Source organism: Agrobacterium sp. LY4, assembly GCF_001526585.1.
GTDB lineage: Bacteria > Pseudomonadota > Alphaproteobacteria > Rhizobiales > Rhizobiaceae > Agrobacterium > Agrobacterium leguminum.
In genome coordinates this window covers 1-57,671 of the sequence record NZ_ASYA01000013.1, presented here as the reverse complement: position 1 = coordinate 57,671, position 57,671 = coordinate 1, and the positions used below count along the sequence as shown (strand labels likewise).

Genomic DNA, 57,671 nt, shown 5'->3' with positions numbered 1-57,671 from the left:
GAAGAAATGCATGGCAATGCCGTTCAAGATGACCGCCACATACAGAATTCAAATACCGAATCCATAAATGAACTTGAACCTAGCTCTGGGAAAGAGCAGGGCGGAAAGTTTGCGGACAAACCCCTGACGACGAATGAGCCGAATGAACCACGAAAGACGAAACGCGAGCTGATCAAAGCGTTCCCGCTCGGAATGGTTCTTCGTGCCTGCCCCCAGATCTCTGATTATGGGCCCGGCGGGCGCATCGGGCAATGGCGCGAGCTCATGAAGGCGGCCATCCTGGTGCGCTCGATGCTTGGCGTCAGCCCCTCTGCCTACGAGGAGGCGTGCAACGCCATGGGGCCGGAAAATGCTGCGGTGGTTATGGCCTGCATTCTCGAGCGGTCGAATTTCATAACATCTGCCGGTGGATATCTTCGGGATCTTACCAAGCGCTCCGAGCGCGGGGAGTTTTCGCTCGGCCCGATGTTGATGGCTCTTATGAAAGCGAATGGTGGCGAACAAAGGATCGCTTGATGCCCGAGTTCTCTTGTCAGCCGTTTTTTTTCGTTGTTTTCTTAAACGATACAATGAGTTATCAGTTTTGAACGCAGGATTTCCCTGGGAATTATGATAGTAACGTGAAAAGCTTATTACTTAGGGAAGGTTACCAGTGGAACGTTCTTCACCTGCTCCGGTGACAATGGAGGATGAGAAGTGGGCTCGAGCTGCGGGTGCGATTGAGGCCGCAATGGATAAGGCCGTGGCGCAGGGCCGCCGCAGGCGCGCGAAGGTGGAACGAGACAAGGCCAAAGCGCGCGCTGGTGCTGCCGATTATGAGCCTGGTATCGTGACCTTTATAGACGTTCTCGGCTTCCGTGCGATGCTGGCCGATCGATCTGCCGGTGAAATTCACGATATCATCCTCTCGCTGCGGGAAATCTCCACGCCCGAGGTCGAGCATTCTCGTCGCATGAAGGAAGTGCGTGTCTCCAGTCGCGCTTTCGCTGAGTCCGTTTCTGACGCTGTCGTGCGCGTTCGAGTTTTCAACACGCAGCATTCTGACGGAGCGTTTTTTCAAGAGCTGCTCGATCTGCTTCATATCCAGATCCAATGCATAAATCTCGGCGTCCTCATCAGGGCCGGGCTGGCAATCGGGAATGTTCACGTCGGCCTAAATGGCACCGGCCCTGTCTTCGGCCCCGCAATGGTCCGTGCATATGACATTGAGAGTGGAGAAGCGATCTATCCGCGCATCGTCATAGACGACGCAGCCTACGAACACTTCCTCTCCGACGTCCGTCTTCACAACGAGAACCACGATCTGGAGGAGGAAGCCGAGTACGTACACCGACTTTTGCGTACAGGGGAGGACGGGACACGCTTTATCGACTATCTCGGTGCGAGCGAGGATGAGCATGATGCGTTTGAGGACTATGTTGCTTTCTTGGACCGGCATGCAGCGCTAATTCGGCAAAACCTTGCGGAGGCCTACAAGGCGTCGATCAGAAGAAAATATCTTTGGCTCGCTCGCTACCACAACGATATCGTCTCAGAAATTCGTTCGCGATTTGGCGCCGGCCAGCTGTCCGCAGCGAATTTCCTCGCTGTGGTAGGAAAAGAGGCGACTGTTGTCCTCGACGAACTCATCGTCCGTTACTAATCCAGCCGTTTGCAGGCATCTATTGGGCTACCGCTTATCTTAGTCAGGCCAACAGAATATTTCTGGGCAATATTGTCGCCTCAGCTACAAAGGTGGTGTTGAAGTGTATGCCCAATGTCGGCAAATTCAAACGCACTGAAGTTTGGGAGGGTGAGTGTGGCGTTTAACAGAATTATTAGGGGGCTTGGCTGGCCCGAAGCGCCTCACGGCGAGATCGATTTTCCTTCTGATCGTGTGCCTGAAAACTTCTCTCACCCAGAGCTCGCTCTTTTGCCCACTCTGTTCATGGCCGAGGGCCGAGAGCAGAGTGATCTAGCTCGCGTTGGTTCCATGCAAGTGGTTGGACAATCAAACAATGCCGTGCGGCTGCGGTATCAATATGACACCGCGGTACCCATCATTACCCAAGACCGACTTGAGCGAGTAGCGACCGAGATTGGTCTCTCAAGTCAGGGCAGTGGCAGGAACCGCTTCGACTGGACACACACCCGATGGAGCGTGCAGGAAGGCGACCTCTATCGCACGGTGGTTCGTCTGTTGCTCCATAGTTCTTCTGCCAATTCGCCGACCGTCTTCAGTGTGTCCACACCAAGTCGCATCGATCCTCTACAGGCGTCAGCGATGATGCCATTCAGCGCTGGCTTCACCGCCGTTTACGAAGCGATTGTGGGGGCTGCGAATACTGTGGGAATGAGATGCAATCGTGCCGACAACATTTGGGAGCATCACACTATCATCCAGGACGTCGTGTCACTGATTGATAGATCCAGGGTCGTGATCTGCGATCTGTCTGGCCGCAATCCCAACGTTTTCTATGAAGCCGGAATATCCCACACGTTAGGTCGGGAGGTCATCCTTATTACTCAGCATGCAGACGACGTCCCATTCGATTTGCGTCATATCAGGTACATCACATACCTCAACAACGCCGAGGGGTTGGAGCAACTCCAGCGTCAGTTGTCGGATCGAATGCGAACGATCCTTCGCGGCTAGCGTTCAGCAGCCCTTGCCACGGGATAAAGGGCTTGCCGCTGTCAATATGAACTAGAAATCAAACACATACTTTGTGCTCATTTGGATCATGCCTATCCTTTTCTGCAATATTGCCTGGATGAAAAACTATGGAGGGCGCGATCCTGCCGACCCACCTAAGGGTGGAGGTCGTTATGTCGTTTCGGAAGGCATCGCCGGCGAGGAGCTCAACTTTGTCGCCTGCGACGACGGCTACGTGTACGGCCATTTCGAGACGATCAAGGATGAGCTCGACCGCCAGGTGAAAGTCGAGCGGCTTGGGACCACGTCAGGGGCCGAGTATGCCGACAACGTTAACGTTGTCTGGACCGCCCCAATCGACGGCAACGATCCAAGGTGCGTCGTTGGATGGTATCGGAACGCGCGCGTTTATCGACGCCGCCAGCTCTTCAACGACATCTATCCATCGGCACAGCACGCCGAAGACGAGCTAAGGAGTTTCCGGGTCCGAGCTAGAGCCGACGATGCCACCCTGCTTCCATTGAAGGCGCGAACTGAGACGCTGCACCTCCGTCGTGGAGCGGGGTGGAGCGGTCAAGCAAGCTGGTGGTATGCGGAGGACACGGAAGATCGGGATGCGCGGGCTTTCGTTGAACTCGTGCGGCGTATGATGCGAGGCGATGAACCAGAGTTCGCGCGGCGGCCGGCGGCGAGCCGAGCCAAGTACCGTGCCGGGCAGGCGACATCTCATGCGCATTCGCGCTACCTGGAACGCCACGAGATCCAGATCAACCCTAGGCACCGTGAGCTTGAAGACCGGTTCAAGAGATTTGTTCGCCGCAGTCTGAAGGACGTCACATTTCCTAAAGCGTTCCGTGATGACCTTCGTTTCGTGGGAGCAAACGGGCGAGCCGTGATAGTGGAGGTAAAGCCAACCGAACCCTCGACTGTCCGCTTCGCCATCAGAACAGCAATCGGACAACTTCTCGACTACCGACAGCACCAAGGCTGGATCGGAGACCAGTTGATCGTCGTGGAGACAGACGTTGTTAATGCTGATGATAAGGGCTTGGCACACGAGAACGGGTTTGGACTAGCGTGGCCAATAGATACGGACAATTTCCATGTGATTTGGCCCGATGGAAGTACTGGGCTGGTGCGGCGCTCGCAAAGGAGACAGAAAGGATGACGAGACAAGGAACGCCATGAGTTCAATAGGGGCATAGTCGGCGTGAGATTGCAGGAAGGTTGCCTAAACTTAGATGTAAGGATTTTTGGAATATCTCAGGCTTGATATCCGACGTAGGTCACTGAGAGGCAATTAGGTGGCAAGACGACCAAGACATTTCGGCCCTCCGACCGACCAAGAAAGGTGGGACCTGGCATCGGTCACAATGCAGATGCGCATAGATGTCGTCTCAAACATGGAGGCAAACACCCCAGTCCCGGTTTACTTCGCGAATTTAGACCATATGGAAGCCTACTGCGAGGGGAACGACCTTGTCATCGATGAGATCAGGGGTGTGAAGTTAAAAGATGCGGCGTTGATACGCCATGAAGGCACACGCGTTGGCTACGGACTTGTGTGGGTGAATGCTAAGACGCCGCAAAGGGAGGTGCGAAAGGGATGGTGCATCACATTGCCGACGCGTACCATCTCCAACCGGAGGAACTCTCGCCTGTCGACGCTGACCACGTAATGAACCGGGCAAGCCTCGCCAAAGTTCCTGCTTCTTGGGTAGCTGTGATGCCGGTATTTTATGAGGTAAATCAACGCACTGGTTTCATCTTTGAGAAGGGGCTGGAAGTTGATACCTCGCGATCAAAACTCCACGCCAATCCTCTCCAGTTGTTCAAAATTCTCTCCGACATCTGGCCAAAATCAGTCTCCGAGTTCGAGGATGCCATGCAGAGGATAGAGAGCCAACATCGATTAGCGCACCTTACTCCAAACATCCGCGAATGGATCAAAGGCGGATTCCCGTTTGTAACCCAATAGAGGTGCCAGGCGCTCAAAAGGCGAAAAATGCAAAACAAAAGTTCAGGAGGTTTTAGGATTATGAATATTGTCGAGCATCCCTTCCCGGGAGCTCCTAAAATGGAGGAGCTGCAATATCGCGTGTTCCCCGAATCGTTGGAGAATGATCCGCTGGTGCTTTTTCACGCTACGCTTCCAGCTGACTACGATGAGATTCTTCTAAGCGGCTTCAAGACCGCGGCTCAACTTGGAAAATCCAACGGCCTCGCGTCGGTATCGTATGCAAAACAAAGCTCGACCGCATTGGGTCATATAAGGAACCGACACAAAAACCAAGAAGTGATTATCATAGCTGTTCAGTTCCAAAGCCTTGTTGCTCGGCAGGGCATAGTTGTTAATACAAGCGATATTCATGTTTATGATGGGACCCAGCCCGCTATCATTGGGTTTTGCAGGGTGCCGAAGGACTATTTATTTGTGTGAAGTAGGCTGGCAGCGACTCTCGCGACCATCCGGCTGTCCCGGGTAGGCCGATCACAACATTCGAGCGGCCCGTCCACTTCGTCGCGTTGCACTGTTGTAGTAAGCTGAAGCCTGCTGAACCGAGCGATGGCGCGACTGTTCCATCGCCTCTGGAAGAGGAATCCCTCGATTGGCGGCCTCCGTCAGATAGCCCGATCGCAGTCCGTGCGCGGAGAACTCCCCACTAGCCAGCCCGGCCATCTCTGCCCGCTGCTTGAGGATGGCATTGACCGACTGCGGGTCGAGCGCCCGCCGCGAGACCGTTCCCCAGCGCCCGATTCCTCGGAACACGCTGCCCTTGTCGATCTTTGCCGCCGCCAGCCAGGCATTCAACGCCTCGACAGGCCGGCCTGTGAGATAGACGACGTCGTCCTGCTCTCCGGTCGCCGTTTTGGTGCGACCCAGATGAATGGCCAGAGAGGCGAGGGGAGGGCCGCCGGTTACCTCGATCGGAGCTTCCACGGTCAGCTGCTCGACGCGAAGTCCGGCGATTTCGCTGCGCCGGCGGCCGCCGGAGGCAAAGGCGACCATCAGGATGGCGCGGTCCCTGACATCGCGCAGGCTGTCGGTCGTACAGGTCGTCAGCAGTTTTGCGAGCACGTCTGATGTCACTGCCTTGGCGCTCTTGCGGCGCCGCGTCCGGGGCACGGCACGGACGGCCAGACGAATGGCGGATTTGAGGGCAGGGGAAGCGAAAGCCCCATCGAGGCCGCGCCATTTCGTGAGGGTTGACCAGTTCGCCAATCGGCGGCGCACGGTGGCCGGCGCGTGTGGGCCGGTGGATTTTAGAAACCCTTGGCGGCGGAGGCTGTCGTCGACGTTATCCGGCATGCCGTGATCCGGATCGGCCACGCGTTGCTCCGGATCCCAGAGATGATGAGCGACGAATTTCAGCAGCAGCGCCTCAGGGGCCGGCCAGGGAAGATATTTTCCGGTGGCCGCCAAGCCCCAGGCTTCGAGATAGGCGAGGTCGGACGTGAGGGCCCGCAGCGTATTGTCGCCCATGCCCTGGTTGACGAGATGGCGCAGCGTCTCGACGTCTTGGTCGGTCAGCAGCTCGGCGAGCTCGTCGCGGCGTTCGAGCGGCAGCACGGACGCGATCGTGTCGAGTTCTTCCGATCGACGTTCGGCGGCAGACTTTTGCAAGGACGGCATTTTGGCTCCGGATGGGGCGGATCGAGGGCTTTGAGGAGCCGTGGCGAAAGGCCACCTTTTCTGATTTGCGCCGGGAAATCAATCTACCATCGATAAACGTTGGTTATCGATGGTAGATGTGTCCACCTGAACTCGTACCCGGTAATGAACTCTAACCGCCTCTTAGCTTCCGTTTGACGCGTTCTTAACCTTAATTTCAATGGCTTACGCTCTTGCCAAATTGGCTACCAAAGCTCTGGTTCGGGAAAGCGTGGGCACTCGGCGGCCGTTCGCCAAGCGTGACAGTTAAGCCGAGCAAGGGGCCAGAAGTTTTCAAGCGTCCCAACCGAAGAGGAGAGCGGCGGACTGAGATGATCGTCGTCGCCAAGCCCAACCGATCGCGGGGGTGATGCCAGAACGACAGACCGAGCTTTGGACGATTAACATCTAAAATGTCAACGGCCATTTGCGTTTGACCCGCCTTGAGGGGTATGGAGTCAAACTGTCCCCAAAGAAAAGACAAGTTACTGATGTCAACGATCGACTATCACTACCAAACCATGGGCCGGATCCTATCCCACCTCATTCAGCAGGGTTTCAAGCGCGTCGATTTTGAGGCGTCTGACGCTATGGACATCATGACGGAGCGGCATGGCGACGAAGAGGAAGTACTTGAGACGTTTGCCGACGTGCTTCATTGGATGAGGGACGAGGGTCTTATCCGTGTCGGCAGCGTCCAAGAGTATGACGGCGGCTTCGCCTTCTCGGGCGTGCAACTCACATCAAAAGGGGTCGCGGCTATACAGGCCAAGCCTAACGATCCCGAGCTTGGTGAGAGTATCGAAAAGATGGTCAACGACAATGGCTCCCTTGACGCGTCCGCCTACACGAAAATCGGGTCGTTCGTTGGTGGCTTGATTGGCGGAGCGGCACAGGCGCTTTCGGGCTGACGAAAATGCTTTTTGCGCGTCGCCAGATGGTTCAGCGTCCCACATGTTTAGCGGCTGATCTCGTTTCGTGAGCCGGCCGTGTGAGGTTCTGACTTGGTCTTCGATATCATGGTGGTGGCGCCGTGTATGGCCCTGCCGATTTGTCACATATGATTATGAAGACATCGTAGTCAGAACTTAAAGTTGGGCTGGCGAGCGTAGGTCGATGAGTGTGAAATTGTACGAGGCATTTTATCGTTGGCTGTGACCGAGATAGAACGAATTGTCGGTGGTCGAGCCGTGGGCCGCGTTGAACGTGGTTCCGACGGCTACTATGCCTGCCATCATTTTGGTTCGAATGTGGATCCGGTGTCTTATTCGAGCTTGGACGATGTCGCCGATTTCCTTCGAGCCTGTCCACGAAGCGGGGTCCGCATGAATCCGGGCTGGAAAAAGATCTCGCGCAACATCTATATCGATGGCGTATTGCTACGCTGACCTCGAAGCAACGCGGAAACGGGCGCGATGCGAGCAGACGTCAGCCCAGCAGGGTGCGCAAGTTAGACACGATAACCTTAGCCATCGCATCCGGCGAGAGCCCGAGAAGATTGGCCACAGCACTCGCGACAAGTCCAACGTCACTCGGTTCTGCGGGACGCCCGTCCTGTTGGGTAAAAGGCCCATCAGTCTCAGTGAGGAGGCGATCCGGGGGCAAGCTCCCAACCAGTTCGCGACCGCGGTCCGTCCGCATCATCTCGGCATTTATCGAGAAATAGCATCCAAGCGCGGCCGCTCGGCGAGCGTCGCTGTTGCTGCCGGTAAACCAATGAAGCACGACGCTCCCGCGCTCGCGAGGGAGATAGGCTTCGATCATGTCCAGAACCTTTGGCGCGCTCCTCACGCTGTGGACGGTTAGTATCTTACCGCCGGCTTCAGCACATCGTTCGAGGATACGCTGGAACACCTGCTTCTGGGCCTCGAACGACCTGTAGAAACGGGGCCCTGCGTCTAGGCCGACCTCCCCCACGTATCGCGTTTCGGACAGGTGGCGCTCCCATAGGGACAACTCGCCCGCACGTTCCGCGACGAGCTGGGGATGCAGACCCAGCGCGGCGCGGACGTAGCGGGTGTTTCTTGTCAGTTCGTGGTTGCGCGACCACGCTTTTGGCGTTGTCGTCACGGTCAAAGTATAGATCCGCGCAGCTTCGGCTCTTGCAACGGCTGCCTGATGATCAGGATAAAGATCGAGGTGACAGTGAAAGTCTACGCCCCTGATCAATGATGTCTCACTCATCCGGGCCGCGTCCTCACGCCCGTCAGGAACTCTCCTACTTCCTCGAGCCCTCGTCGATAGACCTCCGCAAGCGCGGCTTGGCGCTGCGGGGATTCGTCGAAGAGAGGTCCGGGCTTATGGATCAGGATCGGCGCCAGGGCTGGCCGTCCGCGCAGGCGTTCGATGGCGAGCTGGAACGAACGAACCTGCACGCCTTCCGACTGGCGGGTGTCGAGCGCACGGGCGTTGAGATCAGGCACGGTATAAACCGTAGGATCGGTATGCGGGCGCAGCGCCTTCAGGAGCGCGGCGCGTCGTATCAGGCAGGGTAGGCAGTAGCCACAGTGCTGCGTGCCGTGGCCCTGCCATCTGCCTTTCGTGGGTGAGGCGCAGGAGAGAGACGACGGCGTGAGCCGCCGAAGAAGCGCGGCATTGGCGCAATCTTCGGCCATCTCGCCTTTCGTCCGGTCCCAATAAGGATTTTCGATCTGACCTGGGATGCCGAGCGCATTCAAGGCATCGTTCCATCGGGCGATGTAGAAGGGATGCGTCGTCCGGGTGCTCAACGCGCCGAGCCGCAGTGGATCGAGGGGCACGTTGACGGCGATCAGTCCATTCTCCGGCACCTTGAGCGTGAAAGTCCTTTCTAGCCCCGTGCCGGCGAAGATACCCAGAGCGAAGAAGAGGAAGGACCTTCCCCTGGTGGTATTCTCGCCAGCCGAAGCTCGGACGAAGCCGTCGGGAAAGGCCATCCACAGGCGGAGCCGATCGAAGGCCCTGCCGCGGTAATTCGCTTTGAGGGCCTCAAAGATCGTGGCCTGTGCCTCGCTGGTGGCGCCTTCGCCCGCATGGCTGATGAAGAGGGGCGTGCGGCCTGCCTCAAGTGCATCGATGGCGCCGATCAGGCTGTCGAGACCGCCGGAGAAGAGAGCGAGGTCATCAAACGGAGCGCCTATAAGCCGCGCCGGCGGTGTAGGCGCCACAGACGCAAAGCGTCGAGGCCGCGCCCGAAATCCCAAAGACCAACGATCGCCTGTCAAGAAATTTAGTAGCCGCACGAAGATCGGCGCAGCTGCCTGCCAGCGATCGGGCTCAGCCACCGGGACGATGAGCCGCAATTCGCGGGTCCACCCGTCTTGAGACTCACTGTCGCGTGAAACACGCGTGTCGGCTGCATGAACGTGCGCCGCGAGCACCAAGAGATCGACGCCGACCTCTAAGGGGAAAACGCCGAGGCGTGACAGATCGGTCAGTGCGCGTCCGATGCCGTGGCCGAGGAAGTGCTCGCCGACCACCAAATCGAGAAGGGTTTCCTCCTCGCCGTCGCCAAGCTGCATCCGACTGAGGTCGCCAGGACCGTAGCGGCCGGTGATCAGGTGTCGTCTCATGCGTCCTCCGCCTCCGCATCGCCCATGATCTGCAGGATACCGAAGGCCTGCTCGTAGATGCGCCCGACAAAGGCGAGCACGCGATCTGGAGTCAGCGCCGCCGCCGCCGCTCTGGCGGTCGTTAGGGCGTCGGCAACGCCTCGCCTGATGAAGTCGTTGAGCTGCGCCTGGACCTGCGCGGCTTCCCGGCTGTCGTTGGGCAGGGTCACCGTTCTCGCCCCGATGTCATTGCACAGGCGGGCTTCGATCGCGTTCGTTGCGTAGAGTTCGAAGACTGTTTGCATTTGCTCGGCGGTGAGGCCGTCCAGATTGGTGATGCCGGCACCGGCGAGGTCGGCGATCGTTTCAATGAAAGCTTCGCGCGCGATGCCTTCGTCGATCGAGCCTCCGTCCGGGCAAACATAGTCGGCGAGGCCGAGAAAGATCTCCTCAATGGGCCGACCCGCCAGGCCATCGAGGTTGAGGGCGCGCAGAGCTTCGGTGGCGCCCCGTGCGACCGCGTCGGACAGGAAGCCGAGCAGACGGCTTCCCGCTCCACGCGCCGATCCCATCCTGGCTGCAGCCGTCCGCGCGCCGCCGGAGGATGAACCCACATAATGCGAGACGGCGCGGCCGAGACTGCGGCGGTCGTCGCCTCCCGAACCTGCGAAGCGCGAGAAATTATTGCGTGCGGCCGAGAAGCGTGTCGGGTCGGCTATTGGTGGGACGGGAGGTCTGACGGGAGGTGCCGGCTGAGTGTCGGTAGGGGTTCCGTCGGCGGGAGCACCATCTGCCGGCTGGCCCGCATCGGGTGGTGCACCGTCGGGCGCGGCCGGCGGCGCGCCCTCGTCGCCGAGCCAGCTTGGAACGAGCGGGGTGCCGCCACCTTGGCCGCCAAACGCACTGGAAGTTCCCATCAGCGTCCTCCCTGCCGGGTGCGCAGGACGCCGTCGGCCACGGTCTTCAACATGAGCCCGCCTTCCTTGCTCCATGTCTGGAGAAGGCGATCGAAGCGCTGAACAGCATCACCATCCTTGAGAACCCCCTCCCAGCCCTTGCAAGCCCACGGGCCGAGCCGGTCTCGGGGCAGCGCATCGAGGAAATCGATCAACTCGCCCTGGAGGGTGGGATGCGCCCTGATGAGCACCGCAAGTCCAGCCGCGCCCGGGGGCTCGGTTTCAAATGCGTCCGCGCCGACGATACGACCACGCACGGCTTCGAACACCTGCGCCGCCTCCGGCGGGGCGAGCCGCTTGAGATCGGCCTCAAGGCCCTGAACGGCGAATTTGCCGCCGAAGAGTTGCTCGACGACAGCGGCCAGGTGCCCAAGCACAGACGCCGCGCCGAAATAGTCCTTCCGATCCTTCGCCACGAACAGATAGGGGCGGAGATCCTCGTCTCCGATCATTGTGGGGACCGTCGCCCAAGCCTTGATAGCCGGGGAAGAGAGCCACTCACCGAGCATAGCGCTTTCGGACGCCTTCACGGCTTCGAGCTTGGGGGCGGCGGCCTTCGTGACTTCGCCGTCCTTGCCAGCGGGCTTCACGGGTTTCGCCTTTGGCTTGTCGTCGTCCTTTGCGGTGGCGGCGGCTTCCAAGGCCGCCAGGTCGGGACATTTGCCATCGGGCGCGGCGGCCGCCGCGGCGGCGATCTGGTCGAAGAGGCGGGGGATGAAGCGCTCGGCGAGCATGAGCTTCGCCAGGACGGGTAGCTTCACATCGTCGCCGAAGCCACGCGCTTCGGCCGTCCGCTGGCGCAGGACGAGGGTGTTTAGGAAGCGCTTGATCTGACGCGGGTTACCCTTGGTGCCGCTGGCGAGGATCGGTCCGATCTGGTCACTGAGGGCGAGCGCGTTGTTCGCACGGGTCGCCTTGTCACCGAGCGCGGTTCTCACCGAGGCCGAGTCCAGCGCGCCCGACTTCCATGGGCGCTTCAGGCGCTCGCGCGCGACGCCGATCAGGGTGTTGAACGCCGGATCGTTGTCGCCGAGTTCGGCGCCGACGAGCAGCAAGGTCACGTAGATGCGTGTTTCCGTGTCGCCGAGAGCCGGGATGCGGAACGGGACCTGGATCAGCTTTTCAAGATAATTGCGCGCATAGGTCTGCGGGCCGGTCGTATCCGGCAGGTCCGGGAAATGCTTACGCACGGCATATTCGATCATCGCCTCATCGGCGGCCACGACGAACGCCGTCCGCGATGTGAAGACGAAGAGGCGGACCGCTTCCAAAGTCTCGATTGCAGTGTCCGGGAGGCAACGGTCGAGGTCGTCGATGAGGACGACGAGCTGTTCAACACCGGCCTTTTCCAAGAGGCCGTCGAAGGCTTTTCGGAACGCGTTGATCTCCTCGGGAACGTTTGCGCTCTCCCCATCCTTTTCCTTCAGGAGTCCTTTCACGCCGTCGATCGCCGACTGGACGTTGTCCTTGGTGGCGAGCTTCGCCGGATCGGAGAGGAATCCCTCGAGCGTTCCGACGATCGCGCCGATCTGATCAGGCGTCGGGATGCCCGTGAAGGCGGTGAAGGCGAGGCCGCCGGCCTTCTTCGCGACCTTGAGCCAGTCGATGCTGCGGAAGACGTCCTTTACGGCTTCGCCTGCCTTGGTCAATGCCGGTCTCTTCTCGATCAGGCCGGTGACTATCCCCTCGATCAGCGCGATCTTGGCATCTTCGAAACCCTGGAAGCGCCATCCGTTGAACTTGAGGCAGAGCACTTTTGATTCCGACTCGAAGCCGGCCTCGATCATCTCGAGCACGCTTGATTTGCCGGCGCCCCAGTCGCCATGCACGCCGATAGTCACCGGCTGGTCTGGCCGGTCCCGCAGGAGCTTGATGATCGTCGTGGCTATTGCCTCGTTGTTGAGGAGATCGACCTTTGTTTCATTGTCCGTCAGGATCATCGGCTCCCCCCGTTCTGATCAAAAAGCTCCCTCACCGAGATGAGAGGGCGGCCCGTCTCCGCGGCCCTGCGCACCTTGCGTTCCAGGACCGTCTTGAGAGGTATCTGGCGGTCCAGCGCGTCGTAGATATCGCGGCCATCCATGCAGATGAGCCGTTTGCCCGAGCCGAATGCCGTCAGCCCATCAGGGGTGAAACCGTTGTAGCTGACGAAAAGCCCGCGCGCCCAAGCAGCCTTCTGATCGAGCTTGCCGTGGAAGACATGGAGGTCGGCGACGCCCGTGGGCGGGGAACGCCACTTCGCCTCAAGCAGGTAGGTTTCATCCGCCAGCAGAAAACTGCCGTCTATCTGTTCGCCGGTGTTCCGGAACGGCTCGCGCGCCTTCAGGCCCGCCACCTCGAAGCAGCGTCGAAGGAACCCCTCGAAAGCGTAGCCGCGCTCGTGCGGTGCCAAGGACTCGACTCGAACGAGTTCGTCTCGCAGTTCTGTGAGAAGACGCCGGTTAAAAGCCGGCTGCGGCTGATCGCCCGTGCCGCCGGAATGCTGTCCAGTGAGGCGGCCAAGAAGCGTCAGGTATCGACCTTCAGCATTGAGGATCGGTTCTTGTTGTCCCGTGCGCGCCAACCACTCCGTGCGATGTTCCCACAGCGCTTGCAGGGTACGGGCGGCGGTTGTGTCATCGATCTTCTGAAGGAAGCAGCGCAGCCGCTTTCCCTTGGAGCCGCCGTGCTCGGCGTAGATCGGATCATCGATGTCGACATCCAACTCGGCGGCGAAAAATTGCGAAAAACTCGAATCCGAAAAATCCAGCACGTAGCCGCGGCCTCGGACGAAGTCGAAGAGGTCGTCAATCAGGCGCAGGTCGATAGTTCGTAATGAGCTAATGGCCTTTCCTCCCAGCCCGTGGCCTTCTGCTATCGGTTTGTCGTTTCCTGGAAAGCCGCAACCTTCGCAAGTATCTCGTCGAACGAAGGCGGGCTGTCATCGAACATCATGGGCGCCATTGCCCTGTAGTCGGCGCGCAGATCCTTCAGCCGGTTCTCGTCGGGAAAGAGCCGCAGCGTGCCCGGACGGGCGGTGTTGTAACTAGCCCAGCCGGACCGAAAAAAGGTGGCCTTGTGCTTGGCCACCTGCGCGAGAAGCTCGACATCGGTGGCAGCGGCTTGGCCTTCGTCCGTGGCAAGCAGCATGGCGAGATCATAATAGTGCCGCGAGAAATATTGTGGTGTCGGCGAGTCGGGTGGGCGGTGCGCCTCCGCATGAAGTGCGGTCGCTTTCTCCCAGAAGGTCCGCCGCGCGGAGAGTACAGTTACGCTTGTGTCGGGCAATTCGAAGAAGTCGGGATAGTCGTCGGCCGCATACGGGCGAATAACTTTCTCCTCGGTGGGCCAGGGATCGCCGCGCGCGCCGAGTTCGAGCTTCACGCGTGGCGTGATGTAGGCCATGCCCGCATATTCGGCGGCGGGCAGCGCCGTCGGATAATGGAAGTTGACTGTCTGCGCCTCGTCGGGGTCGATTTCCAGCGACCACGTGCCGTGGGCCGGTTCGCCAAGCTGTTCAACGATCGCTGCGCGGAGCGCCGGAAGCAGCTTCTCGGCAATGTGCTGTTCGACGTCGCTCACAAGGGCTTCGATGAGTTTGTTCGCCTGTTTCTTGCTGATGCCTTCTTTCTCGGGATCGCGGTCACCGGTGTAACCGAGATCCGCTCGGTCGAAAGAAAGGTCGATATCTTCGGAAAACCGGCGTATGGCCCCGAAAGCCTTGGAGAGCGACGTGCCGCCCTTGAAGACGAGGGTGGCCGCCGTCCCTTTCGGCAGCCTGAATAGCCGCTTCAGGGTCCAGCAGACCCAGAAGTCCTTTTCGATGATCGTATTTGCGACTCCTCGGCCGGCGCCCGTTTCGCCAAACAGAGCTGCCCGATCAGCGGCCGGAAGAAGAGCCACCTTATCCATCGATTTCCCCCGACGCTGCGTTCGCGATCGAGACGAGCGTCGGCCGCATCCAGGCAGGCGCTTGGACAGCAGTGGATGCGAGCTTCTTCTTTTCGCTAGCCGACAGACGACGCGAGGCGATCTGCGCAACGTCGCGGGCACGTACCGCCCCAACGTGACGCAGGGCCTGTACAACTGTGCCGGCAGCGCTCCCCGGCGCGATGAGGTGCTTGGGCGATGCGTGACGCAGATCGACTACGCGCTTACCCAATACGACACGACGGGAGGGGCCATCGGTCAGATAGGTGCTTTTTGCCGGTACCTGGGTGGAAAGACCGAGGGCATTGGCTGCGCGCGCTCCTGCAATCTGCACCCGCGATCCTGTCTCCCGTGCCAATGCCTTTGCGACATCGTCTGGGGCCGGGGAGAGAGGGCCGAGTTGCGGATGAATCTTCGGAAAATCGTACAGGCCTCGCGCCAGGCGCCGGAGCTTGCCGTTCTTGACGAGTCTGGAGAGCGCCTGATCGACGGCCGCGCGCCCGGCGATGTCCAGAAAGTCACTCGGCGTGAAAACGCTGCCTCGCCCGCCAGCGCGGGAGCGCCTCATGATTTGATCCGGTACTGATGTCGTAGCGCTTTTCATATGTCAGAAAATAAGCCATTTTTTTCTGACATTCAAGCCTGCGTTGACGTTTCGGTTGCGGACCGAATCTTGTATTCAAACTTTGGTCACATGAGCCTGCACGCGAAGCAGAGCCACGCGCTCGCTAAGGGCAGACGGTTGCTAAGGTTCTAGCTCTCTCGATTGCGATCGACCGGGCTGCGAATTGGCCGCGCCATCGCTCTGGCGAGACAGCAATCAAAATCTATTGCAAACTTCAGTTGTACACGCGAAATGTTTTATCGGGCTTTAGAGGGGGCATTCAAGTCATGGAATCGCTGATAAAAGACAAGTACATTGAAGGGTTCAAGGAGTTGCTTTCCAAAACCGGACGACAAGAGAACGCCATCCAGGCTTTCCTCGAGCAACATACGACCTTTCTGCCGACCCCCGGTTTGCTCAACCACCGTCTTCACCTGAACAGCATCATTTCGAAATTCCCGATCGGCGAGCGAATTGCTGATTACGCCTATCTGACGAAATCGTCAGACGAATGGAAACTCGTCCTTGTGGAACTCGAAGACGCCGGTAAGAAGCTCTTTACCCAATCCAGTAAGCATGTCGGCTTCACCGCGGAGATGAATGACGCGATCGCTCAGGTCGACGTCTGGCGGGAATTTTGGAACGAAAACCGTCGCCCGGTTCTGGACTCGCTCGAATATCTGCTCGTTCCGCCCGGCATGCGGCGGAACGCCGTATCACTCGAATGTGTCCTGGTCATCGGGCGGTCAGCCGAGAAAGACAACAACGACGCGAGGCGAAAGCGCTTGGCCGCGTTGCGCGCCGACAAACAGATCCAGGTCATGACCTACGACACGATCCTGCGTGCAGTAGGCGCCGGCTTCGGCGAGGCGCGCGCGATACTGACGAAAACCGGCGCTGGCTTCCGCCTGCGCTCCGTCGAAGGACTACCCAACAACCTATTCACCTATCTCTTGCCAGAGCATCTTTCTGTAGATCCGGCTGCCGAAGCTGCTCTGCGGGCTGAGGGATACGACATGGATGCGTGGTTTGCGAACTACCCCTTGATCGTCAATGAGAAGTGGCCGGATAGGGGCGCTTGGAAGCGTGCCGAGGAAGCAGGGATGCATCCCAATGTCGTTCGGCTGCTCAAGAGCTCGGAAGAACGGCGACGGACATCGGGATCAGCCACCTGACGGTGCACTAGCTTCGTTCAAAGACAGTCGATTATGCAGTGGGGGTAATGTGGGAAACTCGGGATCGCGCTGGCTCCGGTGGGAGCCTCATATTCATGCTCCGGGAACGGTGCTCAATGACCAGTTCAAAGACTCAGACACCTGGGAGCAATATCTTTCGAAAATCGAGGCGACCACGCCAACGATCCGCGCGTTGGGTGTGACCGACTACTATCTGCTTGATACCTATGAGCGCGTTCGCGATGCGAAGCACCGCGATGGACGTCTTCCGGGCGTCGATCTTGTATTTCCGAATGTCGAGCTGCGTCTGGCTTTCGGCACGGTGAAGGGCAACTGGGTTAATTGCCATCTCCTTGTCAATCCCGAGGATCCGGATCACATCGGCGCCACACAGCGGTTCCTCTCACAGCTGACCTTTGAATATTCCGGAGACAGATTTGCCTGTACGCCCGACGAACTGGCGCGACTCGGCTCGAAGATAGATCCAAGTCTGTCCGGCCGGGCGGCGCTCGCCCGAGGGGCGACTCAGTTCAAGGTCAGCTTCGAACAACTGGCCGAACTGTATCGCGCCATCGACTGGGCAAAGAACAATATCCTCATTGCGGTTGCCGGCAGCGAGCATGACGGGACGTCAGGAATGCGGGGGGAGGCTGAGGGCGCGCAAAGACAAGAGGTCGAGCGGTTCGCGCACATCATCTTCGCCAGCAGCGCCAGCCAACGCGATTTCTGGCTGGGTAGAAAGGCAAGCGCGAGTTCCGATGAAATCCGGTCCCGCTATGGAGCTCTGAAGCCATGCTTGCACGGCAGCGACGCCCACGAGACTGGTAAGGTTGGCGCACCAGATGGCGATCGTTACTCCTGGGTCAAGGGCGGAGCGCATTTCGATTCGTTGCGCCAAGCAGTGATCGACCCAGCAGGGCGCGCCTTCGTCGGGGCCGCGCCTCCCATTCGGGCGACGCCGTCGCAGGTAATTTCCCGCGTCACGATTCGGGATGCCGTTTGGGCGGCGACGCCAACGATTGAACTCAATCCCGGCCTAGTCGCGATCATCGGCGCCCGTGGATCCGGCAAAACCGCTCTTGCTGACGCCATCGCTGCCGGCTGCGATGCGGCCTCCGAACATCTCAGTCCCGCTTCCTTTCTCGTTCGCGCCGGCGAATTGCTGGGCGGTGCCAGTGTTCAGCTGGATTGGGGGAGTGGCGATCCTTCAACGCGGGAACTGCTCGACTATGAATACGATCCGGAACTGGACGGTCGATTTCCTCGGGCACGATATCTTTCACAAAAATTCGTCGAGGAACTTTGCTCGGCCGATGGCATAACCGATGCCCTGCTCAGAGAGATAGAGCGAGTAATCTTTGAGGCGCACCCCGAGAAGGACGGGACATTCCGGTTCGATCAGCTTCTTGAACTGCGCGCCACTCGCCATCGTCTCGCCCGCCAGCGCGAGGAAGACGCCATCGGAACCCTGTCGGATGAAATCGGTCTTGAGCGCGAGAAAAGGCGCCAAATTCCGGGCCTCAAGCAACAGCTCACCCAAAAGGAACAGACGGTCAAGGGCTTAGAAGCGGATCGGGACAAGCTCATTGTCAAAGGCAGCGAAGCGCGCGCCGACCGCCTCACCATCATTGCCAACGCGGCCGAGAAGGTACGTTCCTACCTCCGCTTCTTCGCAAATCAGGAAACTTCGCTGCTCGCCCTACAAGATGAGGTGAGAGCTTTCCGGCAGAATAAGGCGCCAGAAGCGCTTCGCCAGACTAAGGCGAGCTTCGTTGCAGCTCGGTTGGATGATGCCGACTGGAAAGCGTTCCTTCTCGAGTATCATGGTGACGTCGATGCAGCCCTTGCCGCAAGGATCGACACAGCCCGGAAGAACGCGGCGTCATGGCGCGGTGTCGCCCCGGCGGCTCTGACCGATCCGAACCAGTCATACTTGTCGGCAGATGCCGATCCCGAGAAGCTGCCACTCGCAATTCTTGAGGCAGAGGCAGCGCGATTACAGGCGCTCATCAACATCGACACGGAGACAGCGAAGAAGTTCGGCAACCTCGTGAAGCGGATCGCCGAAGAAAATACGCAGATCGAGAACACGCGCCAAAGCCTTGCCGATTGCGAGGGGGCTGCAGAGCGTATGGCTGAGCTGAGCAGGCAGCGGCGGGAAACCTACCTTCGCGTGTTCGGATCAATCATCTCCGAAGAACAGGTCCTGCGCGACCTGTACCAGCCATTGGTCGACCGCCTTCAGAAGGCGAAGGGCACGTTGCAAAAACTTTCCTTTTCCGCAAAACGGCATGCCGATGTGAAGCAATGGGCTTCGCTTGGCGAAAAGCTTTTCGATCTTCGCCGCGCCGGGGATTTCAAGGGCAAGGGGACGCTCGAACAGTGGGCGAACACGAATCTGCGGAAGGCTTGGGAGGAAGGGGACGTCGCTGCAGTTGATGAAGCAATCCAACGCTTTACCGAAGCTTGGCAGGATGAGCTCCTCGCTGTCGCCAACGTGGCGTCCAATGATCAGGCCGCCTATCGCGCCTGGCTGATGCGTTTTGCAAAATGGCTGTTCAGCACTGATCACATTCAAATCGCATACGGCATCGACTATGAGGGCACGGATATTACAAAGCTCTCTCCGGGTACGCGCGGCATTGTCCTGCTTCTGCTCTATCTCGCGCTCGATGAAAGTGACCATCGGCCCTTGATCATTGATCAACCAGAAGAAAATCTCGACCCGAAATCGATCTTCGACGAGCTCGTGAGCCTGTTTATTGTTGCCAAGATGAAGCGGCAGGTCATCATGGTCACGCATAACGCCAATCTCGTCATCAACACGGACGCGGACCAGATCATCGTAGCAAGCGTCGGCACCCATACGCCCGGGCAGTTGCCGCCAATCACTTATATCTCAGGCGGGCTCGAAGATGCCGACATGCGCACACAGGTCTGCGACATCCTGGAAGGCGGCGAGGAAGCCTTCAAGGAGCGCGCGCGGCGCTTGAGAGTGAGGCTGGAGCGGTGAATTGGCGGGAGGTAGACGTGGAACCGAAGAGAGCAATGTTCAAGAGACGAGGATCTCGCGAACATTGCCCAGCGAGTGCCGGCTGCACGAGGGATGCGTATGGACGAGCGTGATGTCGGCACGATAGGAGAAAACCAGTTTCTCAGCTGGTGCCAGCCAGAAGGATTTCGCGCCCAGAAGTCTGCGGTCGACAGATTAGGTTGGGACTTTCTTCTCGAACGGGATCCGGCGCGGGCGCTTGACCGGCCACTCGACGGACAAAACGAACTCGCGAAATTCTTGGTGCAGGTCAAATCGACGGATCGGGCAGGGGAGGCACCCCGCATCAAGCTTTCCGCGCTAAAGCACCTCGTCGACGCCGACCTTCCTGCCGCGATCGCCGTGCTTGAATTTGGCGGCGGAAGCAGATTGCCGACGCGCAACCTGATTGTTCCGGTGGATGAGGTAATCATCCACAAAACACTGCGTAGGGCCAGAAAAGAGGAGGCGCGCGGCAATCGCAAGCTTCACAAGATAACCGTTCCCGTACCCGTGGATCGCGCCATCGAATTGGGCAATGCCGGCGAAGGATTATCGACCGCCCTCGATGCTATGCTTGGTGGTGGGCCATACTCTGATTATATAAAAACAAAGATCAATCAGCGCCAGACGTGTGGATTTCAAGACGGCGCGGTTGTTGGGAGGTTCTTTGTTCCAGGTGAGGACGCGCGCGATAAGATTCACAACCTATTCCTGGGCAAACGACGGGTGATCGATGTCGAGCATCTGACCGTAGAGCGTCGGCGGTTTGGCATTGCTCTCGACAATGATACGGATTTCTTCCGAAGCGCGGTCCTCGAATTCGACGCCCCGCCACTCATGGCTGCCTCAATTGAACTCGAAGATATCGAGGACGGGAGTTGGACAAGGTTTCGAGTCAACACGTATGTAGTGCCGCCCTTCGTAGAAGGTGGAGAGAAAGCTCCAATTCGGCTTGCGAACAACTTTTTTGAGGTGAATCTCGATTTCGAGAACGAGCGAGCAGATATTTTTTTCGACTATGATGGATCTCGCTCCGTCGGGTTGGATGAGGCGGTTACGATAATCGAAGTGGGGGCGATACTGGCGCGCCCGAAGAAGAAACTGAAAATCGAGATCGGATCGGCAACTTTGGAACTGCCTGTTGCAGAAGGCGACGAAGGGCCGTTCCGTAATTGGATTCCGGCTGCTCCTATGCTTCGCCGTATGGTGTCTGCGATCGAACGGCACAACAGGACCAGCGAGCCCCGACTTATCCTGGCCGACTTCTATGACTGGATAGAGCAACGCCAAGCCCTCCTGGCGTTAGGCTCAACTCCAGGTGCGAACCTCTTCATCCCGCGCTGGGAAGAAGATGGTATCGTAGATTCGCAAGACACTCTACTCGCACCTTTAACGCTGGAACTTGCCGGTGCCCAATATACTACATTGATCGAGGTACCCATCGAGACCATTGAGCGCGGTGATCGGGAATTCAGCATCATTGGCGGCCAGCCGCGAGTGGTCGATGACATCGCCCGTGCGGTAGGGGCCAGTACCGAGGACTTCATAGATAGGACTGTAGGAAGATCGAAACGCGAGCGCAGAGCTACCGGTCCCGCACTTGTTGCCGCGGCATTTGAAAACTGGGCTATCGGCTCGACATTGAGCCCGGCGCGAGAATTGTAATGAAATAATTAAGCAGTTCGCCCGCTTAGCATGAAATCCCCGCGGCGAAAGAACCAGTTCACGCGCAAAATCGGGACCAGATCATCGCCAACTCGGAAAAGGGTATGGTCCGTGGCTCGAGCCGCAGCGCCGACAATTCCACCCAGTCGGGTAGGCCGGCCGCTTGACCATAACGGCCAACCTTAGGCGCGGCCGGAAGAATGTTCGGTAAGCGTTAAAGTAGGCTTTCCTGCTCAATCGGCTCCCCCGACTTCGAAACTATCGTCGACCCATACGGCTCACGAGACAAAATTATCAGCGCATCGTTCGGAAGCGGGCGGGCAAGCTCCTTTGCCTCGTCCCAAGGCGCCCGCATCCAGATATCGGTTTCCTCCTTCGTCAGCAGCAGAACGGGCATGGCCTTCTCGTGGATCGGCTTTACGAGATCGTTGGGATCCGTGGTCAGAAAACCGTAGAGATCGTCGGTCGTGAGCCCGTCCCTGACCTTCCGGACACTCTGCCACTGCGGGACATGGATGCCGGCAAAGAACATCAGCGACTTCCCCTCATCGCGAGCAAACCAGGCATTGGGTACATTGCCACCGTCCTGTTTGCTCGCCGGATCCGGTTCGGCGAAGCTGGTAACCGGGACGAGGCATCGATGTTCGACGCCGAACCATCGCGTCCAGTGCGGGAAATTTAACTTCCGCACATTGGTTGTGCCGCGGTCGGCCTCCATCCGGATCAGTTCCTCAAGATCGAAGGGCTTACCCTTAGCCGCGAGCTTCTCGGCCTTGGCTTTAGCTGCTTTCTCGAGAGCGAAACGCGGCGAGGGTAGGCCCCAGCGCGCATGTATGAGCTTCTTCTTGCCGTTAGCCGTGTTTCGGACAATCGGACCCACCTGGTCGGGGTTCATTTGATAGGCCGGCATCAGGTTGATCAGGCTTTCGGCGTCCTGGGCCCATTTCGAGACCCAGTCCTTGTCTTCCATCCGATAAAGATTACACATGCTGGCCATCCTCCGCTTTGACCGGACGCAGTATGTTCACGGCATCGCGCACGCTTCGCTAGTCGAGTTTGTAAACGTCGGCATTGTCCTGCCGTTCCCGCAAGCCTTTGTAGGAAGCGTGTCGCAATTTGCCGTCTCCGGTCCACGCCCGAAACTCGATTTCGGCGATCAAAGTCGGCTCGACCCAGACAATATCTGCCTTTCCGGCATAGGGCACCGGCGGCTGCTTTCGTTTCCAGCGCAGCTTGTCCAGCATCTTGCGCAGCCTGGTCATCTCGGCCTCTTTGAAGCCCGTGCCGACGTTTCCGACATGGACCAACTCATCACCGCGATAGCCAGCAAGCACCAGCGAGCCGAAGCCGGCGGGCGACGCCGTCGATGGCTCATAGCCCACCACCATGAAGGCCTCGCTCTGGACGCATTTGATCTTCACCCAGTCCCCGGTCCGGCCGGAACGATAGGGCTGATCGAGATGCTTGCCGACAATGCCCTCAAGTCCAAGGCTGCAGACATGCTCAAGCAGGACATCAGGGTCGGCCTCAATCGTTTCCGAAAGGCGGATGGCGCCGTCTTTGCCATCGAGCGTGTCCTCGAGAAGATGTCGACGCGATCGGTATTCCATATCTCGAAGATCATGGCCGTCCAGATAGAGGAGATCGAAGGCGTAGAGGACGGCATCAGACGCCCGGGTGCCAGCTGTCTTGCCGGAAGCACCCAGGGATTGCTGCAGCAGCCCGAAATCCGGCCGCCCATCGTCATCGAGAACAACGGCCTCACCGTCGAAGATCATCGTCGCCGGGCCGAGCGCCCGGGCGGCCTGTTCGATCGCCGGAAACCGATGCGTCCAGTCATGGCCGCCACGGGTGAGGATCCGGACGCCCGTCGGCTCGATATGGACAGCCAGTCGATAGCCGTCCCATTTCAGCTCCCAGCTCCATTGGTCGCCAACTGGAGGATGCGCCTTCAGTTGGGCGAGCGCCGGCTCAACGCGATCAGGCATGGGATCGAACAGAAGCTGTGGCTGCGCCGGGTTGCGCTTCCGACGTGGCTTCGAGCGGATCGGGGCTTCGGCATCACGAAGAAGCGGCTTTGGTCTCGGGGGCTTCGTCATGCCGAGAGTTCAGCACAAAAACCTTAAGAACATTGTGACGTTGCACATCTGTCCCCGCTATCCACCACTGCGGCTCAATGGGAACAGGGGGTCGGCAAAAATCTTAACTCTGGTTACATCCTTGAATCCTCTTGGAATCTTTGGATTTCCTAATGCTGGGATAATATTCCTCCACTCTGTGGTGCTTGACTCTTTCGCGGCATGAGAACAAACAATGAACATATAACCCGTACGACATGATGTCGATCTTTGAACACGATCTTGAAGGGAGCCGTGAACGATGACTGCTGCCCGCCAGAGGGTGATCTGCGACTTGCGCGACCGCATCGCCTCGATGGAGGGCGGAGCCGCGAGGCGGGCCGGAACGCTCGCCTTCGGTGTCCCCGAGATCGATGCGGCCTTGCCCGGCGGTGGTCTCGCCTATGGCGCGCTGCACGAATTTGCCGGCGGCGGGTCGGGCACGGTGGATGGCGCGGCGGCAGCCCTTTGTGTCGCCGGCATTGCCGCGCGAACCAAAGGCCCGGTTATCTGGTGCCTGACACGACCGGATCTGTTTTTTCCGGCACTCGCCCAGGTCGGGCTGCATGCCGATCGGGTGATCTTCGTCGAGTCCGACAGGGAGGAGGATGTGCTGGCCAATATGGAGGAGGGGCTGTCCTTCGGCGGTCTCGGCGCTGTCGTCGGCGAGCTTGTACGCTTGCCCATGGTCAGTTCCCGCCGCTTACAGCTCGCCGCCGAGCGAACCGGGACGATGGCGCTCGCGGTCCGGCGATGGCGGCGGCAGACGGAAGCGAATGATTTTGGCCAGCCCACGGCCTCTACCACGCGGTGGCGGGTGAGCGTGATGCCGTCGGAGGAGCTGCCGGTACCGGGGGTGGGCAGGGCTCAATGGCTTCTGGAATTGATGCGCGTGAAAGCGGGTGAGTGTGCTGAGTTTCTCGTGAGGGCGTGTGATGACAAGGGTCGTCTCGATCTATCTTCCGGATCTGCCGACGGATCGTATTCGGCGGGCAGATCCCTCCATTCCGCCTGAACAGCCAATTGCCGTGATCGCAAGAAGCGGCTCGAAGCGATGGGTTTCGGCTGCCGACCCGGCTGCCAGAGCGGCAGGCGTGCATGTCGGCATGCCGGCGGCAAAGGCGCAGTCGCTGTTTCATGGCCTGATGATGGTCGATGCAGATCCCGGAGCCGATCGCGTCGCACTCGAACGCATCACACTGTGGGCACTAACCATCTATTCGCCGATCGTCGCGATTGACGGGATCGACGGCATCGTGATGGATACCGAAGGCGCCGACCACCTGCAGGGCGGCGAGCTGCCAATGGTGACTAAGATCGCCAACCAGTTTCTGGGCAGGAAGCTGACTGCCCGTGTGGCGGTCGCCGACAGCTGGGGTGCGGCCCACGCCTGCGCCCGCGCCATCAACCGCGAAACGATCGTGGTTAGGCCGGGTGAGACAGTTCGGGCGGTCGAAAAGCTGCCGATCTCGCTTCTGCGCCTGCCGGCGAAGATTGTCAGCGATCTGCGCATTCTCGGCTTCCAGACGATCGGTGAACTTGCCAATACCCCACGTGCGCCGCTGACGTTGCGCTTTGGTCCGGAGATCGGGCGCCGTCTCGACCAGACGCTCTGTCGTATTGCCGAGCCTATCGGCCGATCCGGACGCCTGAGCTGATCGAAGTCTCGAAAGCCTTCGCTGAACCGATCGGGGCAGCCGAAACGATCGACAAATATGTGGGGCGGCTTGTCGCTCGTCTGGTCGATGAACTTCAGAAGCGAGGGCTTGGCGTGCGTCGTGCCGACCTCATCGTCGAGAAGGTCGATGGCACGAGGCAGGCGATCCGCGCCGGCACCGCCAAGCCTGCCCGGGATGTCGCCTGGCTGACGAAACTCTTTCGGGACCGGACGGAAAAGATCGAGCCGGGTTTCGGGATCGAGAGGCTCACCCTTGTCGCCGTCATGGTAGAGCCATTGGAGGAGGCGCAGAAAGTCTCTGCTCTGGTCGAGGATGACATCACCGATGTGACACCGCTCATCGATATTTATGGAAACCGGGGGCAGAGGGTTTACCGCGTCGCGCCGGTTGCATCCGATGTGCCGGAACGATCGGTCCAGCGGATCAGTCCCGTTGCTGAACCGATCGCTGTTGCCTGGGTCAGCCATTGGCGCCGTCCAGTCCGGCTTTTGCCACGACCCGAACTGATCGAGGCGATTGCGCTGATGCCGGACCGCCCGCCGGTCTCGATCGTCTGGCGCGGCAAGCGGCGCAAGGTTAAGCGTGCCGATGGCCCGGAACGCATTTTTGGAGAATGGTGGCAGCGCGACGCGGAAATGGAGGCGGTGCGCGACTATTTCGTCATCGAAGACGAATCCGGTGAGCGCCTGTGGGTGTTCCGCTCCGGCGACGGAGTGGATCCCGAAACCGGGTCCCATCGCTGGTTCTGCCACGGGATCTTCGCATGAGCTACGCCGAGCTCCAGGTGACGACCCACTTTTCCTTCCTGCGCGGCGCCTCCTCGGCACAGGAACTGTTCGAGACAGCGAAACGGCTCGGTATTGAGGCACTCGGCGTCGTCGATCGGAATTCTCTGGCAGGCATCGTCCGAGCACTTGAAGCATCGCGTGCAACGGGTGTCCGTCTTGTCGTCGGCTGTCGCCTCGATCTCGCCGACGGCATGTCTGTGCTGGTCTATCCGATGGACCGTTCCGCCTATTCGCGCCTGACGCGCCTCATCACGCTCGGCAAATCGCGTGGCGGCAAGAACAACTGTATCCTGCATTGGGACGATATCGTCGCTTACTCCGAGGGCATGATCGGCATTCTGGTGCCGGATCTGCCGGATGCCACCTGCGTCTCGCAGCTCCGAAAAATGGCTGAGCTATTTGGTGATCGCGCTTACGTGTCTCTCTGCCTGCGCCGGCGCCCCAACGACCAGCTGCGTCTGCATGAGATTTCCAACATGGCGGCGCGGTTCAAGGTCAAAACCGTCGTCACCAATGATGTGCTGTTTCATGAGCCGGGCCGCCGGCAATTGCAGGATATCGTCACCTGTATCAGGCACAACACCACGATCGATGATGTCGGTTTCGAGCGTGAGCGCCATGCGGATCGCTATCTGAAGCCACCGGAGGAGATGGAGCGCCTGTTTCCGCGCTATCCTGAAGCACTGTCAAGGACCTTGGAGATCGTCCGGCGCTGCAAATTTAGTCTCGAGGAACTGACCTACCAATATCCGGAGGAAGCCATCGTCCCTGGCAAGGATGCGCAAGCCTCGCTCGAGCATTATGTCTGGGAATGTGTGCCCGACCGCTATCCGGAAGGATTGCCTCCTGATGTCCTGAAAACCCTGCGGCACGAGCTCGATCTCATCCGCACCATGAAATACGCGCCTTATTTCCTGACGGTGTTTTCGATCGTCCGCTTTGCCAGAAGCCAGGGAATTCTCTGTCAGGGCAGGGGGTCCGCCGCCAACAGCGCCGTCTGCTATATTCTCGGCATCACATCGATCGACCCCTCGACCAATGATCTCCTCTTCGAGCGTTTCGTCAGCCAGGAACGCGACGAGCCGCCGGATATTGACGTCGACTTCGAGCACGAACGGCGCGAGGAGGTCATCCAGTGGATCTACAAGACCTATACCAAGGACAAGGCGGCACTCTGCGCCACCGTCACCCGATACCGGGCCAAGGGCGCGATCCGCGATGTCGGCAAGGCGCTCGGCCTGCCGGAGGATGTCATCAAGGCGCTATCGTCAGGCATGTGGTCCTGGTCGGAAGAAGTACCCGACAGAAACATCAGGGAGCTCAATCTCAACCCGGACGACCGGCGCTTAGCGCTCACCCTCAAACTCGCGCGGCAGCTTATGGGCGCGCCGCGTCATCTCGGTCAGCACCCCGGCGGCTTTGTCCTCACCCATGACCGGCTCGACGATCTCGTGCCGATCGAGCCAGCGACGATGAAAGACCGGCAGATCATCGAATGGGACAAGGACGACGTCGAGGCACTGAAATTCATGAAGGTGGATGTGCTGGCGCTCGGCATGCTCACCTGCATGGCGAAAGCCTTCGACCTCATCCACGAACACAAGGGCGAGGATCTTGATCTCTCGAAGATCGAGCAGGAAGATGCCGCCACCTATGCGATGATCCGCAAGGCCGATACGCTCGGCACGTTCCAGATCGAAAGCCGCGCGCAGATGGCGATGCTGCCGCGGTTAAAACCGCGCACCTTCTACGATCTCGTCGTGCAGGTGGCGATCGTCCGACCGGGCCCAATTCAGGGCGATATGGTGCATCCCTATCTTCGCCGGCGCGAAGGCAAGGAGCCGGTCGAGTATCCGACACCCGAGTTGGAGGCGGTGCTCGGCAAGACGCTGGGCGTGCCGCTGTTTCAGGAAAGCGCCATGCGTGTTGCCATGGTCTGTGCCGGCTTTACCGGTGGTGAGGCCGACCAGCTGCGCAAATCCATGGCGACCTTCAAGTTCACTGGCGGCGTCTCGCGCTTCAAGGACAAGCTGGTTTCGGGGATGGTGAAGAATGGTTATTCGCCAGAGTTTGCCGAAAAGACCTTTTCGCAGCTGGAAGGCTTCGGCTCCTACGGTTTCCCCGAAAGCCATGCCGCCTCCTTTGCGCTGATCGCCTATGCTTCGAACTATATCAAGTGCCATTACCCGGACGTGTTTTGTGCAGCCCTTCTCAACAGCCAGCCAATGGGCTTTTATGCTCCGGCTCAGATCGTCGGGGACGCGATCAAGCATGGCGTTGAGGTGAGGCCGGTTTGCGTCAACCGCTCGCGATGGGACTGCACGCTGGAAAGGATCGGCAGCACCGATCGACATGCTGTTCGGCTCGGTTTCCGGCAAGTGAGGGGACTGGCGGTCGCGGAGGCGGCGCGGATCGTTGCAGCGCGCATGAACAACCCGTTCGCCTCAGTCGATGATATGTGGCGCCGATCCAGTGTTCCAACCGAAGCGCTTGTCCAACTGGCAGAGGCCGATGCCTTCCTGCCATCGCTCAAACTCGAACGACGCGATGCGCTCTGGGCGATCAAGGCGCTGCGCGACGAACCCTTGCCGTTGTTTGCAGCTGCAGCCGAACGCGAGGCGACAGCGATTGCTGAGCAGCGGGAGCCGGAGGTCGCGCTTCGGCAGATGACGGATGGGCACAACGTCATCGAGGACTACAGCCACATCGGGCTGACTTTGCGCCAGCATCCGGTCGCCTTTCTGCGCAAGGACCTGTCGTCACGCAATATCATCACCTGTGCCGAGGCGATGAATGCCCGGGATGGCCGATGGGTTTACACCGCTGGACTCGTGCTGGTACGGCAGAAGCCGGGATCGGCCAAGGGTGTGATGTTTATCACCATCGAGGACGAGACCGGACCGGCCAACGTCGTTGTCTGGCCCACTCTGTTCGAGAAGCGCAGGCGCATCGTGCTGGGATCCTCGATGATGGCGATCAACGGGCGTATTCAGCGGGAAGGAGAGGTCGTCCATCTCGTCGCCCAGCAACTCTTCGATCTCTCAGGCGATCTGGTTGGCCTTGCCGATCTGGATACCGACTTCAAGCTGCCGGCTGGTCGCGGCGATGAGTTTGCCCATGGAGGTGGCGGGCCGGATTCACGCGACAGGCCGAAGCCGGTCGTCCCGCGGGACATGTTCACGCCAGATATTCATATCGATACGCTGAAGGTGAAAAGCAGGAATTTTCACTGAAAAATGCTAAAACCGAGCGTGCCGAGGGAGCGCGTGCACCTTCAAAACCGCTTTAATCCTCAGGCGTGGTGACTTGGGATGCGGCGGCAATAGCTTTCGGCGTTGCTTTCGGAAAAGGGTGAGCTGGAACTGGAAGCGAAGCGAGGCGCGCCTCCGTCTCTGGCGAGACATGACAGCGCAGACCTGAGACTGGCCCGATGCCATACCGGGCAAAGTAGGGCCTTATGAGGTCGTAGCCACGCTGGTCGCCTGACTGAAAGTGACGGAAAATCCAGTAGGCGATCAAATCCGCCATCTGAATCAGGCGCGATGCCTTCGAATCCAGAAAAAGCGGGACTTCGGCAAAATTGCGAAGTTGCCCGTTGGCATGCCCCACGTGCTTGAACACATGAGAGAGGGTTTGGATTTTCTCCTCATAGTTGCTTTTGTCGAGGATGACCAAGCCGCGCTGGGGGTTCTTTTTCTTATAAAGCGTCTTCAGATAGCCATCAAAACACGAAGCCACCTCCTCGAAGCTCCGAGACAGAATATCGTTCGGAGAGAAGAGCTTTTTTTCGATGACGCAGGCGTAGACCTTCAACTGCAACTGCTTGTCGGCGAGTAGCGACAAGATATCGACGACTGCTTGAACTCGGTCGTTCGGAGGCACACCTCTCCAGGTTCCGTTGCCCGATCGCATCGGATTTCCGTGAAACTCGATTTCTCGGGGATTGGCTGAGCTAAAGCGCGCAGCTACGGGATCTATCTGGGCTTCCAGCCAATGCGTTTGGCGCTCGAATATGCTAAAGCCTGCAAGGACAAAGAAGTCGGAGCTTGGATCATGCGAGTGACCAGACTCGTCGAGATATAGTAGATGCAACGAATCCCCCTGAAACGAAAAAGCGGACCGCATGCGGTCCGCTCGAATTCGGTAAGCCGAGTGAAACAATCGTTCAACGCACCGACGGATCAGCGCTCTCGACTATGAGCAATATATATCTCCTGGGTGATGGCTTTTCAAGTGGGTGGCTCCGCATGCGAGGGAGCCTGAACAAGAACCAGATACATCGTCTGTCTGCCGTCGTTGTTAAGGCGCCAAAAAAATAGGGCCACCGGAAAACCGAGGCCCTTGAAGTGTGAAGGTCAAAACCTCCAGAGGGGAACAACTGACGCGATGGCGCTGGGGGAAGGCCATCGTGTGCATCAGCTATTACCCTTATGCCTAGAATATGTGCGACGCGCAAACAAAAATTGTGCAATGCACCTATGCGCTAAGGGTGTCGGAGAATGTCCCGAAATTTCCGCTTCTAACCGCATGGGAGTCGTCGCGATGAGCATCGCCGTCGACCCGGAAGTCGGAGTGCGGAACCAACTGCGTAGTGATGGGAGACGGCGACAGAATCCGCATCGGCATCATCGATTTTTGTCTGAGGCGGCCTACGAAGGCGTCCCGATCCCGCTCTTGATGGATGGCTGCCTGGTCCAGCCCCGGATCTCCGTCGATCAACCCGCTGCGGGGTCCGCTACGCAAGCGTGCGGCCACTCGGCTTTGCCTTCGCGGTGATCGCGACCGGTTCCGGACACTGACGGGAGCCATCGAGCGGGAACGGCCCGCTCCAACGATGGAGCCCTCCGATGAACACAGATCTCACCCTCGCACAGAACCACGCCTTCCAGCTTTCCCGCACCCTTATGGTCCCGGTCACGCTTTTCCGGTCTGGCGGCGAGTTCGGCGTCCTTCCGAGCGACGAACTCGATGACGGCGAGGTCGAGACCATCGCGGAGTTCGATCCCTTCGCGTACGGGCCGGCTCATTGAGCCGGCATGTCCTTACCGCTTGCGAGCTGCAGGCGGCAAGGGAAGCTTCGCCGCGGCTGGTGCGGCCCCCTTGGTTGCCAAGGTGCAGATCTGCAGGTTGCCAGCCGTGCCCTTGCCTCCTTTGCTCTTCGCGGACCGTCGGAAACGGTCCCGCAAATTGCGGGAGAAATGAATCGGACAAGAAGGGCGGCACCAGGAGCGCCGGCATAAGGATGGAAAAACAGAGACTGGAAGAGCTAAGGGATCGTGTCCCGTGCGCCGTCGTGCTGGAGCAGGCAGGCTTCGCGGTCGATCTGAAGGAAAGCACGCGGCGGGCAATCAAATACCGGCGTGGCGGGGAGATTGTAATCGTTATACACGGCGGCAGGGGATGGTTCGACCCGCTCTCCGAAGCCAAGGGCGATGTCTTCAGCCTCGTTCAGCACGTGGAGGGCTTCAACTTTGTTGATGCTCTCAATCGTGTCGCGTCGCTGGTCGGGGTCGACTTGCAGGAGCCAGAGTGGCGACGTTCGGTGCGCGATACGGCTCCTGCAGCATCCATCTTGGAGCTATGGCACGGTCGGCGAAAGCCATGGCGCGGGTCGATGACATGGCGCTACCTTTCAACCGATCGAAACGTGCCGAACAGGATCATCCGGGCCGCTGTTGAGACCAACGTCCTGCGGGAAGGGCCCTACGGCAGCATGTGGGCGGCCCATGTCGATGACGCTGGTGCCGTGACCGGCTGGGAAGAGCGCGGCCCGGACTGGCGGGGATTTTCGACGGGCGGATCGAAAGTGCTGTTCCGGCTCGGTGCCAAAGACGCCCTGCGCCTGTGCGTCACCGAAGCAGCGATCGACGCCATGAGCCTGGCCGCTTTCGAAGGGCTGCGCGAGGGAAGCCTCTATCTCAGCACCGGCGGAGGCTGGTCGCCGACGACGGAGGAGGCCCTCCGCGAGCTGGTCGCGCGTCCCGGTGCTGTTCTGGTCGCGGCCACCGACGCCAACAGCCAGGGCGAAAGTTTTGCCGGCCGCCTTCGCGACATTGCCGATGAGACGTGCTGCGACTGGTTACGGCTGAAGCCGCCGGCCGAGGACTGGAATGATGCGCTACGCGCTCGCGAGCAAGAAAGAAGCGAAAGAAGAATGGAAAGAGAGGGAGGCCTGCCGCATGCCCGCCGGCCGCGTCAAGGGTGAAGCTTCGCCCGGCTACGCCGGCCCTTGACCCGCCCGGACGGAGAGGCGGCTTGAGGGGAGGGGTCAGGAAGGGCTCAAGAGAAGATGGCGACCATGAGGATCCGCCGCGCTCCCGCACGGACGAGGCTGAAGGAGCCCCGCTCATGACCTTCTCTCCTATCCGCAAAGTTTATCAGGGTGTCGCCGATCGCCGGCAGATGTTCCGCATGTTCGATCGACACGCGCAGCGCCCCAACCGCTGGGAGGGCGATGATGGTGCCCTCTACCGCGGCGAATGGTTCGAGATCGGCGAGCGCGAGCACGACTACATGTTCGAGATTCTGCCGCCGCTGTGGACGCGCGGCGAGATGTTCGCCATGCGCGAATTCCTCACCGACAGCATCACCAGCGTTTTTTACACGCTGAAGATCGATGACCGCATGCGGCATTTCCATGGTTATTGCGATCTCGCCGACAGGGAGTCGTCTGAGCGGATGCGCGATGCGATTATCGAGCGCGAAACCCGGCCCGTTCGGGCGATGACGCGTGAGGAACGCCTGGATCACATCTGGTCGAGCACGAACGACGAGTATCGCGGCTATGCCGGTGAGCGTTGGCGAGACCACGACCGCGGCAAGCGCACCGTGTTGTTCTACGGTGGACGCCAGGGCACCATCGTGAAGCTGCTCGACGATCTCACCGAGGATGAGATCGCCGCCAAGCTTCCGGTGCATTTGCGCTTTCTGCCTGACGCGATCGCAGCGTGAGTAGGATCCTATCCATGCTTTCCTTCCCGATCGAATCCATGCGGGCGGTGATCGCCCGCGGTCGCGCCGACGCAGAAGCCAATGGCGGCTTTCGCAATCCCCATTATGGACTTCATCCCGGTCGCGACGAGCAGCCGGGTGTCTGGCTGGTGGGTGATCACGGTGTCTATCTTTGCTCGAACGGCAAGTTGCCCGATGGCGAAAAGCCTTTCGTTGCTTACGCGCTCGAATGCGATCCCCGCACCAACGACGACTGGTTCGAGGTGAAGCGCAGAACTTTCGGTGGAGACGACGGCGTCGAATTCATCGAGGCCGCACAGCTGGAGGCCATGACCTCTGCCTGCCCAAACGCCAGGCATCTCGGTGTCAGCTTTCAGCCGGACTCGATGGAACTCTTCATCATCGAATGGTCGTAACGTCCCGTCGTAGCGGGATCTCCAACGTCAATCAGCGTCTGTTAGCCGCCCCGTCCCAGTGGCGGACCGATGACGCGCGCTTTCAAAAGGAGTTTTTATCATGAGCAACGATCCCTTCACGCTCGACATGTTTGGCAATACCGCTCTTTCGTCAGGACTTGGCCTTGGCGTGACCGCATTCGGCAATTTTGCGTCTGAGGCCGCCAATGACGACAATCCCGAACCCACACCGCCGGCACTCGCCTCGGCCATACGGCCCATCGGCGTTCCGGCTCCTGTTGCGCGCAAACAGGGCGATCGTGAAAACTTCCATTTCGACGATGGCGAGGATCGCGGCCTGGCCGCCTCTTGGAAGGAGCGTGCGCGGTTGAACATCTCTGCCATTCTTTCCGCCGACCAGCTCGAAAAGCTCGCCATCGCGGCAACACGCGAGCAGCAGAAGCGTCTGATCCGCTTCACCGGATTTTGCCCGAGGGCAGTTTCCGTCAGGACGCCGGCACGGACGTCGTGGTCGACATCCTGTTCTTCCGCAAGCGCAAGGTTGGCGAGCCGGAGGGGGACCAGACATGGCTCGATGTGGATGAGGTCCGCCCCGCCATTGAGGATGAGGGCGCGATCCGAGTAAATCGCTGGTTCGCCCGGCACCCCGACTTCGTTCTCGGCACCCACGCGCTGACCTCCGGACCGTTTGGCGAAACCTATACCTGCAGGCCTCACTTCGGACTCGGTCTCGAGGCCGCCCTGATCGCCGTCACCGAACTTCTTCCCGAGGGCATCTACGACGGAGAGCCGACGGAGATCGACACCGAGCTGGAGGACGAACTCGCCGACATCGTCGATCTGCAGCCGAGGGACGGCGCAATCCGCGAAGGCAGCTTCTTCCTCGACCGGTCGAAGGGTCTGATGCAGATCCTCGAAGGCGCGCCCGTACCGGTCACGGTGCGCAAGGCGCGCAGCGGGGATGGCATCTCGGAAAAGCATGTCCGGATTATCTCGAAGCTGATCCCGATCCGAGACGCGGTGCGCGAAGTGCTGAAGGCGCAGGAACAGGATCGCCCGTGGAAGGATCTTCAGGTCCGCCTGCGCATCGCCTGGTCGAGTTTCGTGCGCGACTTCGGGCCGATCAATCATACCACCGTTTCGATCCAGGAGGATGCGGAGACCGGCGAGGTCAAGGAGACCCATCGCCAGCCGAACCTTGCACCCTTCCGCGACGATCCCGATTGCTGGCTGGTCGCCTCGATCGAGGACTACGATCTGGAGACCGACACGGCGAAGCCGGGTCCGATCTTTTCCGAACGCGTGATTGCGCCGCCGGCTGCGCCGACCATCACATCTCCTGCCGATGCACTCGCCGTCGTGCTGAATGAACGTGGTCACGTCGATATCGACCATATCGCCGAACTGCTGCATTGCGATCCGGGTGCGGTGATTGGCGATCTCGGCGATGCCATCTTCCGGAACCCGGCTGATGGCGCATGGCAGACGTCGGACGCTTATCTCTCCGGACCGGTGCGCACGAAACTTGCCGCGGCCATCGCAGCTGCCGACCTCGACCCAGCGTTCAAACGGAATGTCAGCGCGTTGCAAGAGGTGCAGCCCGCCGATCTTCGGCCGTCCGATATCACGGCCCGGCTCGGCGCACCATGGATCTCGGCCTCCGATGTGGTCGCCTTCGTCAGGGAGACGATGGGCGCCGAGATCAAAATCCACCACATGCCGGAAATCGGGTCGTGGACGGTGGAAGCTCGCCAACTCGGCTATATCGCGACCGGCACGTCGGAATGGGGGACGGACCGCCGACACGCGGGCGAGTTACTCGCCGACGCCCTGAACTCGCGGGTGCCGCAGATCTTCGACACCTTCAAGGACGCCGATGGCGAGCGCCGGGTTTTGAACGTGGTCGACACCGAAGCGGCCCGCGACAAGCTGCAGAAGATCAAGACGGCCTTCCAGTCATGGATCTGGACCGACCCGGATCGTACCGACCGGCTGGCGCGGGTCTATAATGACCGGTTCAACAATATCGCGCCGCGAATATTCGACGGCAGCCATCTTCAACTTCCGGGCGCCTCAGGCGCCTTTGTTCTTTATGGCCACCAGAAACGCGGCATCTGGAGGATCATCTCCTCCGGCTCGACCTATCTCGCCCACGCCGTCGGCGCCGGCAAGACCATGACCATGGCGGCGGCCATCATGGAACAGCGGAGGCTCGGCCTGATCGCCAAAGCGATGCTTGTCGTGCCCGGCCATTGCCTGGTACAGGCGGCCCGCGAGTTTCTGGCGCTCTATCCAAACGCACGGATCCTTGTCGCAGACGAGACCAACTTCACCAAGGACAAGCGCGCCCGGTTTCTGTCGCGGGCGGCCACTGCCACCTGGGATGCAATCATCATTACGCATTCGGCATTTCGCTTCATCGCCGTGCCCTCGGCCTTCGAGCAACAGATGATCCAGGACGAACTGCAGCTCTACGAGGACCTACTGACCAAAGTCGATAGTGAGGACCGCGTCTCGCGAAAGCGCCTCGAGCGGCTGAAGGAGGGACTGGAAGAACGTTTGCAGGGTCTCTCCACCCGCAAGGACGACCTTCTGACGATCTCCGAGATCGGCGTGGATCAGATTGTCGTTGATGAAGCGCAAGAGTTCAGAAAACTCTCCTTCGCCACCAACATGTCGACGCTGAAGGGCATTGATCCGAACGGCTCGCAAAAGGCCTGGGACCTCTACGTCAAGTCGCGCTTCATCGAAACGAAGAACCCCGGTCGTGCTCTGGTGCTGGCGTCGGGCACGCCGATCACCAACACGCTCGGGGAAATGTTCTCCATCCAACGGCTGCTCGGCTACCAAGCCCTGCATGAACGTGGCTTGCATGAGTTCGACGCCTGGGCGTCCAACTTCGGCGACGAAAAGACGGAACTGGAGCTTCAGCCGTCAGGGAAATACAAGCCGGTCAGCCGCTTCGCCTCCTTTGTCAACGTGCCCGAACTGATCGCCATGTTCCGCGCCTTCGCCGACGTGGTGATGCCGGAGGATCTCAAGGCATATGTGAAGATGCCCGATATCGCCACCGGCAAGCGGCAGATCCTGACCGCGGCCCCGACGCCGGCCTTCAAGACGTATCAGCGGATCCTCGAAACTCGCATCAAGGCGATCGAGGAGCGTGATCGTCCTCCAGAGCCAGGTGATGACATTCTGCTTTCCGTCATCACCGACGGCCGCCATGCGGCAATCGATCTCAGGCTCGTGATGCCGGCCATGGGGGACGAACCGGACAACAAGCTCAATCTTCTGGTCCGCAATGCCCACCGCATCTGGCAGGAGACAGCAGACAACAGCTACATCCGTCCGGACGGCAAGCCATACGAGCTTCCAGGCGCGGCCCAGATGATCTTCTCCGATCTCGGCACGATCAATGTCGAGGCATCTCGGGGGTTCTCGGCCTATCGCTGGATCCGCGACGAACTGATCCGTATGGGCGTTCCCGCTTCGGAAATCGCCTTCATGCAGGACTTCAAGAAGACGGAGGCCAAGCAGCGGCTGTTCGGTGATGTCCGCGCCGGCAAAGTTCGTTTTCTGATAGGCAGTTCAGAGACCATGGGGACCGGCGTCAACGCGCAGCTACGCCTCAAAGCCCTGCACCATCTCGACGTGCCGTGGCTTCCCTCGCAGATCGAGCAGCGGGAGGGACGTATCGTCCGTCAGGGCAACCAGCATGACGAGATTGATATCTTCGCCTATGCCACGCAAGGGTCCCTCGACGCGACCATGTGGCAGAACAACGAGCGCAAGGCGCGGTTCATTGCCGCTGCGCTCAGCGGTGACACATCAATCCGCAGGCTCGAAGACCTCAACGAAGGCGCTGCCAATCAGTTCGCGATGGCCAAGGCCATCGCCTCCGGAGACGAGCGCCTGATGCAGAAGGCTGGGCTGGAGGCCGATATCGCCAGGCTCGAACGGCTGCGGGCCGCCCATGAGGACGATCAGTATGCCGTCCGCCGGCAGATCCGCGATGCCGAGCGTGAGATCGAGACTGCAAAGCGACGCATCGGTGAGATCGGCCGGGATATCGAACGGCTTGTTCCAACGTCAGGGGAAAGCTTCGCCATGACGGTGATGGGCAAGCCATACACCGATCGCAAGGAGGCTGGACGAGCGTTGATGAGGGAAATCCTCACTCTGGTTCAGCTACAGCAACAGGGCGAGGTTCACACCGCTTGCATCGGCGGGTTCGATCTCGTCTATACCGGCGAAACGTTCGGCCGTGGCGACAACTACCACCACCAAACGCTGCTCCAGCGCACCGGCGCTGACTATGAAATCGAATTGCCGGTCACCGTCACGCCGCTCGGGGCGATCTCCCGTCTTGAACATGCGCTTGACGGGTTTGAGGAGGAGCAGGAGCGTTACCGCCAGCGTCTGGAAGAGTACCGGCGCAGGCTTGCATCCTATCAGTCCCGGCAGGGCGGCGCCTTCGCCTTCGCCGGTGAACTTGCCGACAAGCGCCAAAAACTCCGGGAAGTCGAGGAAGCGCTCGCGAACCCCCTGGTCGATGACGCGGCCGCTGAGAGGGCCGCGCTTAGCCCGTCTGTTGACGCAACTCGTCAACCAGTTCCGGGTGACGGTCAAGGAGACGCAGCAACTGGCTGGTTGGACCGCTTGGCTCGACCAGCCCCCGTTCGTACTTGTCGAAAGCGTTCTCTCCGACTTTGAGAATGCCACCGGCCTCCCGCTGCGATAGGTTCAGTTTCTGTCGCACACGCCGGATCGTGGTTGGTGAGGGAATACCCTCGACCTCTTCCTTCAGCGCGCGCAGCGCCGCATCCGTCACCTCCATGTCGTCGCCGACATGTACGCCGTCATCGCCGTTTTCCGGATAATAACCGGGAAGATCGACTGTCCTGCTTTTGCCCTTAAAGGTCACAACAAACGGGCGAACGTCGCGGCGCAGGACCTCGCCGGTCTCCGGGGAAACCATCGTGTCGGGCAGTATCTTTTCTGTAGATGCCATCCTATTTCTCCTTGAACGACATGACCCGGAATTCGGTAATCACGTCCGCCTGGAATTTCACATAGAGCACCATGTCCTCGTTCGGCACTGGGACGTGATAAACGTCCTGCCAGACGCGATGATCGGCATTGGTCGTCATCGACTTGTAGAACATGCGCCGCTCGATCCCTCCGATCGTAGAAACGATGGCAGCGCGATCGTAACCGAGAGCCGCGGCATCACGAAGGGCCGTCGTCGTGATCGCCAATGCCCGCACGGACCCCAAGGCAGATTTGATTGCTTCGAGATCGTATGTTGGCCGCATCTTTTCCATGGCCTAATATGCCACCTTAATGGTGGCGCTTCAAGATGTCTGAGAAAGAGAGGGAGGAGGAAAGAGAACCCTTTCGCAGACCGGGCTTCCCGGCGACGCTATCGCTCAACCGCCCCCTCCTCAACCCTGTCCGTCGTTCTCGCAAGGCTTTGCCCCGCTCGTCTTGACGGTCAGGGCCGCTCGGGCGCAGTTGCGCCGCTTAGACCGCCCTGCGGTCCGGGAGATGTCTTCGGAAAGAACTGAAGACAGGAAGGACCGGTGAGGTGCCGGTTCCGATATCCCGGAAGGAACAGATCCCATGCAGATCCTCAAGCTCGATCCCCGTGCGCTGAAGGATAATCCTGACGACACCCGCCGCTCAAAGGTGTCGCCGCAATCCGATGCGCTGCTGCTTGCAACGGTGAAGGCGGTCGGCATCATCCAGCCGCCGGTCATCTCCCCGGAACTCGACGGCGGTAACGGCTACATCATCCAGGCTGGCCATCGCCGCGTTAGGCAGGCAATTGCGGCCGGGCTGGAAGAAATCACGGTCCTTGTGGTTGAAGCGGCCAACGATAATGGCGCCATGCGTTCGATGGTCGAGAACATCGCCCGTGAGCCCCTTAACCCCGTCGATCAATGGCGCGGCATCGAGCGCCTCGTCGCACTCGGCTGGACCGAGGAAGCGATCGGCGTGGCCCTTGCATTGCCGGTCCGCCAGATCAGGAAGCTCAGGCTCCTTGCCAACGTGCTTCCGGCAATGCTCGATCAGATGGGACTCGGCGACCTGCCGAACGAGCAGCAGTTGCGGACCATTGCCGCAGCCTCGCTCGACGAGCAGAAAGAGGTCTGGAAGGCCAACAAGCCGAAGAAGTCCGAGCGGGCCGACTGGTATAACATCTCCCGCACACTCTCCAAGACCCGCATGTTCGCCAAGGATGCGAGCTTCGGCGATGATCTCGCGAGCGCCTATGGCATCGAATGGGTCGAGGATCTGTTTGCGCCCGCCGATCAGGACAGCCGCTATACGACCAATGTCGAAGCGTTTCTGGGCGCGCAGCAGGAATGGATGACAAGCAATCTTCCGAAGAAGGGTGCCATCATCGAGGTCAACAATTGGGGTCAGCCGGAACTGCCGAAGAAGGCGGAGCGCGTTTACGGCAAACCGTCGAAGTCCGACTATGTCGGCATGTATCTCGATCGCGATGGCAAGGTTCAGTCGGTTGCCTACCGGATGCCGGAAGAGAAGAAGAAAACAAAAGCCGACTCCTCCACGACAAGCGGCGCCGAGGGCCTCGACAACGACGTGATCGTCGATGCGCCGAAGTCCCGCCCAGACGTGACCCAGAAGGGCCAGGACATGATCGGCGACTTCCGCACCGACGCCCTCCACGAGGCGCTCGGCCGCGCACCGATCGAGGACGACACGCTGATGGCGTTGCTCGTTCTCGCCTTCGCCGGCCTCAACATCCGCATCGATTCCGGTGCGAACGACAATGTGTTCGGTTCGAAGCGTTTCAAGCGCCACGCCGCCCGGCTGATCGGTGAAGACGGAAAGCTCACCTTCGACAGGGAGACGCTACGTGTCACTGCCCGCTCTATGCTGATAGATGTCCTGTCTTGCCGGCGTGGAATGTCGAACAGCGGTGTGGTCTCCCGTATCGCAGGGAACGCTATCGGCGCCGACAGCTTCCTGCCGAATATGGGCAGCGAAGACTTCCTCTTGTGCTTGTCGCGTCAGGCGCTGGAAGCGGCGGCGAAGGAGGCGAATGTGCTTCCACGGCAGAAGGTCCGCGAGACCCGCTCCGCGCTGATCGACCACTTCAAAGAAAAGCGTTTCGTGCATGCCTCGGCGCTGTTTGCGCCGGATGCGAGCGAGATCGAAGACCTGATCAAGCATGCCGAGTATCTCGACATCGATGAGGCATCGGCTGGCACCGATGCGACTGGCCCGGAGGATGACGCTATCGACGGCAACCCTGTCGCTCCGGACCCTGAGAACGGGGATGGCGGAGCTGAAGAAGACAGCGCTGCGGATGAAGCGCCAGCTGAGGAAGACGACAGCCTCGATCCGTCCGACGACGAAGATACCTCTTCGGAAACCTTCGGTGCTCACACAGATGAGGCCTATCCCGATGATCAGTCCGTATACGGGATCGCGGCGGAGTAGCTACCTCTCTCCATTCCCTTCCGAATGATCAGTCGCCGCCGATTGTCTCCATCGGCGGCGGTTTCGTTCTTCACAACCCCTAAAAATTCAGGGAGATTCCGCATGTCTGCACATTTCGTATTTTCCGCCGCGATCGGCTCACTTATTTCCTGGTCCGACGGCACACCACGCCCGCCCGAGCGGCACAGCAAGAAGCTGGCCGTCTGGAAGACGCGCAACAGCTCCGGCCGATTGATCCGCAAGGCACTCTCGAACCCTTGGCAACTACACCGCACCGGCGTCCTTCACCCTCCATGAAGGAGATATCGGCAGCCGCGGCACGATCCTCGTCACGATCTTTCGGACGTTCGGCGTCGACAGCACGCTGGCTTTTGCCGTGATCGAGCGTCCGCCGATCGGATCGATCCGCGTCTTTGATCGACCCGGACCCTCGCATGACCTGATCCATCTCGCTGCCAACCGGGAGGCGGCCGAGGAGTGGCTCAAACTCCACCCGCATCCCATGGCGGTTCTTGAAGAGGTGGCCGACGACGTCGCGGCCGATCACGTCGAGGGGAGGGCAGCATGACAATGCCTCTGTCCCCAGACAATACCGCCGGCTCTACCCCTGAATATTCAGGGGTGGAGTTCGGCATCAGCGCCGACGACTTTCCCGTTGCCCGGATCAGCGAAATCACGCTTGCCATGCTGCCCTTGCCGGCGGGCGGCGGGTTCCTGGCAAGCGCGTGGCGTGAGCACCGTCCGCTTTGCGAGCTGACCCGCGCTGACTTCTATGGCCACGAGGGCCGCCTTGCCGACGAGGCTGCGTTCCGGGAGCGTGTGCTGGAAACGACAGAGCACAGGCGCGAGCTGGCGCTGCTCGATTGCGTGCCGACGCGGATGGCCTGCAGCACGCCATGGGGTGCTTCACAAATGGCCACCATTTATGCAGAAGGCGTCGTTTCGCATGTCACCGCCGGTCACGGCGGCTTCAAGCTCTCGGCCGAACGCAACAGTAAGGTTCATCCGATGCTGCGCGCGGAGGGCGGCTGGTCAATCGTCACTTTCACCTATCCGCATTTCTTCACGTCCTATGAGCGGCGGAGCGCGGAAAGGTATCTCAAGGATTGGTGGCCGGAAGCCGGGGAAACAATTTCCGGACAGGTCCTGGTGCCGGGCGAATCCCACGCGAAAGATCGCAACGCGTTCGAGCTGGCGCATGCTGACGATTGGGTGGTGATCTCTGCCCTTAGATCTGATCATCATCCCGGCATGACCGAGGTGATCGCCACCCGCGGCGGCAAGCGAGACCGTCATGTCAACGAGCGCCGCTCTATGGTTCCAGCCACCGAATATGAGGTCGAACGCTTCGGCTTCGTGATCGATGAAGCACGCCATGCTGCCCATGACGGCCCTTCCTGCTTCGCCTCGTGGGCGGGGAGGAGCGTGGCATGACAACGATCAGCCCTCATTCTCTTCTCGCCCGTATGCAAGCATCGCGCCGCGATACGCGACATCATCTCGATCTGGTGCTGCGACAGATCGCGGCCCGTGCCGAGCGAGTGACGGTCACGCAGAAGGCGAAGTCCAGCGGCCGTACGCACAAAAGGTCAGGGTCACGTTGGACGCCCTCCGACGAACGGCTGTTCCAATCTCATCTCCAGGCATTGGAATTCCAGCGCCGGGGCGAGATCGAGGCGTTGTCGCGCAAGCTCGCCCGGCAGGATGCTGTGATCGCCGCTCTTAAGGCGAGGCTGGAACCGCGTGCTGACATCAACGAGAGGGATGCGGCATGACCCGCTTTGTCATTGAAACCAGCTACCGTCTGCCGACCTACCGCCATGGTGTTTATGAGGCGGCAAGCCCTGATTGCCGAGGTTGACCCGATGGGTGGAGAACGCCATGACAAGCTTTCGCCCCTCACCGGGCAGGAGGAGGACGCACTGCAGGACTACGCGGCCCGGCATGGGCGCTCCTGGAAGCGCATCCTCAATTGCGCCTGGATGGGCGAGCCGTCCTGTGACGACGGTCAGGTACTGCGTAAGCTTCGCAACACACATGGACCGACGTGGCTCGATCGCTACAGACTACCGAAACGTCCGATTGTTCCGAAGCGGTTTCCGACTGAGGGTCCTGACCGTTAGGGCCGTGAACCGATAAACTTGCAGGGATTATGCTGGCCGAGCTAAGGTGCGTTCGCCCTCAGCCAAGCCGGGAGGCAAGACTTGGCGAGGGGATCAGCTGAGGCTCCAAGAGGAGCAGATGGATTTCTCCCGTCCTCCCAGCACCAGCTTGCGCAACGTGGCGCTAACTCCTTCAGCATTCGTATAATCGCATACAAACTCGGCGTGCAGGACAAGTCCCGTGGTCGCCTCGTGGTGAGAATCATCTCGCTGCATTGTCGGTGAACCGTATCGATCGGACGAGGGCGGCCTATTTTCTGGGGTTCATCGGGCAGTCGGCGGATCCTTGGTCATGTCGTGGCGACAGGCTTCGGATCGGCGGCGATAAAGGCGGCTGCATTGGGGTGGAACCGGCGCACCCTGCATGAGATCCCTCCCGGTGCTGACATCTGGTGTCGGCCCCTTGGCCGGCCTGTCCTCCGGTTTTGCTGCGGTCTGAACCAGCGCCCGTTCAGTTCAAGGCCGCTTTGCGCCGCGGAGCGGCCGGTCATGCCGCTCTCGGCAAAACAGCCATACGGACCATGCAGGTCTGGAAGACCCGCTGGTCCGTATGACTGCTTTTCTCGATCTGGCCTGCCCGGACCCTGAACCGCCCGGCTTGCGCCGGTTCTTGTCGACCGCACCGAAGGACAGACCGGCAAGGGGCTGGAACCGCTTCGGCGAACCGAAAGGAAACCACCATGGCAAAGTCCGCGACCTCTTCCCGCCAGCCCAGCCGTCCCACCGCCCGCGTCGTACAGCTCCGCAAGGGTGCCACCATCGAAATGGTCCGCCTGACATGCCCCGACGAAGCGCAGGCGCTTCGCATCGCCGAAAGCTTCGGAACAGCCATCCTCGACAGCGACGGCATCCGCGACATGCACGAGCGCCTGATCATTGAGACTGCGGCCGGCCTCTCCGAGGGCCTCGGCGAACGGGCGATGAAAATCCATCTCCAACGGATCGTCGGCGCCTATGTCGGATCGGCCCATGGCGCTGGCCAGTTTTACAGCAAGGCCGTCACCGAAGCGCGCGATGCGACCGCCAAGAGTGCGTCAGACGCTCGCGACGAGGATCTCGACGGCCCGGTCGGATATGACAGCGCCGCCCAGCGCAAGCGCGAATTCGCCGCCGACATGGGCATTCAGGCGCACGCGCTGCGCCTGGCCGCAGAAGGCGCAGTCGCGGCTTACGAACAGATTGTCGGCGAAGCGTGGAAGCCATTTGACCGCCCGGTCGACAATCCCGGCCAGACGCTCGACCGCAAGGCCGCCGAGGCACAGATGGACGCTCTCGGCTGAGATCCGGCGAAGCCTCTGGCTCCGCCTTTTTCGTGACGAGGCCGCCTCACTTCGAGGTGGCCATTCTTGTGTCACTGCCGGAGCGAAGCTCAACCGGGATAGGAAAGGAAAATGAAGAGAGATCGGAGTGCGCCATTGCGGCCCCGTCCCGTTCGTCGGACCTGCAGGAGCCGGCGGCAAGCCGCAACGGCTGCGCCGTCCTCCACATACATTCCGGCCGTTCCGGTGCGTTTTCCGCCGATCGCTCCTGCCTTCGGCCCTCCGCGACGGGGCCGCGATGGGCGCTGCCCCTGACAAGGAGGTTTGGACATGACAAGGAAATCAGAAAACACGCGCAGCGATATCTACGCCCGCATCACGGACAGGATCGTCGCGGAGCTGGAAAAGGGCGTCCGCCCATGGGTGCAGCCGTGGAGTGCGGCCAATCTGTCCGGCCGAGTTAGCCGGCCACTACGGCATAACAGGCAACCGTACACAGGCCTCAATGTTCTCCTTCTCTGGTCGGAGAGCGTCGCCAGCGGTTTCAGGTCGCCGACATGGATGACGCTGCGCCAGGCAAACGAACTCGGCGCTCCCGTGCGCAAGGGCGAGAGCGGCGCGACCGTCGTCTATGCCAGCCGCTTTACCAAGACCGAGACAGATGCGGGCGGTGGCGAGGTCGAACGCGATATCCCGTTCCTCAAAGCGTACACGGTCTTCAACTGCGATCAGATCGATGGTCTCGCAGATCACTATTACCACTGCCCCGATCCGATCACAAAACCACTTGAGCGCATCGAGCACGCCGATCGCTTCTTCGACAACACGGGGGCTGTCGTCCGATACGGCGGCGACAAGGCCTATTATTCTCCCGCGACCGACCACATCCAGCTGCCGCGGCCCGAACAGTTTCGCGACATGGCCTCCTTCGTTGCCACGAGAGCACACGAAACCTTGCATTGGGCAGGCGGTCCCGCGCGGCTGAATAGGGATCTCAGCCGCTACCACAAGGACCGCCGCGAAAGGGCATTCGAAGAAATGCTCGTGGAATTGGGGTCAGCGATGCTGTGCGCGGATCTCGGCATCGTTCCGGAGCTGGAGCCGCACCCGGATCATGCCGCGTACATCCAGAGTTGGGCCGAAATCCTCGGCTCCGACAAGCGCGCGATCTTCAATGCGGCGGCGCATGCGCAGCGCGCAGTCGCCTATCTGCATGACCTTCAGCCGGAAGCGACCGCCGGGCGGGAGGCTGCCTGATGCTTCATGAACAGAGCTTTGCAGGAAAGGGTGTGTGGCGTCTAAGGGTGGCATACAGGCGGCTGGCAACGGATACCGGGTCATTTTTGAGCGGAAGGCATGCCGCCTTCTGCGGACCTCTGCCGTGAACCACCCCGGCCCAGCCAGTCCCTTAAGTCCGAAACTATCTTCCGTGCCGGCCAACCGGTGCGATGTGGGCGCTGAGGGCTGGGCGGGATCGCATGCAAACCGAGTCCTTGCCGGCAGAATGAGGCGCCATCCATTCGACGATGAGCTCGATTGTCGTACGGTCGGTAGTGCAGACCCACCTGTCGGCGAGGGGTTCGAACGGAACGGCATGACCGCAGTCGTGACGGGGTATGAGCATGGTGCCATACGATTGTGCCGGCAGCGCGATGCTGGTGAACTCACCGGTCGGTCTCTCGGCATGTCGTGCGCGATCCGGTTCGGCTGGCCACACCCACGCAGCCCTCGATGGATCTGGTGTGACCGAAGGACGCCTTCGTCTCGACCGCCTTGGCCGCAACGGCCCTACGCAACTTTCTTCCCCTGCGAACACGTTCGCATTCCTCGCGGGGCAAGAAAGCCGCTCCCGGCCATCCTCCACTTCGTTCCGGCCCCATCGGGGTGCGGCGTCGATCGCCGTCGGTCTTAACACCGTCATCGAGGACGCGATGGGCGCGGCCCGAGCAAACCGGAAAGGTTACGACAATGGCAGTCATCGGCGAATTCACCACCAACGGCAACAACTCCATCATCGGCAACGTGCGCACTCTCACCGTCAGCATGAAGGCCCGCCTGAACCCGATCGAACGCGTCTCGCGCGACGCTCCGGATTTCCGCATCACCGCCAGCAGCGGCGTCGAGGTCGGCGCCGGCTGGAAGGCGGTCTCCAACGACGGCGAGGAATACATTTCCGTCAAGCTGGACGACCCGAGCTTCAACGCCCCGATCACAGCAGCTCTTTGGCCGAGCGAGAAGGACGGCGAATACGCCCTCATCTGGAACCGCCCGAAGCGGGAGGTCTGATCACCCCGAAGAGCTTCGCCGAAAGGCGGGGCTCTTTTCCGTCCCATTGACGAAGCCGGGTGCAAGCATCGAGCCTGCTTCCGGCTTTTCCGGTGCCATACGGGAGGTGGGAACTGCTCAGTTCGTCCAAGCATGCCATGGCGAACCGAAGGCGTCCAGCACGAGCGGCGCCTCCAAGTTGCTCCCGCCGCCTCTGGCGGCTTCCGCAAATCGGCTCCTCCACTCGCCGCCTCTGGCGGTCGCGTCCCGCGCTGCTTGACCCCTCCGTTTCGCCATGACGCGCGGCGTCGTCTTTCACAAACGTCAAGGAGACGACGATGGCGATTTCTCTCGAAGTACAACGCGAAGAGCTTAAGGCCGAACTCAGGAACACCTGCGATCCAGCGGAGCATCGCCAGATTGCGGCGGAGCTGGAGATGGTACAGGCGGAGCTTGCAACAATCGAGGCCGAGCAGGACGGGCGCATCAGCGCGGAGCCACCGTTCTAAGGGGAGGCGTCGAACGACTTTCGTGTGCTTCACTTGCTGCCGAAGATCTCGTGTCGATCTCATTCCATCGACATCAGGGATGGTGCGTCCCGAACGTCTGGCTGCAACCTGATGACGCCAGAATTTTCCCCGCCTGTGGCTCCTCGCGCATCAAAATTCAGGCGCCCTCAGGTCCTCCGCTCCGCTTCGGCCCTTTCGGTGCAGCCCTCCTTTCCGGTTCGCTCTTCATCCCCGCAATGAAACGCAATCAACAGGAGATCAATGATGCAACAGCTCGCAAAATTCCTCAGTGCCACCGGCCGACGTCTTCGCACCCTTGGCAAGGTCGTCAGTCACCTCTTCCGCAAGGGCAAACTCGGTTTGAAGATCGCGATTAAGATCCCCTTCTTCGCCGATGTCGAGCTCAACATCGAGACCGAATGGGAACGGCGCGAGTGAGCGCCGACGGGCTCGGCCTTAACCGGCCAAGCCCCTAGCACCAGGGCTCGCGACGACCCGTCCACGTCCGGGCCAATCCTTCCGAGACCAGGACATCGCCGAGGCTATGGCCATTTCGAACGAGAACCCGCAGCGCCCGACCATAGCGGTCCTTGTCACGACCCGGCCATGCTCGCATTTCGAAAGGACCCTGGTTCACCAGTTCGATTAATCGCTCGGTGGCGCGATTACCCAGAGCAAGCTCCGAGGCGCATCTGGGCTCACTGATCTCAGGTGCGTCAATGTCGGCGACCCGGACTTTCGTGCCATTAATCCACAGTGTATCGCCGTCGATGACGCAGGCGATCCTGTGGCCATCGGTGCATTTTTTTAACATTACTGAAGTCATATTTGCTGCAGCTAGTGTGATCGTTGGGGCCCAGCCTTCCAAGGCGATAGCACTTATGACGCCAAGGACAATCGTGAAGAGCGCGAGTTCGTGTCGCCTTCTCTTTTTTCGGAAGAAAAGCGGGAGGTCATGCGAATATGCCAAACGTCAAATTCTCCTGTTTCATCATCGTCGATGTGTGGATGGCAGTCAAAGGCCGCAAGGGATGGCCGAACGTCAATGGCAGGCTGCAGAAGGGTTGACCCGGTATCCACGGCTTCGCTTCTGTCGGAGAAGATCGAGGAAGGCAGCGACAGCGTCTCGCTCTCGGGCGAAATGCTGGACCTTCATCTGCCCCTGCGCTCCGATCCGGCCCCAACGGCGTGTCAGACAAATTTCGCCGAACAGGTCGGGCTCGATCGTCATGGCATAGAAGCGAGCCATGTTGCGAGCCTCATCCGTGCGTTCGACATAGAGCTGATAGGGTTGACGGAGCATGGCAGCATAATCGCTCGGTCGCCAAGTTTCGTCCAACGAGAGATATGAATCGATTGCCTTCGACCGATTCATTTCCGTGAAGTTCCGATGAACGCTATGGGCGGTCCGCCTGCGGCGTTCAGCTCTATTCGCCAAAGCGAACGAAGCCTTGGTCTTCGCCCATCCGGGTCACGATCTTTCCGCAAACGCCGAGCGCCATCAGTGCAAGCGAACGTCGATTAATATCCGAGGAAGCCGAGTACATCACCGCCATAAAATTCTCCATAGCGGTCGGGAAGACCGATCACGTCCCCACTGTCTTTGTCGATCGGCGCGCTGTCGACCTCGCGTACCACCGCCGTGATGCCGTGCTTGCGGCATTCATCGATTGCCTCGGCCGCCGTCACCTGTGCTTCGCATGCTTCCCAATACCTCATCGACGTATCCTCTATCTATCGCACGACCGGTTCGTCCGTGGGCGAAGAGTTTTTGTGAAAGCGGTTCTCCCCGACGCAGACCTTCATGTCCTCTCGCCGGAACCAGATGGCGCGGCCACAGCGCAGCGGCGGATTGCCTGATGTGAACACGATCTGCTCATCGCTGCGCATGCGCAGAACCTCGTGCGGCAGGATCAGCGGCCGGCGGCTGAGCTGCTTCGATCGAGATCGCGATGATCCCTTCATTCCAGACGATCTGTTGGTCTGGTCGACCTCGACCGTGGTGTCGCCACATCGCTTCGAGATGTAGTCGGCGGTATCGGGATCGTTGATCGCCGCGAACGAAATCCACGATGCCGATTCGAACCATTTGCTCGTCGCATCGCGGCCGCCATAGGCCTCGCGCATCTGGCCGAGTGACTGGAAGATCAGGGTGAGCGTGATGCCGTATTTGCGGCCGGCGTCACGAGCGGTTTCGAGGATGCGCAGATAGCCGAGACGCGCCACCTCGTCGAGCAGGAACAGCGCACGTCCGGTCACATTACCATTGCGATTATAGATGGCATTGAGCAGCGAGCCGATGACGACGCGGGCGAGCCCCGGATGAGCTTCCAGCACCTTGAGATCGAGCGCAATGAAGATGTCAGTCCCACCGGCGGCAAGATCGTCGGTGGAGAAGCTGTCGCCGGAGACGAGGCCGGCATAGTTCGGGTAGGAGAGCCAATGGGTTTCCTTCACCGCATTTGCATAGACGCCGGAAAACGTCTCCGGCGTCATATTGACGAAGACGGCGACATTCTCCTTCACGAAATCCGAATCCGACTGTTCGTAAATACGTGTCAGCCGCTCGCGGAGCTTCGGCTCCGGCTCGGAGAGATTGGCACGCACGCGGCGCAAGGTCTGATCCTTCTCCTCCGTGTGACCGGAAAGGCAGACATCGGCGATCAGCGCCGTCAGAAGCTGCATGGCGGAAGCCCGGAAGAAGTCGTCACGAGCGGATGCCGTGCGCGCATTGTCGGTCATAATCCACGTGGCGACGGCGACGATATCCTCTTCCTTGGTGTTGCCATGACGGCCAATCCAGTCGAGCGCATTGAAGCCGACACCGGGAGCTGTGGGATCGAGCACGATCACCTTCCGGCCCGCCTGGCGCCGGTGTTCAATGACCATCGGCGCCACCTCGCTCGACGGATCCAGTACGACGAGACCGCCACCCCATTTGAGCGCGGTCGGGATCGTCACCGACGTCGTCTTGAAGCCACCGGAACCCGCAAACACAATGCCATGCGACGAGCCAAAGGAGCCGTCGAAGCAGAGGAGCGGCGACTTGCCGCCAGCGCCCCAGCTTTGCGGTTCATCGGAGCGGAACGGCAGAGTGGCAACGCTGTCGCGATCGACACGATAGCGTTCGCCGATAACGATACCGCCTGCCTCTGGAAACAGTTTCGTGGCTTCGGGCAGTTTCATCCAGTCGGCCTCACCATGCACAGCGCGTTTGCCGCCGATGCGGCGCGGTCCGGACGCCGCGAACGCAGCATTGCCTTTCAGCGCGACACGCAAGGCGAAGATACCGCTGAAGAGAGCTGCGGCAGCACCCACCATCGTGGCAGGGTCGGAATAGCTGAGAACGGACTGTCCCGCCGGCACGTGTCCGGCGATACCGGCAAGCCGGACAATCTCGCGCACCACGGCGATGACGACGGTGACGGCGTTTCCAGCGAACACGCTCAGACCGGCAGCCTTGATGTTGGCCGAACCATTGGCGGCGAACAGCGCAACGACGCCGATCGCGGCGGCAGCGACATAGGGCAGAGCGATGCCGACGCGGCCCAGCATCAGCCTAGCCTGCGCCGATGTTCCGAGTGCCGCCAACCCATGTTCAAAGCCTGACATCAGGACCATCACCACGATCATGATCGCCGGGGGCAGAATTGTCAGAAGCAGCTTATTCGCTGTCATTGCCGAAAGCCTCCGCGCCGATCGCCGCCAAGCGGGCCTTCTCCATCTCGTCGCCCTTGATCCGTCTGCCCGCGTCGATCAGCAGACCGAGGAGCAGAGCACGTTTCTCGTAGCGCAGCCCGGCCTTGACGATCAGGCCGCCGAGTTCGATTTTTTCCCTCGTGTCTTTTTTGCGCGCATCTGATGTCATCGCCTTGGCCATCCGCTCAAGCCTCACCAGTCCCGCTCGCATCCGCGCCAGGCGACTGCGTCGCGGACGCCCCGCTCGCGGCTCGCCCATCTCCGGCGTCCTTCCTCCCGGACGCAGTACCTTTGCCTCCGCGAAACCGTTTGACGATTTCCTCGAACGCGGCCTGAAGCTCTGCCTCATCGATCTCAAACTCTCCCAGGCCGGCTTTCAGCGCGATGCGACCAATGCGCTCGGCCTCGCGGGTCTCGGCCTGCTTCAGCTGGTCCTGCAATCTCGCGATTTCTTCCCTGATCCTCGATGATGGCTTCTTCATTCCGGTTGATCCTCTGAACTCTGGGCGTTGCACTTGCGACGCCCAGATTCTCCCGGATGCTCCGAAAAAGACATCTGCAGATCTGCAGATCGCCAACGGCGATGCTTCTGTGAATGATCCCGCCGTTCCGAAGGAATGGCTCCAAGGGCGCAATTATACGTCGCGATGCGACGCGTTGCTTTTCGGTCCGATGAGACAGGGCTCTACCGCCACTCCCGACGAACTTGGTTCAAACCGGGAGCGCTCTTCGCCGTGGCCATCGCACATTTTTCAGCCAGCATCGTCAGCCGCGGCTCGGGCCGCAGCGTGGTGCTGTCTGCGGCTTACAGGCACTGCGCGAAGATGGAATTCGAGCGCGAGGCCCGCACTATCGACTATCGCGCCAAGCAGGGCTTGCTGCACGAAGAGTTCTTGCTCCCGCCCGATGCCCCTAAATGGGTCCGCTCGCTGATCGCCGACCGTTCGGTTTCCGGAGCGTCGGAAGCTTTCTGGAACAAGGTGGAAGCGTTCGAGAAACGTGCCGATGCGCAGCTTGCCCGTGACCTGACGATTGCCTTGCCATTGGAATTGTCGGCCGAGCAGAACATCGCCCTGGTCCGGGATTTTGTCGAGAAACACATCCAGGCGAAAGGCATGGTCGCCGATTGGGTCTATCACGACAACCCCGGCAATCCACATATCCATCTGATGACAACATTGCGGCCGCTCTCCGACGACGGGTTCGGGTCGAAGAAGGTTGCGATCATCGGCGAGGACGGCCAGCCGGTACGCACGAAATCCGGCAAGATTCTTTATGAACTCTGGGCCGGATCGACCGAGGACTTCAATGTCCTGCGCGACGGCTGGTTCGAGCGGCTCAACCATCATCTGGCGCTCGGCGGTGTCGATCTGAGGGTCGACGGCCGCTCCTACGAAAAGCAGGGCATCGATCTGCAGCCCACTATCCATCTCGGCGTCGGGACCAAGGCGATCGAGCGCAAGGCGGAGAGCCAAGGTGTTCGCCCGGAGCTGGAACGGATCGAGCTTAACGAGCAACGGCGCTCGGAAAACGCCCGCCGGATCCTGCGCAATCCCGCCATCGTGCTCGACCTGCTCACGCGAGAAAAGAGCGTGTTCGACGAACGCGATATCGCCAAGGTCCTGCATCGCTATGTCGACGATCCTACCATCTTCCAGCAGCTGATACTGAAAATCATCCTGAACCCCGAGGTGCTGCGGCTTCAGCGCGACACGATTGATTTCGCCACCGGGGAAAAGCTGCCGGCCCGCTATTCGACGCGAACGATGATCCGGCTGGAAGCAACGATGGCCCGGCAGGCAACATGGCTGTCGAACAGGGAGGGAAGGGGCGTTTCCCGCTCCGCTCTCGACGCCGCGTTCAAGCGGCATGAACGGCTGTCCGACGAGCAGAGAGCAGCGATCGAGCGCATTGCAGGACCCACCCGTATCGCTGCCGTCGTCGGACGTGCAGGCGCCGGCAAGACCACGATGATGAAGGCGGCCCGTGAGGCGTGGGAGATGGCCGGATATCGCGTTGTCGGCGGAGCGCTCGCAGGCAAGGCGGCTGAGGGTCTGGAGAAGGAAGCGGGGATCCAGAGCCGTACGCTGGCGTCATGGGAGCTGCGCTGGAACCGTGGCCAAGACGTTCTGGACGACAAGACGATCTTCGTCATGGACGAGGCCGGTATGGTCGCCTCTAAACAGATGGCGGGCTTCGTCGATGCGGCGGTTCGGGCTGGTGCAAAGATCGTGCTGGTGGGTGATCCCGAGCAGCTTCAGCCGATCGAGGCAGGGGCGGCTTTCCGCGCTATTGTCGATCGCATTGGTTACGCCGAACTCGAAACCATCTATCGCCAGCGGGAAGATTGGATGCGAAAGGCGTCGCTCGATCTGGCGCGGGGCAATGTCGAGAGGGCGCTCGTCGCATATCAAGGTGAGGGCAAGGTGCTCGGCTCGCGTCTGAAGGCCGAAGCCGTTGAGCGCCTGATCGCCGACTGGAACAACGACTACGATCAGACGAAGACGACGCTGATCCTCGCTCATCTGCGCCGCGACGTGCGTATGCTCAACGTGATGGCCCGCGAGAAACTCATCGAGCGCGGCATTGTCGGTGAAGGCCATGTCTTCAAAACGGCTGACGGCGAGCGCCGTTTTGATGCCGGCGACCAGATCGTCTTCCTGAAGAACGAAGGATCGCTTGGGCTCAAGAATGGCATGATCGGTCGTGTTGTAGAGGCAGCAGCAAACCGCATCGTTGCAACGGTGGGCGAGGGCGAACAGCGCCGCCAGGTCATCGTCGAACAGCGGTTCTACAACAATCTCGATCACGGCTACGCCACCACGATTCACAAATCCCAGGGTGCCACCGTCGATAGAGTCAAGGTGCTCGCTTCCCTGTCCCTGGACCGGCATCTGACCTATGTGGCGATGACCCGCCATCGCGAGGATCTGCAGCTCTACTACGGGTCGCGGTCCTTCTCCTTCAACGGCGGCCTGGCCAAGGTTCTCTCCCAAAAGAATGCCAAGGAGACGACGCTCGACTACGAGCGTGGGCAGTTCTATCGCGAGGCGCTGCGCTTCGCCGAGGCTCGTGGTCTGCACATCGTCCAGGTCGCACGCACGTTGGTGCGCGATCGGCTCGACTGGACGCTGCGCCAGAAATCCAGACTTGTCGATCTCGGCCAGCGCCTTACTGCCTTTGCCGCGCGCCTCGGTTTCACCCAATCCCCGAACACTCAGACAATGAAGGAGGCCGCACCCATGGTCGCAGGCATCAAGGCATTCTCCGGCTCTGTTACCGACACGGTCGATGACAAACTTGGCGCCGATCGCGCGCTGCAACGGCAATGGGAAGAAGTCTCGGCGCGCTTCGCTTATGTCTTTGCCGATCCCGAAACGGCCTTCCGCGCGATGAATTTCGACGCGGTTCTGGCAGATGCGAAACAGGTGCTTCAGAAACTCGAGGCGGAGCCGGCGTCGATCGGCCCGCTGAAGGGCAAGACAGGCATTCTCGCGACCAGGTCGGAGCGTGAGGCGCGCCGTATCGCCGAGGTGAATGTGCCTGCTCTCAAGCGCGATCTTGAGCAATATCTTCGGATGCGTGAGACGGTCACTCAGAGGCTCCAGGCCGACGAGCAGGCTCTGCGCCAACGGGTCTCGATCGACATCCCAGCCCTGTCGCCGGCGGCGCGCGTCGTGCTCGAGCGGGTGCGGGACGCCATCGACCGAAACGATCTGCCGGCGGCGATGGCCTATACGCTCAGCAATCGGGAGACCAAGCTCGAAATCGACGGGTTCAACCAGGCTGTTACCGAGCGGTTCGGGGAACGCACGCTGTTGAGCAACGCAGCGCGTGCGCCGTCAGGAAAGCTGTACGAGCAGCTTTCCGAGGGCATGAAGTCGGAGCAGAAGGAACAGTTGAAACAAGCCTGGCCGGTGATGCGAACAGCGCAACAGCTCTCCGCCCATGAGCGCACCGTTAACTCCCTAAAGCTGGTCGAGGAACAGCGGCTCACACAACGCCAGACGCCGGTGCTGAAGCAATGAGGCACAGGCGGACTCTCCTGTTTCTGGCGGGCGCCGTCGTGATCATGTCCGTAGTGGCGGCGACCGCGCTCACAGGCGGCTATCGGCTCAACCTGACCCCAAGCGAGCCGCTCGGCCTATGGCGTATCGAACAGCTTCAGCGTCCGGTCTCCATCGGCGATCTGGTGTTTTTATGCCCGCCCACCACAGCTGTTTTCGAAGAGGCGCGGCGGCGCGGATACCTGCGGCGCGGACTTTGCGTCGGCGGAGTTGCGCCGCTGATCAAGACGGTCGCAGCACTTCCCGGACAGCGTGTCGAAATCACCGATCACGTGCTCGTCGATGGTCGTTTGGTTCCCGCATCTTCTGTGTGGCGCACGGACGGCGATGGCAGGACGATCAAACCCGATCCCGGCGGTGTCGTGCCGTCGCACCATCTGTTTCTTCACTCACCGTTTGCGAGTTCTTATGACAGCAGATATTTTGGTCCGGTTCCGGATTCCGGTCTTCTCGGCCTGGCGCGGCAGGTCCTCACCTTCGATCCGTAATCGCGGTGACGATCATCTGCCTGGTCGCTGGAAATCCATGCCTTTGATCATCGCGGCTATTGCCTGCGGGTGGGTCGGCTGGAGCGGCGAGGTGCTTCTTCTTCCGTTCGCCGCAATCTTTCCTGTGTTCTGGGCAATGGCGCCGTCACGTAAGAACGCCGCATTTGTTACAGCAGGCTATTTCCTGGCGGCCTCCCGCGGGTTACCGCAGGGTGTGGCCAACTTCTATCGCGCCGATCTCTGGCCGGGGCTTTTGCTCTGGGTCGTGGCTTCCGCATCCTTCGTCACTGTCCATGCAGTGCTCTGGACGAAACCTGGTGGCGAAAACGCTTCCGACAGAAAAGGAAATGATGCGGCGAGGGCGCTACGCTATCTGCTCGCCATGGCGCTGACAGGGCTGCCGCCATTCGGCATTACCGGCTGGGCGCATCCCGTGACAGGGGCCGGCGTGCTCTTTCCAGGCTGGGGATGGTTGGGACTGTCCGCGATGGCGACCGGTCTGCTCATCATGACGACAAGGCTTTGGCCGGCCGCAGCCTTCATCCTTGGAGGATTCTGGCTCTGGTCCGCCGCGACGTGGACGGAACTGAAGCTACCTGATCTATGGAGGGGCGTCGACCTTGAGGTGGGACAAAACCTCGGTCGCGATGGATCGCTTCTGTATCACCGTGCCCTGATCGCAACGATGCTGGGTAGAATTGCTGCGCATCCGGACACGCGTGTTGTGGTCCTGCCGGAAAGCACGCTCGGCTTCTGGACACCGACGGTCGCTCGTGTCTGGCGGGAAGGTCTGCGGGGCTCAGGTCTTACCGTGATCGCAGGTGCCGCAGTCGTTGATCCCAAGGGCTATGACAATGTGATGGTGGTGGTCTCGGCTGACGCAGGAAAGATCCTCTATCGTGAGCGCATGCCGGTCCCGGGTTCGATGTGGCAGCCGTGGTTGCGATGGACCGGGCAAGGCGGTGGCGCGCATGCAGACTTCTTTGCCAATCCGGTGGTCGAGGTTGACGGGGTAAGGATCGCGCCGCTGATCTGCTACGAGCAGCTCATTCTCTGGCCCGTCCTGCAATCGATGCTGCATTCGCCTGAGGTGATCGTTGCCGTTGGCAATGGCTGGTGGACCGAGAACACCGCGATTGTCGCCATACAGAAAGCGAACGCGATCGCTTGGGCTCGGCTCTTTGACCTTCCCATCATTATGGCATTCAACACATAGGGAGTACCTGGGATGCTTGATGCCGCCCTTATCCAGCAATGCGCCGATCCTTCCCTGCAGCCTGCGATCGTCGAACAGTTCATCGCGAAGGCCGGATCGCCGGACCCTCTGGCCGTCACCGTGCGCTCCGGCAACCGGGTGGTGCTGGTGCCGAAGCCCACGACGCCGGAGGAGGCACTGGCTCTGATCCGCGATAATCTCGGCCGTAACACCGTTCGCGTGGGTATCACCCAATATCCGGCGGGAGTCGGCATCGTCGAGGCCGGTCAGTTGAAGCCGGATGTGGTCGAGCCTTGTAAAAATATCCGTATGGGGACGACGCTCTTTGCCAAGGTCTTTCGCATCGTTTCCAAATGGTATGGCAATCCCACAGCGAAGGAAGTCCTGCCACAGGTTATGGATGATGCGGTCATCGCCTGGCAGACGGGGTATTTCGAAGGGGTAGCTGTGTTTCGCGCGGATGAGCCCGGGCAGGAGAAAACTACTCGCCTCGCCACAGCCGATTCCGAAGAACCCGAAAATAGCGCTGACCCAATCGAAGATAACACCGCCACAGCAACTGCGACCGACACCGTAGCGTCCGATCCGAACAAGGCAGGCATGAGGATCAATCTTTCCGGAATCGGTGCGGAACGATGATGGTTTTCTGCAGATCTGCGGGGTGATCTCCGTCCATTTGCCCTAGCGAGAACGCCATCGTCTCTCGATAAGGGGGGCGGGGCAGTACGCGCTGACCCGGGGTGTGGAAACCTCTATCAGACGGTTGGTATCGGCCGATGCGATACCAGAATCCTCTGGCCATTGGCCGGTGGGCCTGCGACGTATGTCCAGGTACTCCGGTGCTAAAGGTCGCAGGACTGTTCTGATACAGTTTTCCAACCCCCGGCTTGGGATCAGAGATTAACGTTTGCGGGGGCGCACCGCAGACAATATCCTAGGGTTGGATCACCAATGGATTTGAAAGATTCCGCAGTGTCGGACACATGTGAACTGCGCCCGGTGATTGGGCTCACGCGCGGACTTCCAGTCCCGGATATCGAGACTTTGGCGATCAACGCCATCCGGTTGCATAGGCAGCTCGTCGAAAAGGCGGATCAGTTTTTCCAGGCTTTGCCGAAGGATTATCAGACGGGCAAATCAGTTGGCGGAGAGCAGCATCTCGAATATATCGAAGCGATGATCGAGATGCATGCGCAGATGAGCGCCGTTAACACGCTGGTTGGTCTGTTGGGCTACATTCCGAAGGTCTCCGTCAACTGAACTTTTCGTCTAGATGAGGCCAGCACGGATGGCCAGGGCCACCAGATGCGGCATCGTATGGATCTGGAAACGCTTTCTCGCTTCTTCAAGTTTGCTTTTTACCGAATTGTATTTAACGCCCTCGAGATCGGCAGCTTCTTCCATCGTCTTGCCGACCGAGAT

At 60.1% G+C, this 57,671-nt stretch carries 49 protein-coding genes and 4 pseudogenes (1 of these 53 running past the window's edge); 33 read left to right on the top strand and 20 right to left on the bottom strand.

Going from position 1 to position 57,671, the window contains the following annotated elements:
- The 6 genes from repC to L904_RS13910 form a co-directional block, all read left to right on the top strand.
- Positions 1–516: the 3' portion of a plasmid replication protein RepC gene (gene repC, locus L904_RS13940; RefSeq protein WP_035264657.1), read on the top strand. The gene continues 726 nt to the left of window position 1, outside the view; 516 of the gene's 1,242 nt are visible here — the last part of the coding sequence; its start codon lies beyond the left edge, outside the window; its stop codon occupies positions 514–516.
- A gap of 136 nt (positions 517–652) precedes the next feature.
- The gene (locus L904_RS13935; protein ID WP_245285061.1) at positions 653–1,642 is read left to right on the top strand and encodes a hypothetical protein; all 990 of its coding nucleotides are present in this window, start codon (positions 653–655) and stop codon (positions 1,640–1,642) included.
- Between the two features lie 156 nt (positions 1,643–1,798).
- Positions 1,799–2,635, top strand: a complete 837-nt coding sequence (locus tag L904_RS28400) for a hypothetical protein (RefSeq protein WP_245285060.1) — start codon at positions 1,799–1,801, stop codon at positions 2,633–2,635.
- Positions 2,636–2,723: 88 nt separating this feature from the next.
- On the top strand, positions 2,724–3,803 hold the full coding sequence (locus L904_RS13925) for a hypothetical protein (RefSeq protein ID WP_035264783.1): 1,080 nt from the start codon (positions 2,724–2,726) through the stop codon (positions 3,801–3,803).
- Positions 3,804–4,241: 438 nt separating this feature from the next.
- Entirely contained in the window at positions 4,242–4,613 is a 372-nt protein-coding gene (locus tag L904_RS13915; protein WP_155272909.1) for a hypothetical protein, read from the top strand.
- A gap of 60 nt (positions 4,614–4,673) precedes the next feature.
- Entirely contained in the window at positions 4,674–5,075 is a 402-nt protein-coding gene (locus L904_RS13910) for a hypothetical protein (protein ID WP_035264648.1), read from the top strand.
- 51 nt (positions 5,076–5,126) lie between these two features.
- Here L904_RS13910 and L904_RS13905 read toward each other — a convergent pair whose 3' ends face one another.
- Positions 5,127–6,269, bottom strand: coding sequence for a site-specific integrase (locus L904_RS13905; protein WP_035264645.1), 1,143 nt, complete (start codon positions 6,267–6,269; stop codon positions 5,127–5,129).
- 509 nt (positions 6,270–6,778) lie between these two features.
- Between L904_RS13905 and L904_RS13900 the strand changes: the two genes are divergently transcribed.
- A complete protein-coding gene (locus L904_RS13900) occupies positions 6,779–7,198 on the top strand; it encodes a hypothetical protein (protein WP_155272908.1) in 420 nt (139 codons plus the stop codon).
- A gap of 237 nt (positions 7,199–7,435) precedes the next feature.
- Entirely contained in the window at positions 7,436–7,675 is a 240-nt protein-coding gene (locus tag L904_RS13895; RefSeq protein ID WP_155272907.1) for a hypothetical protein, read from the top strand.
- 40 nt (positions 7,676–7,715) lie between these two features.
- Here the strand turns inward: L904_RS13895 and qatD are convergent, their stop codons facing one another.
- The 7 genes from qatD to L904_RS13860 all read right to left on the bottom strand — a co-directional run bounded on the left by qatD (position 7,716) and on the right by L904_RS13860 (position 15,250).
- Positions 7,716–8,471 (bottom strand): Qat anti-phage system TatD family nuclease QatD, encoded by a 756-nt coding sequence (gene qatD, locus L904_RS13890; protein WP_035264639.1) that lies wholly within the window; start codon positions 8,469–8,471, stop codon positions 7,716–7,718.
- Entirely contained in the window at positions 8,468–9,838 is a 1,371-nt protein-coding gene (qatC, locus tag L904_RS13885) for a Qat anti-phage system QueC-like protein QatC (protein WP_035264637.1), read from the bottom strand. Before qatC ends, qatD begins: the two co-directional genes overlap by 4 nt.
- Positions 9,835–10,734, bottom strand: coding sequence for a Qat anti-phage system associated protein QatB (gene qatB / locus L904_RS28395; RefSeq protein WP_035264634.1), 900 nt, complete (start codon positions 10,732–10,734; stop codon positions 9,835–9,837). The genes qatC and qatB overlap by 4 nt, the downstream gene beginning before the upstream one ends.
- Complete coding sequence (gene qatA, locus L904_RS13875) at positions 10,734–12,713, bottom strand: Qat anti-phage system ATPase QatA (RefSeq protein WP_035264631.1); 1,980 nt, start codon at positions 12,711–12,713, stop codon at positions 10,734–10,736. Before qatA ends, qatB begins: the two co-directional genes overlap by 1 nt.
- Entirely contained in the window at positions 12,710–13,525 is an 816-nt protein-coding gene (locus L904_RS13870) for a restriction endonuclease (protein ID WP_035264629.1), read from the bottom strand. Before L904_RS13870 ends, qatA begins: the two co-directional genes overlap by 4 nt.
- Before the next feature lie 101 nt (positions 13,526–13,626).
- Positions 13,627–14,664, bottom strand: a complete 1,038-nt coding sequence (locus L904_RS13865; RefSeq protein WP_035264626.1) for a nucleotidyl transferase AbiEii/AbiGii toxin family protein — start codon at positions 14,662–14,664, stop codon at positions 13,627–13,629.
- On the bottom strand, positions 14,657–15,250 hold the full coding sequence (locus L904_RS13860) for a DUF6088 family protein (protein WP_035264623.1): 594 nt from the start codon (positions 15,248–15,250) through the stop codon (positions 14,657–14,659). Before L904_RS13860 ends, L904_RS13865 begins: the two co-directional genes overlap by 8 nt.
- A gap of 323 nt (positions 15,251–15,573) precedes the next feature.
- Here L904_RS13860 and L904_RS13855 point away from each other — a divergent pair, with 323 nt between their 5' ends.
- The 3 genes from L904_RS13855 to L904_RS13845 all read left to right on the top strand — a co-directional run bounded on the left by L904_RS13855 (position 15,574) and on the right by L904_RS13845 (position 21,160).
- Positions 15,574–16,461, top strand: a complete 888-nt coding sequence (locus L904_RS13855; RefSeq protein ID WP_059778243.1) for a Shedu immune nuclease family protein — start codon at positions 15,574–15,576, stop codon at positions 16,459–16,461.
- Positions 16,462–16,510: 49 nt separating this feature from the next.
- On the top strand, positions 16,511–19,474 hold the full coding sequence (locus tag L904_RS13850) for a TrlF family AAA-like ATPase (RefSeq protein ID WP_035264621.1): 2,964 nt from the start codon (positions 16,511–16,513) through the stop codon (positions 19,472–19,474).
- Between the two features lie 99 nt (positions 19,475–19,573).
- Positions 19,574–21,160, top strand: a complete 1,587-nt coding sequence (locus tag L904_RS13845) for a hypothetical protein (RefSeq protein ID WP_059762527.1) — start codon at positions 19,574–19,576, stop codon at positions 21,158–21,160.
- Positions 21,161–21,374: 214 nt separating this feature from the next.
- On the opposite strand, the gene L904_RS13840 is transcribed toward L904_RS13845, so the two are convergent.
- Positions 21,375–22,148 carry an SOS response-associated peptidase family protein gene (locus L904_RS13840; RefSeq protein ID WP_059762529.1) on the bottom strand — a complete coding sequence of 258 codons (774 nt, stop codon included), beginning with the start codon at positions 22,146–22,148 and terminating at the stop codon, positions 21,375–21,377.
- Between the two features lie 58 nt (positions 22,149–22,206).
- Positions 22,207–23,259: a non-homologous end-joining DNA ligase gene (gene ligD, locus L904_RS13835; RefSeq protein WP_035263496.1), complete on the bottom strand. Its 1,053-nt coding sequence runs from the start codon at positions 23,257–23,259 to the stop codon at positions 22,207–22,209.
- 280 nt (positions 23,260–23,539) lie between these two features.
- Here ligD and L904_RS13830 point away from each other — a divergent pair, with 280 nt between their 5' ends.
- The 3 genes and pseudogenes from L904_RS13830 to L904_RS13820 all read left to right on the top strand — a co-directional run bounded on the left by L904_RS13830 (position 23,540) and on the right by L904_RS13820 (position 28,977).
- Entirely contained in the window at positions 23,540–24,292 is a 753-nt protein-coding gene (locus L904_RS13830) for an ImuA family protein (RefSeq protein ID WP_035263497.1), read from the top strand.
- Positions 24,213–25,723, top strand: a pseudogene (locus L904_RS13825) (DNA polymerase Y family protein). The gene L904_RS13830 and the pseudogene L904_RS13825 overlap by 80 nt, the downstream one beginning before the upstream one ends.
- Entirely contained in the window at positions 25,720–28,977 is a 3,258-nt protein-coding gene (locus L904_RS13820; RefSeq protein WP_035263499.1) for an error-prone DNA polymerase, read from the top strand. Before L904_RS13825 ends, L904_RS13820 begins: the two are co-directional and overlap by 4 nt.
- 52 nt (positions 28,978–29,029) lie before the next feature.
- Here L904_RS13820 and L904_RS13815 read toward each other — a convergent pair whose 3' ends face one another.
- Positions 29,030–29,869: a DUF3800 domain-containing protein gene (locus L904_RS13815; protein ID WP_080707332.1), complete on the bottom strand. Its 840-nt coding sequence runs from the start codon at positions 29,867–29,869 to the stop codon at positions 29,030–29,032.
- A gap of 722 nt (positions 29,870–30,591) precedes the next feature.
- Between L904_RS13815 and L904_RS13805 the strand changes: the two genes are divergently transcribed.
- From L904_RS13805 to L904_RS13785, 5 genes and pseudogenes are all read left to right on the top strand, one after another.
- Entirely contained in the window at positions 30,592–30,774 is a 183-nt protein-coding gene (locus L904_RS13805) for a hypothetical protein (RefSeq protein WP_035263502.1), read from the top strand.
- Positions 30,775–30,986: 212 nt separating this feature from the next.
- Complete coding sequence (locus L904_RS13800) at positions 30,987–31,949, top strand: DUF3991 and toprim domain-containing protein (protein WP_035263503.1); 963 nt, start codon at positions 30,987–30,989, stop codon at positions 31,947–31,949.
- 143 nt (positions 31,950–32,092) lie between these two features.
- Positions 32,093–32,695 (top strand): DUF1419 domain-containing protein, encoded by a 603-nt coding sequence (locus L904_RS13795; RefSeq protein WP_035263504.1) that lies wholly within the window; start codon positions 32,093–32,095, stop codon positions 32,693–32,695.
- Between the two features lie 14 nt (positions 32,696–32,709).
- On the top strand, positions 32,710–33,111 hold the full coding sequence (locus L904_RS13790) for a DUF3085 domain-containing protein (protein ID WP_035263505.1): 402 nt from the start codon (positions 32,710–32,712) through the stop codon (positions 33,109–33,111).
- Positions 33,112–33,211: 100 nt separating this feature from the next.
- Positions 33,212–37,689, top strand: a pseudogene (locus L904_RS13785) (DEAD/DEAH box helicase family protein); the annotation flags it as partial.
- A gap of 1 nt (position 37,690) precedes the next feature.
- On the opposite strand, the gene L904_RS27035 reads toward L904_RS13785, so the two are convergent.
- Together L904_RS27035 and L904_RS13780 are read right to left on the bottom strand one after the other, a co-directional pair.
- Complete coding sequence (locus L904_RS27035; RefSeq protein WP_080707334.1) at positions 37,691–38,122, bottom strand: type II toxin-antitoxin system MqsA family antitoxin; 432 nt, start codon at positions 38,120–38,122, stop codon at positions 37,691–37,693.
- 1 nt (position 38,123) lies between these two features.
- The gene (locus tag L904_RS13780) at positions 38,124–38,426 is read right to left on the bottom strand and encodes a type II toxin-antitoxin system MqsR family toxin (RefSeq protein WP_245300954.1); all 303 of its coding nucleotides are present in this window, start codon (positions 38,424–38,426) and stop codon (positions 38,124–38,126) included.
- Positions 38,427–38,733: 307 nt separating this feature from the next.
- Here L904_RS13780 and L904_RS13775 point away from each other — a divergent pair, with 307 nt between their 5' ends.
- From L904_RS13775 to L904_RS28130, 9 genes and pseudogenes are all read left to right on the top strand, one after another.
- The gene (locus tag L904_RS13775; RefSeq protein ID WP_035263507.1) at positions 38,734–40,584 is read left to right on the top strand and encodes a ParB N-terminal domain-containing protein; all 1,851 of its coding nucleotides are present in this window, start codon (positions 38,734–38,736) and stop codon (positions 40,582–40,584) included.
- A 102-nt stretch (positions 40,585–40,686) separates the two neighbouring features.
- A pseudogene (locus L904_RS27030) lies at positions 40,687–41,152 on the top strand (hypothetical protein).
- Entirely contained in the window at positions 41,149–42,018 is an 870-nt protein-coding gene (locus tag L904_RS13760) for a hypothetical protein (RefSeq protein WP_035263509.1), read from the top strand. The pseudogene L904_RS27030 and the gene L904_RS13760 overlap by 4 nt, the downstream one beginning before the upstream one ends.
- Positions 42,015–42,359: a hypothetical protein gene (locus L904_RS13755; protein ID WP_035263510.1), complete on the top strand. Its 345-nt coding sequence runs from the start codon at positions 42,015–42,017 to the stop codon at positions 42,357–42,359. The genes L904_RS13760 and L904_RS13755 overlap by 4 nt, the downstream gene beginning before the upstream one ends.
- Before the next feature lie 1,067 nt (positions 42,360–43,426).
- On the top strand, positions 43,427–44,026 hold the full coding sequence (locus L904_RS13745) for a hypothetical protein (RefSeq protein WP_035263511.1): 600 nt from the start codon (positions 43,427–43,429) through the stop codon (positions 44,024–44,026).
- A 309-nt stretch (positions 44,027–44,335) separates the two neighbouring features.
- Positions 44,336–45,262 (top strand): ArdC family protein, encoded by a 927-nt coding sequence (locus L904_RS13740; RefSeq protein WP_035263512.1) that lies wholly within the window; start codon positions 44,336–44,338, stop codon positions 45,260–45,262.
- 711 nt (positions 45,263–45,973) lie between these two features.
- Entirely contained in the window at positions 45,974–46,291 is a 318-nt protein-coding gene (locus L904_RS13735) for a DUF736 domain-containing protein (RefSeq protein ID WP_035263513.1), read from the top strand.
- A gap of 317 nt (positions 46,292–46,608) precedes the next feature.
- A complete protein-coding gene (locus L904_RS28135; protein ID WP_196248067.1) occupies positions 46,609–46,779 on the top strand; it encodes a hypothetical protein in 171 nt (56 codons plus the stop codon).
- 264 nt (positions 46,780–47,043) lie between these two features.
- Positions 47,044–47,217 carry a hypothetical protein gene (locus L904_RS28130; protein ID WP_196248068.1) on the top strand — a complete coding sequence of 58 codons (174 nt, stop codon included), beginning with the start codon at positions 47,044–47,046 and terminating at the stop codon, positions 47,215–47,217.
- 34 nt (positions 47,218–47,251) lie between these two features.
- Here the strand turns inward: L904_RS28130 and L904_RS13730 are convergent, their stop codons facing one another.
- The 6 genes from L904_RS13730 to traC all read right to left on the bottom strand — a co-directional run bounded on the left by L904_RS13730 (position 47,252) and on the right by traC (position 50,960).
- Positions 47,252–47,593 (bottom strand): thermonuclease family protein, encoded by a 342-nt coding sequence (locus L904_RS13730; protein WP_245285041.1) that lies wholly within the window; start codon positions 47,591–47,593, stop codon positions 47,252–47,254.
- A gap of 228 nt (positions 47,594–47,821) precedes the next feature.
- Positions 47,822–48,010: a WGR domain-containing protein gene (locus L904_RS28625; RefSeq protein ID WP_371259813.1), complete on the bottom strand. Its 189-nt coding sequence runs from the start codon at positions 48,008–48,010 to the stop codon at positions 47,822–47,824.
- A 290-nt stretch (positions 48,011–48,300) separates the two neighbouring features.
- Positions 48,301–48,498 (bottom strand): hypothetical protein, encoded by a 198-nt coding sequence (locus tag L904_RS13720; RefSeq protein ID WP_035263515.1) that lies wholly within the window; start codon positions 48,496–48,498, stop codon positions 48,301–48,303.
- Positions 48,499–48,513: 15 nt separating this feature from the next.
- Positions 48,514–50,457: a Ti-type conjugative transfer system protein TraG gene (gene traG, locus L904_RS13715; protein WP_035263516.1), complete on the bottom strand. Its 1,944-nt coding sequence runs from the start codon at positions 50,455–50,457 to the stop codon at positions 48,514–48,516.
- Positions 50,444–50,659: a type IV conjugative transfer system coupling protein TraD gene (gene traD / locus L904_RS13710; protein WP_059762531.1), complete on the bottom strand. Its 216-nt coding sequence runs from the start codon at positions 50,657–50,659 to the stop codon at positions 50,444–50,446. Before traD ends, traG begins: the two co-directional genes overlap by 14 nt.
- Positions 50,660–50,663: 4 nt before the next feature.
- Entirely contained in the window at positions 50,664–50,960 is a 297-nt protein-coding gene (gene traC / locus L904_RS13705; RefSeq protein WP_035259288.1) for a conjugal transfer protein TraC, read from the bottom strand.
- A gap of 252 nt (positions 50,961–51,212) precedes the next feature.
- On the opposite strand from traC, the gene traA reads away from it, so the two are divergent.
- From traA to L904_RS13680, 5 genes are all read left to right on the top strand, one after another.
- The gene (gene traA / locus L904_RS13700) at positions 51,213–54,506 is read left to right on the top strand and encodes a Ti-type conjugative transfer relaxase TraA (RefSeq protein ID WP_059762533.1); all 3,294 of its coding nucleotides are present in this window, start codon (positions 51,213–51,215) and stop codon (positions 54,504–54,506) included.
- Positions 54,503–55,033 (top strand): conjugative transfer signal peptidase TraF, encoded by a 531-nt coding sequence (gene traF, locus L904_RS13695; protein ID WP_035260808.1) that lies wholly within the window; start codon positions 54,503–54,505, stop codon positions 55,031–55,033. The genes traA and traF overlap by 4 nt, the downstream gene beginning before the upstream one ends.
- Positions 55,034–55,070: 37 nt before the next feature.
- On the top strand, positions 55,071–56,249 hold the full coding sequence (locus L904_RS13690) for a conjugal transfer protein TraB (RefSeq protein ID WP_035260806.1): 1,179 nt from the start codon (positions 55,071–55,073) through the stop codon (positions 56,247–56,249).
- Positions 56,250–56,261: 12 nt separating this feature from the next.
- The gene (locus L904_RS13685; RefSeq protein WP_035260804.1) at positions 56,262–56,888 is read left to right on the top strand and encodes a TraH family protein; all 627 of its coding nucleotides are present in this window, start codon (positions 56,262–56,264) and stop codon (positions 56,886–56,888) included.
- Between the two features lie 312 nt (positions 56,889–57,200).
- Entirely contained in the window at positions 57,201–57,509 is a 309-nt protein-coding gene (locus L904_RS13680; RefSeq protein ID WP_035260802.1) for a transcriptional repressor TraM, read from the top strand.
- A gap of 9 nt (positions 57,510–57,518) precedes the next feature.
- Here the strand turns inward: L904_RS13680 and L904_RS13675 are convergent.
- Positions 57,519–57,671, bottom strand: a pseudogene (locus L904_RS13675) (transcriptional regulator TraR); the annotation flags it as partial.

Coding starts and splice junctions, on each gene's coding strand:
- L904_RS13845 (WP_059762527.1), top strand. CDS start 19,574: ATGGACGAGCGTGATGTCGGCACGATAGGAGAAAACCAGTTTCTCAGC.
- traD (WP_059762531.1), bottom strand. CDS start 50,659: ATGGCCAAGGCGATGACATCAGATGCGCGCAAAAAAGACACGAGGGAA.
- L904_RS28135 (WP_196248067.1), top strand. CDS start 46,609: ATGGCGATTTCTCTCGAAGTACAACGCGAAGAGCTTAAGGCCGAACTC.
- L904_RS13775 (WP_035263507.1), top strand. CDS start 38,734: ATGCAGATCCTCAAGCTCGATCCCCGTGCGCTGAAGGATAATCCTGAC.
- L904_RS28130 (WP_196248068.1), top strand. CDS start 47,044: ATGCAACAGCTCGCAAAATTCCTCAGTGCCACCGGCCGACGTCTTCGC.
- L904_RS13800 (WP_035263503.1), top strand. CDS start 30,987: ATGGAAAAACAGAGACTGGAAGAGCTAAGGGATCGTGTCCCGTGCGCC.
- L904_RS13760 (WP_035263509.1), top strand. CDS start 41,149: ATGACAATGCCTCTGTCCCCAGACAATACCGCCGGCTCTACCCCTGAA.
- L904_RS13680 (WP_035260802.1), top strand. CDS start 57,201: ATGGATTTGAAAGATTCCGCAGTGTCGGACACATGTGAACTGCGCCCG.
- L904_RS13840 (WP_059762529.1), bottom strand. CDS start 22,148: ATGTGTAATCTTTATCGGATGGAAGACAAGGACTGGGTCTCGAAATGG.
- qatA (WP_035264631.1), bottom strand. CDS start 12,713: ATGATCCTGACGGACAATGAAACAAAGGTCGATCTCCTCAACAACGAG.
- L904_RS13720 (WP_035263515.1), bottom strand. CDS start 48,498: ATGAGGTATTGGGAAGCATGCGAAGCACAGGTGACGGCGGCCGAGGCA.
- L904_RS28625 (WP_371259813.1), bottom strand. CDS start 48,010: ATGACGATCGAGCCCGACCTGTTCGGCGAAATTTGTCTGACACGCCGT.
- traC (WP_035259288.1), bottom strand. CDS start 50,960: ATGAAGAAGCCATCATCGAGGATCAGGGAAGAAATCGCGAGATTGCAG.
- L904_RS27035 (WP_080707334.1), bottom strand. CDS start 38,122: ATGGCATCTACAGAAAAGATACTGCCCGACACGATGGTTTCCCCGGAG.
- L904_RS13820 (WP_035263499.1), top strand. CDS start 25,720: ATGAGCTACGCCGAGCTCCAGGTGACGACCCACTTTTCCTTCCTGCGC.
- L904_RS13790 (WP_035263505.1), top strand. CDS start 32,710: ATGCTTTCCTTCCCGATCGAATCCATGCGGGCGGTGATCGCCCGCGGT.
- L904_RS13905 (WP_035264645.1), bottom strand. CDS start 6,269: ATGCCGTCCTTGCAAAAGTCTGCCGCCGAACGTCGATCGGAAGAACTC.
- L904_RS13815 (WP_080707332.1), bottom strand. CDS start 29,869: ATGCGGTCCGCTTTTTCGTTTCAGGGGGATTCGTTGCATCTACTATAT.
- L904_RS13740 (WP_035263512.1), top strand. CDS start 44,336: ATGACAAGGAAATCAGAAAACACGCGCAGCGATATCTACGCCCGCATC.
- qatB (WP_035264634.1), bottom strand. CDS start 10,734: ATGGGAACTTCCAGTGCGTTTGGCGGCCAAGGTGGCGGCACCCCGCTC.
- L904_RS13735 (WP_035263513.1), top strand. CDS start 45,974: ATGGCAGTCATCGGCGAATTCACCACCAACGGCAACAACTCCATCATC.
- L904_RS13855 (WP_059778243.1), top strand. CDS start 15,574: ATGGAATCGCTGATAAAAGACAAGTACATTGAAGGGTTCAAGGAGTTG.
- L904_RS13915 (WP_155272909.1), top strand. CDS start 4,242: ATGGTGCATCACATTGCCGACGCGTACCATCTCCAACCGGAGGAACTC.
- L904_RS13795 (WP_035263504.1), top strand. CDS start 32,093: ATGACCTTCTCTCCTATCCGCAAAGTTTATCAGGGTGTCGCCGATCGC.
- qatC (WP_035264637.1), bottom strand. CDS start 9,838: ATGAGACGACACCTGATCACCGGCCGCTACGGTCCTGGCGACCTCAGT.
- L904_RS13745 (WP_035263511.1), top strand. CDS start 43,427: ATGGCAAAGTCCGCGACCTCTTCCCGCCAGCCCAGCCGTCCCACCGCC.
- L904_RS13685 (WP_035260804.1), top strand. CDS start 56,262: ATGCTTGATGCCGCCCTTATCCAGCAATGCGCCGATCCTTCCCTGCAG.
- L904_RS13865 (WP_035264626.1), bottom strand. CDS start 14,664: ATGGATAAGGTGGCTCTTCTTCCGGCCGCTGATCGGGCAGCTCTGTTT.
- L904_RS13925 (WP_035264783.1), top strand. CDS start 2,724: ATGCCTATCCTTTTCTGCAATATTGCCTGGATGAAAAACTATGGAGGG.
- traG (WP_035263516.1), bottom strand. CDS start 50,457: ATGACAGCGAATAAGCTGCTTCTGACAATTCTGCCCCCGGCGATCATG.
- L904_RS13860 (WP_035264623.1), bottom strand. CDS start 15,250: ATGAGGCGCTCCCGCGCTGGCGGGCGAGGCAGCGTTTTCACGCCGAGT.
- L904_RS13780 (WP_245300954.1), bottom strand. CDS start 38,426: ATGCGGCCAACATACGATCTCGAAGCAATCAAATCTGCCTTGGGGTCC.
- ligD (WP_035263496.1), bottom strand. CDS start 23,259: ATGACGAAGCCCCCGAGACCAAAGCCGCTTCTTCGTGATGCCGAAGCC.
- L904_RS13730 (WP_245285041.1), bottom strand. CDS start 47,593: ATGTTAAAAAAATGCACCGATGGCCACAGGATCGCCTGCGTCATCGAC.
- qatD (WP_035264639.1), bottom strand. CDS start 8,471: ATGAGTGAGACATCATTGATCAGGGGCGTAGACTTTCACTGTCACCTC.
- L904_RS13805 (WP_035263502.1), top strand. CDS start 30,592: ATGAACACAGATCTCACCCTCGCACAGAACCACGCCTTCCAGCTTTCC.
- L904_RS13910 (WP_035264648.1), top strand. CDS start 4,674: ATGAATATTGTCGAGCATCCCTTCCCGGGAGCTCCTAAAATGGAGGAG.
- L904_RS13830 (WP_035263497.1), top strand. CDS start 23,540: ATGACTGCTGCCCGCCAGAGGGTGATCTGCGACTTGCGCGACCGCATC.
- traF (WP_035260808.1), top strand. CDS start 54,503: ATGAGGCACAGGCGGACTCTCCTGTTTCTGGCGGGCGCCGTCGTGATC.
- L904_RS13755 (WP_035263510.1), top strand. CDS start 42,015: ATGACAACGATCAGCCCTCATTCTCTTCTCGCCCGTATGCAAGCATCG.
- L904_RS13900 (WP_155272908.1), top strand. CDS start 6,779: ATGTCAACGATCGACTATCACTACCAAACCATGGGCCGGATCCTATCC.
- L904_RS13690 (WP_035260806.1), top strand. CDS start 55,071: ATGCCTTTGATCATCGCGGCTATTGCCTGCGGGTGGGTCGGCTGGAGC.